At 58.4% G+C, this 56,911-nt stretch carries 50 protein-coding genes and 4 tRNA genes (2 of these 54 only partly in view); 30 read left to right on the top strand and 24 right to left on the bottom strand.

Annotation, left to right across the window (positions count from 1 at the left end; all coding sequences use genetic code 11):
* Positions 1-152, top strand: the end of a protein-coding gene (locus ACUTSW_RS12460; protein ID WP_445584554.1) for a ChaN family lipoprotein. It extends 688 nt beyond the left edge of the window; only the last 152 of its 840 coding nucleotides appear in the window; the start codon falls outside the window, past its left edge; its stop codon occupies positions 150-152.
* 27 nt (positions 153-179) lie between these two features.
* Here the strand turns inward: ACUTSW_RS12460 and ACUTSW_RS12465 are convergent, their stop codons facing one another.
* The 3 genes from ACUTSW_RS12465 to amiA form a co-directional block, all read right to left on the bottom strand.
* On the bottom strand, positions 180-635 hold the full coding sequence (locus ACUTSW_RS12465; RefSeq protein WP_445584555.1) for a YaiI/YqxD family protein: 456 nt from the start codon (positions 633-635) through the stop codon (positions 180-182).
* Positions 635-1,555 carry an oxygen-dependent coproporphyrinogen oxidase gene (hemF, locus tag ACUTSW_RS12470; RefSeq protein ID WP_062868199.1) on the bottom strand — a complete coding sequence of 307 codons (921 nt, stop codon included), beginning with the start codon at positions 1,553-1,555 and terminating at the stop codon, positions 635-637. Before hemF ends, ACUTSW_RS12465 begins: the two co-directional genes overlap by 1 nt.
* A gap of 62 nt (positions 1,556-1,617) precedes the next feature.
* Positions 1,618-2,505 (bottom strand): N-acetylmuramoyl-L-alanine amidase AmiA, encoded by an 888-nt coding sequence (gene amiA, locus ACUTSW_RS12475; protein WP_445584556.1) that lies wholly within the window; start codon positions 2,503-2,505, stop codon positions 1,618-1,620.
* Between the two features lie 205 nt (positions 2,506-2,710).
* Here amiA and ACUTSW_RS12480 point away from each other — a divergent pair, with 205 nt between their 5' ends.
* Positions 2,711-3,136, top strand: coding sequence for a GNAT family acetyltransferase (locus tag ACUTSW_RS12480; RefSeq protein WP_445584557.1), 426 nt, complete (start codon positions 2,711-2,713; stop codon positions 3,134-3,136).
* A 40-nt stretch (positions 3,137-3,176) separates the two neighbouring features.
* Here the strand turns inward: ACUTSW_RS12480 and ACUTSW_RS12485 are convergent, their stop codons facing one another.
* Positions 3,177-3,569 (bottom strand): YgiW/YdeI family stress tolerance OB fold protein, encoded by a 393-nt coding sequence (locus ACUTSW_RS12485; RefSeq protein WP_004947721.1) that lies wholly within the window; start codon positions 3,567-3,569, stop codon positions 3,177-3,179.
* Positions 3,570-3,740: 171 nt separating this feature from the next.
* Here ACUTSW_RS12485 and ACUTSW_RS12490 point away from each other — a divergent pair, with 171 nt between their 5' ends.
* From ACUTSW_RS12490 to cysM, 8 genes are all read left to right on the top strand, one after another.
* A complete protein-coding gene (locus ACUTSW_RS12490) occupies positions 3,741-4,205 on the top strand; it encodes a DUF2919 domain-containing protein (protein ID WP_445584558.1) in 465 nt (154 codons plus the stop codon).
* 130 nt (positions 4,206-4,335) lie between these two features.
* Positions 4,336-4,920 carry an RpoE-regulated lipoprotein gene (locus ACUTSW_RS12495; protein ID WP_445584559.1) on the top strand — a complete coding sequence of 195 codons (585 nt, stop codon included), beginning with the start codon at positions 4,336-4,338 and terminating at the stop codon, positions 4,918-4,920.
* 202 nt (positions 4,921-5,122) lie between these two features.
* Positions 5,123-6,022, top strand: a complete 900-nt coding sequence (locus ACUTSW_RS12500) for a Dyp-type peroxidase (protein ID WP_004947716.1) — start codon at positions 5,123-5,125, stop codon at positions 6,020-6,022.
* 204 nt (positions 6,023-6,226) lie between these two features.
* The gene (locus ACUTSW_RS12505) at positions 6,227-7,249 is read left to right on the top strand and encodes a sulfate ABC transporter substrate-binding protein (RefSeq protein ID WP_062868196.1); all 1,023 of its coding nucleotides are present in this window, start codon (positions 6,227-6,229) and stop codon (positions 7,247-7,249) included.
* Positions 7,249-8,082, top strand: a complete 834-nt coding sequence (cysT, locus tag ACUTSW_RS12510; protein WP_004947708.1) for a sulfate/thiosulfate ABC transporter permease CysT — start codon at positions 7,249-7,251, stop codon at positions 8,080-8,082. The genes ACUTSW_RS12505 and cysT overlap by 1 nt, the downstream gene beginning before the upstream one ends.
* A complete protein-coding gene (gene cysW / locus ACUTSW_RS12515) occupies positions 8,082-8,957 on the top strand; it encodes a sulfate/thiosulfate ABC transporter permease CysW (protein ID WP_004947706.1) in 876 nt (291 codons plus the stop codon). The genes cysT and cysW overlap by 1 nt, the downstream gene beginning before the upstream one ends.
* On the top strand, positions 8,947-10,035 hold the full coding sequence (gene cysA, locus ACUTSW_RS12520) for a sulfate/thiosulfate ABC transporter ATP-binding protein CysA (RefSeq protein WP_006327088.1): 1,089 nt from the start codon (positions 8,947-8,949) through the stop codon (positions 10,033-10,035). Before cysW ends, cysA begins: the two co-directional genes overlap by 11 nt.
* 233 nt (positions 10,036-10,268) lie before the next feature.
* Positions 10,269-11,150, top strand: coding sequence for a cysteine synthase CysM (gene cysM / locus ACUTSW_RS12525; RefSeq protein ID WP_004947698.1), 882 nt, complete (start codon positions 10,269-10,271; stop codon positions 11,148-11,150).
* A gap of 3 nt (positions 11,151-11,153) precedes the next feature.
* On the opposite strand, the gene ACUTSW_RS12530 is transcribed toward cysM, so the two are convergent.
* Entirely contained in the window at positions 11,154-13,103 is a 1,950-nt protein-coding gene (locus tag ACUTSW_RS12530; RefSeq protein ID WP_445584560.1) for a MacB family efflux pump subunit, read from the bottom strand.
* A 3-nt stretch (positions 13,104-13,106) separates the two neighbouring features.
* Complete coding sequence (locus ACUTSW_RS12535; RefSeq protein ID WP_434461017.1) at positions 13,107-14,303, bottom strand: efflux RND transporter periplasmic adaptor subunit; 1,197 nt, start codon at positions 14,301-14,303, stop codon at positions 13,107-13,109.
* Positions 14,304-14,478: 175 nt separating this feature from the next.
* Between ACUTSW_RS12535 and ACUTSW_RS12540 the strand changes: the two genes are divergently transcribed.
* Positions 14,479-15,159: a response regulator transcription factor gene (locus tag ACUTSW_RS12540; protein ID WP_004947692.1), complete on the top strand. Its 681-nt coding sequence runs from the start codon at positions 14,479-14,481 to the stop codon at positions 15,157-15,159.
* A 5-nt stretch (positions 15,160-15,164) separates the two neighbouring features.
* A complete protein-coding gene (locus ACUTSW_RS12545) occupies positions 15,165-16,481 on the top strand; it encodes an ATP-binding protein (RefSeq protein WP_445584561.1) in 1,317 nt (438 codons plus the stop codon).
* Positions 16,482-16,664: 183 nt separating this feature from the next.
* Here ACUTSW_RS12545 and crr read toward each other — a convergent pair whose 3' ends face one another.
* The 5 genes from crr to cysZ form a co-directional block, all read right to left on the bottom strand.
* The gene (gene crr, locus ACUTSW_RS12550; RefSeq protein WP_004947686.1) at positions 16,665-17,174 is read right to left on the bottom strand and encodes a PTS glucose transporter subunit IIA; all 510 of its coding nucleotides are present in this window, start codon (positions 17,172-17,174) and stop codon (positions 16,665-16,667) included.
* A 49-nt stretch (positions 17,175-17,223) separates the two neighbouring features.
* Positions 17,224-18,951, bottom strand: a complete 1,728-nt coding sequence (gene ptsI, locus ACUTSW_RS12555) for a phosphoenolpyruvate-protein phosphotransferase PtsI (protein ID WP_004947683.1) — start codon at positions 18,949-18,951, stop codon at positions 17,224-17,226.
* Positions 18,952-18,997: 46 nt separating this feature from the next.
* Positions 18,998-19,255 carry a phosphocarrier protein Hpr gene (ptsH, locus tag ACUTSW_RS12560; protein ID WP_004947679.1) on the bottom strand — a complete coding sequence of 86 codons (258 nt, stop codon included), beginning with the start codon at positions 19,253-19,255 and terminating at the stop codon, positions 18,998-19,000.
* A gap of 397 nt (positions 19,256-19,652) precedes the next feature.
* Positions 19,653-20,621, bottom strand: a complete 969-nt coding sequence (gene cysK, locus ACUTSW_RS12565) for a cysteine synthase A (protein WP_004947678.1) — start codon at positions 20,619-20,621, stop codon at positions 19,653-19,655.
* A 183-nt stretch (positions 20,622-20,804) separates the two neighbouring features.
* Positions 20,805-21,566: a sulfate transporter CysZ gene (gene cysZ, locus ACUTSW_RS12570; RefSeq protein ID WP_063201435.1), complete on the bottom strand. Its 762-nt coding sequence runs from the start codon at positions 21,564-21,566 to the stop codon at positions 20,805-20,807.
* Between the two features lie 221 nt (positions 21,567-21,787).
* On the opposite strand from cysZ, the gene zipA reads away from it, so the two are divergent.
* The 3 genes from zipA (at position 21,788) to ACUTSW_RS12585 (ending at position 25,098) form a co-directional block, all read left to right on the top strand.
* Entirely contained in the window at positions 21,788-22,783 is a 996-nt protein-coding gene (gene zipA / locus ACUTSW_RS12575) for a cell division protein ZipA (protein ID WP_445584562.1), read from the top strand.
* A 78-nt stretch (positions 22,784-22,861) separates the two neighbouring features.
* Positions 22,862-24,883 carry an NAD-dependent DNA ligase LigA gene (gene ligA, locus ACUTSW_RS12580; protein WP_445584563.1) on the top strand — a complete coding sequence of 674 codons (2,022 nt, stop codon included), beginning with the start codon at positions 22,862-22,864 and terminating at the stop codon, positions 24,881-24,883.
* A complete protein-coding gene (locus tag ACUTSW_RS12585) occupies positions 24,883-25,098 on the top strand; it encodes a DUF3820 family protein (protein WP_004947672.1) in 216 nt (71 codons plus the stop codon). The genes ligA and ACUTSW_RS12585 overlap by 1 nt, the downstream gene beginning before the upstream one ends.
* Before the next feature lie 29 nt (positions 25,099-25,127).
* Here the strand turns inward: ACUTSW_RS12585 and ACUTSW_RS12590 are convergent, their stop codons facing one another.
* The gene (locus ACUTSW_RS12590) at positions 25,128-26,120 is read right to left on the bottom strand and encodes a bile acid:sodium symporter family protein (RefSeq protein ID WP_445584564.1); all 993 of its coding nucleotides are present in this window, start codon (positions 26,118-26,120) and stop codon (positions 25,128-25,130) included.
* A gap of 94 nt (positions 26,121-26,214) precedes the next feature.
* Between ACUTSW_RS12590 and ACUTSW_RS12595 the strand changes: the two genes are divergently transcribed.
* The gene (locus ACUTSW_RS12595; protein ID WP_445584565.1) at positions 26,215-27,135 is read left to right on the top strand and encodes a LysR family transcriptional regulator; all 921 of its coding nucleotides are present in this window, start codon (positions 26,215-26,217) and stop codon (positions 27,133-27,135) included.
* Position 27,136: 1 nt separating this feature from the next.
* On the opposite strand, the gene ACUTSW_RS12600 is transcribed toward ACUTSW_RS12595, so the two are convergent.
* Both ACUTSW_RS12600 and ACUTSW_RS12605 read right to left on the bottom strand, forming a co-directional pair.
* A complete protein-coding gene (locus ACUTSW_RS12600; RefSeq protein ID WP_445584566.1) occupies positions 27,137-27,613 on the bottom strand; it encodes a FlxA-like family protein in 477 nt (158 codons plus the stop codon).
* Positions 27,614-27,672: 59 nt separating this feature from the next.
* Entirely contained in the window at positions 27,673-28,221 is a 549-nt protein-coding gene (locus ACUTSW_RS12605; protein WP_445584567.1) for a nucleotidyltransferase family protein, read from the bottom strand.
* Positions 28,222-28,435: 214 nt separating this feature from the next.
* Here ACUTSW_RS12605 and ACUTSW_RS12610 point away from each other — a divergent pair, with 214 nt between their 5' ends.
* On the top strand, positions 28,436-29,818 hold the full coding sequence (locus tag ACUTSW_RS12610; RefSeq protein WP_004947658.1) for an ethanolamine ammonia-lyase subunit EutB: 1,383 nt from the start codon (positions 28,436-28,438) through the stop codon (positions 29,816-29,818).
* Complete coding sequence (gene eutC / locus ACUTSW_RS12615) at positions 29,818-30,609, top strand: ethanolamine ammonia-lyase subunit EutC (protein WP_004947655.1); 792 nt, start codon at positions 29,818-29,820, stop codon at positions 30,607-30,609. The genes ACUTSW_RS12610 and eutC overlap by 1 nt, the downstream gene beginning before the upstream one ends.
* On the opposite strand, the gene ACUTSW_RS12620 is transcribed toward eutC, so the two are convergent.
* Positions 30,588-31,547 (bottom strand): LysR family transcriptional regulator, encoded by a 960-nt coding sequence (locus ACUTSW_RS12620; RefSeq protein ID WP_434461006.1) that lies wholly within the window; start codon positions 31,545-31,547, stop codon positions 30,588-30,590. The two genes, eutC and ACUTSW_RS12620, sit on opposite strands and share 22 nt — an antisense overlap.
* 524 nt (positions 31,548-32,071) lie before the next feature.
* Between ACUTSW_RS12620 and budA the strand changes: the two genes are divergently transcribed.
* The 3 genes from budA to ACUTSW_RS12635 all read left to right on the top strand — a co-directional run bounded on the left by budA (position 32,072) and on the right by ACUTSW_RS12635 (position 36,355).
* On the top strand, positions 32,072-32,851 hold the full coding sequence (gene budA, locus ACUTSW_RS12625; RefSeq protein ID WP_004947651.1) for an acetolactate decarboxylase: 780 nt from the start codon (positions 32,072-32,074) through the stop codon (positions 32,849-32,851).
* Between the two features lie 41 nt (positions 32,852-32,892).
* A complete protein-coding gene (alsS, locus tag ACUTSW_RS12630) occupies positions 32,893-34,578 on the top strand; it encodes an acetolactate synthase AlsS (RefSeq protein WP_166728597.1) in 1,686 nt (561 codons plus the stop codon).
* A 181-nt stretch (positions 34,579-34,759) separates the two neighbouring features.
* Positions 34,760-36,355: an ABC transporter substrate-binding protein gene (locus ACUTSW_RS12635; protein ID WP_445584568.1), complete on the top strand. Its 1,596-nt coding sequence runs from the start codon at positions 34,760-34,762 to the stop codon at positions 36,353-36,355.
* A gap of 45 nt (positions 36,356-36,400) precedes the next feature.
* Here ACUTSW_RS12635 and ACUTSW_RS12640 read toward each other — a convergent pair whose 3' ends face one another.
* Complete coding sequence (locus tag ACUTSW_RS12640; RefSeq protein WP_445584569.1) at positions 36,401-38,680, bottom strand: TonB-dependent siderophore receptor; 2,280 nt, start codon at positions 38,678-38,680, stop codon at positions 36,401-36,403.
* 308 nt (positions 38,681-38,988) lie between these two features.
* Between ACUTSW_RS12640 and fes the strand changes: the two genes are divergently transcribed.
* Genes fes through ACUTSW_RS12655 form a run of 3 tightly spaced genes read left to right on the top strand, consistent with a single transcriptional unit; the run spans position 38,989 to position 44,520 of the window.
* A complete protein-coding gene (fes, locus tag ACUTSW_RS12645; protein WP_445584570.1) occupies positions 38,989-40,362 on the top strand; it encodes an enterochelin esterase in 1,374 nt (457 codons plus the stop codon).
* Positions 40,337-40,543: an MbtH family protein gene (locus ACUTSW_RS12650; protein WP_445584571.1), complete on the top strand. Its 207-nt coding sequence runs from the start codon at positions 40,337-40,339 to the stop codon at positions 40,541-40,543. Before fes ends, ACUTSW_RS12650 begins: the two co-directional genes overlap by 26 nt.
* A 32-nt stretch (positions 40,544-40,575) precedes the next feature.
* Positions 40,576-44,520, top strand: a complete 3,945-nt coding sequence (locus tag ACUTSW_RS12655; protein WP_445584572.1) for an enterobactin synthase subunit F — start codon at positions 40,576-40,578, stop codon at positions 44,518-44,520.
* 95 nt (positions 44,521-44,615) lie between these two features.
* Here the strand turns inward: ACUTSW_RS12655 and ACUTSW_RS12660 are convergent, their stop codons facing one another.
* From ACUTSW_RS12660 to fepD, 3 genes are read right to left on the bottom strand one after another with little or no spacing between them, the layout of a single operon-like run.
* Complete coding sequence (locus tag ACUTSW_RS12660) at positions 44,616-45,416, bottom strand: ATP-binding cassette domain-containing protein (RefSeq protein WP_062868176.1); 801 nt, start codon at positions 45,414-45,416, stop codon at positions 44,616-44,618.
* A complete protein-coding gene (gene fepG, locus ACUTSW_RS12665) occupies positions 45,413-46,438 on the bottom strand; it encodes an iron-enterobactin ABC transporter permease (RefSeq protein ID WP_445584573.1) in 1,026 nt (341 codons plus the stop codon). The genes ACUTSW_RS12660 and fepG overlap by 4 nt, the downstream gene beginning before the upstream one ends.
* Complete coding sequence (gene fepD / locus ACUTSW_RS12670) at positions 46,438-47,511, bottom strand: Fe(3+)-siderophore ABC transporter permease (protein ID WP_445584574.1); 1,074 nt, start codon at positions 47,509-47,511, stop codon at positions 46,438-46,440. The genes fepG and fepD overlap by 1 nt, the downstream gene beginning before the upstream one ends.
* Before the next feature lie 260 nt (positions 47,512-47,771).
* Between fepD and entS the strand changes: the two genes are divergently transcribed.
* Positions 47,772-49,040, top strand: a complete 1,269-nt coding sequence (entS, locus tag ACUTSW_RS12675) for an enterobactin transporter EntS (RefSeq protein ID WP_004947625.1) — start codon at positions 47,772-47,774, stop codon at positions 49,038-49,040.
* Here the strand turns inward: entS and fepB are convergent.
* Positions 49,027-49,986 (bottom strand): Fe2+-enterobactin ABC transporter substrate-binding protein, encoded by a 960-nt coding sequence (gene fepB, locus ACUTSW_RS12680; protein ID WP_006327042.1) that lies wholly within the window; start codon positions 49,984-49,986, stop codon positions 49,027-49,029. The genes entS and fepB overlap by 14 nt on opposite strands.
* A gap of 199 nt (positions 49,987-50,185) precedes the next feature.
* Between fepB and ACUTSW_RS12685 the strand changes: the two genes are divergently transcribed.
* The 4 genes from ACUTSW_RS12685 to dhbA are packed head-to-tail and all read left to right on the top strand — an operon-like array spanning position 50,186 to position 54,641.
* Positions 50,186-51,391, top strand: coding sequence for an isochorismate synthase (locus ACUTSW_RS12685; RefSeq protein WP_445584575.1), 1,206 nt, complete (start codon positions 50,186-50,188; stop codon positions 51,389-51,391).
* A gap of 8 nt (positions 51,392-51,399) precedes the next feature.
* Positions 51,400-53,025 (top strand): (2,3-dihydroxybenzoyl)adenylate synthase, encoded by a 1,626-nt coding sequence (locus ACUTSW_RS12690; RefSeq protein WP_445584576.1) that lies wholly within the window; start codon positions 51,400-51,402, stop codon positions 53,023-53,025.
* Positions 53,026-53,028: 3 nt separating this feature from the next.
* Positions 53,029-53,883 carry an isochorismatase family protein gene (locus tag ACUTSW_RS12695; RefSeq protein WP_006327037.1) on the top strand — a complete coding sequence of 285 codons (855 nt, stop codon included), beginning with the start codon at positions 53,029-53,031 and terminating at the stop codon, positions 53,881-53,883.
* Positions 53,883-54,641 (top strand): 2,3-dihydro-2,3-dihydroxybenzoate dehydrogenase, encoded by a 759-nt coding sequence (dhbA, locus tag ACUTSW_RS12700; RefSeq protein WP_445584577.1) that lies wholly within the window; start codon positions 53,883-53,885, stop codon positions 54,639-54,641. The genes ACUTSW_RS12695 and dhbA overlap by 1 nt, the downstream gene beginning before the upstream one ends.
* Before the next feature lie 475 nt (positions 54,642-55,116).
* Here dhbA and ACUTSW_RS12705 read toward each other — a convergent pair.
* The 4 genes from ACUTSW_RS12705 to ACUTSW_RS12720 all read right to left on the bottom strand — a co-directional run bounded on the left by ACUTSW_RS12705 (position 55,117) and on the right by ACUTSW_RS12720 (position 55,506).
* A tRNA-Lys gene (locus ACUTSW_RS12705) sits at positions 55,117-55,192 on the bottom strand.
* Positions 55,193-55,199: 7 nt separating this feature from the next.
* A tRNA-Val gene (locus ACUTSW_RS12710) sits at positions 55,200-55,275 on the bottom strand.
* 39 nt (positions 55,276-55,314) lie between these two features.
* Positions 55,315-55,390: transfer RNA gene (locus ACUTSW_RS12715), tRNA-Val, on the bottom strand.
* Between the two features lie 40 nt (positions 55,391-55,430).
* Positions 55,431-55,506, bottom strand: a tRNA-Val gene (locus ACUTSW_RS12720).
* Positions 55,507-55,798: 292 nt separating this feature from the next.
* Between ACUTSW_RS12720 and gltX the strand changes: the two genes are divergently transcribed.
* Positions 55,799-56,911 carry the 5' portion of a glutamate--tRNA ligase gene (gene gltX / locus ACUTSW_RS12725; RefSeq protein WP_063201373.1) on the top strand. The gene runs 297 nt beyond the window's last position, so only the first 1,113 of its 1,410 coding nucleotides appear in the window; its start codon is at positions 55,799-55,801; its stop codon lies off the right edge, out of view.

Raw genomic sequence — 56,911 nt, forward strand, 5'->3', positions numbered from 1 at the left:
GTTATCACGCCTCAAAATGGGTGGGCGTACCGCTGCATGTGCAGGATCTGCAACCGGGCGCGCAGCCGACGGTGTTGATGCTGGCGGAGCAGGGTGCGCAGGTTGAGGGCCAGATGGCGGATTACCTGTGGGTCACGCCGCCGGTAAAATGACGGCGCCGCCAGCGGAAAGCGGCGCTGTTACTGCGCCCGTTTCGCCTGCTGCAGCCACTTGTCCAACTCGTTGGCGAACTGCTGGCGGTCGCGCTGGTTCAGGGTATTCGGGCCGCCGGTCTGGATCCCGCTGGAGCGCAGGGTATCCATAAAATCGCGCATGTTCAGGCGTTCGCGAATGGTGTCCGGCGTGTAGCGTTCGCCGCGCGGGTTGAGGGCCACTGCGCCTTTTTCTATCACTTCAGCCGCCAGCGGAATATCGGCGGTGATCACCAGATCGCCTTTTTCGCAGCGGCGGACGATTTCGTTATCCGCCACGTCAAAACCGGCCGCCACCTGCAGAGTATGGATGTGTTTTGACGGCGGCGTTCTCAGCGGTTGGTTGGCCACCAGCGTCACCGACATGGTGGTGCGCTCGGCGGCGCGGAACAGCACTTCTTTGATCACGTTCGGACAGGCGTCCGCATCGACCCAAATCTGCATTACTCAGGCTCCTTCAGCCAGTCGCGCACCGGCAGGAAATCACGGTACAACGCCGCCTCCGGGCTGCCCTCTGCCGGTTGATAGTTGTATTCCCAGCGCACCAGCGGCGGCATAGACATCAGAATGGATTCGGTGCGGCCACCGGTTTGCAGGCCGAACAGCGTGCCCCGATCCCACACCAGGTTGAATTCGACATAGCGGCCGCGGCGATAGAGCTGGAACTGGCGTTCGTTGTCGCCCCAGCTCAACGCTTTGCGTTTTTCCACGATCGGCAGGTAGGCATCGAGGAAACCTTCGCCCACCGCGCGGGTGAAAGCGAAGCTGCTGTCAAAGCCCGGCGTGTTGAGATCGTCAAAGAACAGGCCGCCGATGCCGCGCGCCTCGTTGCGGTGCTTGATAAAGAAGTAGTCGTCGCACCACTTTTTGTATTTGGGGTAGACCTCGTCACCGAAGGGCGCACACAGCCGCTCGGCGGTGCGGTGCCAGTGAACGGCGTCTTCTTCGAAACCGTAAAACGGCGTCAGATCAAAGCCGCCGCCAAACCACCATACAGGTTCTTCGCCCGGTTTTTCCGCAATGAAAAAACGCACGTTGGCGTGGCTGGTGGGGATATAAGGGCTGTGCGGGTGGATCACCAGCGACACGCCCATCGCCTGGAAGCTGCGGCCGGCCAGCTCGGGGCGGTGTGCGGTCGCGGAAGCGGGCAGGGTGGCGCCGGAGACGTGCGAGAAGTTTACCCCCGCCTGTTCAAACACCGAACCCTGGGTCAATACGCGGCTGCGGCCACCGCCACCTTCTTCGCGCGTCCAGCGATCCTCGTTGAAAACGGCGCCGCCGTCGGCCTGGGCCAGTTGCGCGCAGATACTGTCCTGCAGCGACAGCAGGAAAGATTTTACTTCTGCGATGGTCGGTAAGCTCATACGGATAATTTACGCGTCTGACGAAACAAGGCGCAAAGTATACCCGTATTCGCTGCCGCTTATCAGCCGGTTTTTCGTTGGTGCGCGTCGTAGTAGCTGAAGAAACTGATCACGCCGTCGGCGATGGCGCGAGCGATTTTCTCGCGAAACGCGGTGGTGCCGAGCAGGCGTTCTTCCTCCGGGTTGGTGATGAATGAGGTTTCTACCAGCACCGAAGGAATGGATGGGGATTTGAGCACCGCAAACGCCGCCTGCTCGGTGCTGTCGCTGTGCAGGTGATGCACCGGGCGGATCTGGCCAAGCACGTGGCGGCCGAGCGTCAGGCTGTTGTTGATGGTATCGGTTTGCACCAGATCGAACAGCACCTGTTGCAGATAGTTATCCTGATTTTTATATTTGCCGCCGGCTACGTCATCGGCGGCGTTCTCGCGGTTGGAGAGATAACGTGCCATGGCGCTGCTGGCGCCGCGGTTGGACAGGGCGAAGACCGAGGCGCCCGAGGCGTCGGGGCTGGTAAAACCGTCGGCGTGAATCGAAATAAACAGGTCGGCCTGATGCTGGTGGGCAATTTCAACCCGCTGGAACAGCGGGATAAACTCGTCTTCTTCCCGCGTCAACCGGGCTTCGACGTGATCGTGCTCATGCAGTATGCGGCGTACGTGGTTGGCGATCTCCAGCACCACATGTTTCTCTTGCGAACCTTCGCTGCCGACCGCGCCGGAATCGATGCCGCCATGGCCGGGATCGATCATCACCAGCCGTTTGCTGCCGGTCGGTTTCGCTGCCGGTTTGGCGCGTTGATTGCGCAGCATGCCGCCGGACTCCGCTTTGGCAGGTTGGCTTTTGCAGCCGAGCAGCGCCAGCGCCAGGCCGGAGAGCAGTAACTGACGTCGTGTGCGGGAGGCGGAGAGCGGTTTAAAATTGAGGAATTGTTTAACCTGTTTTTTCATAACGCGACGCTCCATCGATAAATTCTATTTTGTGACGTTATATCGTATTGATAATCATTAATCGAACGGTTAACTATGTCCATTTATTACGCCAGTTACCGCAGTTTTCTGCCTGTTTGGCGTGGGAAATCGCAGTTTGATATTGCTTAAGTGAATAATCCCGCGATAATCAGATAAACACCTTAATTAACAGCGGCGAACATCGATGGAAATTCGCGTATTTCGACAAGACGACTTTGAAGAAGTCATTACCCTGTGGGAGCGCTGCGATTTGCTGCGGCCGTGGAACGATCCCGAGATGGATATTGAGCGCAAACTGAATCACGATCCGGACCTGTTTCTGGTGGCGGAAGTGGGCGGCGAAGTGGTCGGTTCGGTGATGGGGGGCTACGATGGCCACCGTGGTTCGGCGTATTACCTGGGCGTGCACCCGGATTATCGTGGGCGCGGCATCGCCAATGCGTTGATTAGCCGTCTGGAGAAAAAGTTGGTCGCGCGCGGTTGCCCGAAGATCCAACTGATGGTGCGCGAAGACAACGATACGGTGATCGAGATGTACGAAAAACTCGGCTACGAGATCCAGAGCATCACCAACCTGGGCAAGCGGCTGATCGAAGACCAGGAATATTGAGTCAATAAGGCGGTGAACCTTCACCGCCCGTTGCTGAGCGTTATGGCAGCTTTTTGATGTTTTTCACATCGACTTCCACGCTGCTCCAGTCTTTATCCACTTTCCCTTCCAACTGCACTTTATCTTTCGGGGTAATGGTCTGGCCGTTCCAGCGTTTTTTGTCGATCTCCACCGTCAGGGTGCCGCTGGCGTCGCGGAAGGTATAGGTATCGTCGCCGACGCGCTGCTCGATGTTGCCTTGCAGCATTACCCAGGTGTCGTCGCTCATCGATTTCACCTTATCCACCGTAGTCAGTGCGGCGCTGGGGCCGGAGAAGCCGCCCTGCGGAGCGGTTTGCGTCTGCGGAGCGGAAGGGTCAAGGAACCCGCCTTGTTGTGCCAAAACCGGTGCGCTGCACAAGGCAATCAAAGCGGCCAGGGTATATTTTTTCATTTGAAGCTTCCTTATCTCAATCGAGAATCAAAGCCCTGCCAATCAGGACTGCTGGGGTGATGAGGTAAGTAAAACATAAAGATCTTAAGAGCTTCTTAAGCGGGCGGATTGAAAACAATCATTACGGCTCCCATTTGAAGAAGTAATGATAAAACAGGCAAGGAACCGACGTTGAAGCCACACCCACACCGATTTTCCCCCGACGATTACGATCATCACGGCGTGCTGCGTCTGCCGTTGTGGTTTTGGGGCGTACTGGTTTTGCAGGCCCGCACCTGGCTCCTGTTTGTGATGGCCGGCGTTTCGCAGCAACAGGGGGAAGGGCTGCTGCAACTGTTTTACCCGGATACCCAAAGATTCTGGTACGGCATCCTGCTGGGGTTGCCGGCCGCACTGGCATTTTTGATTGCCCCGCGCAGGCATCTGTGGCCAAGGTTGTGGCGAGCCTGGCGTTGGGTGCTCGGCGCCTCGGTGCTGACGGCGCTGGGGGGCTCCCTGTTCAGCCTGTGGCAGCAGGACAGCAATCTGCCGGCGCTGGATAGCGTTTTGGCATTGCTCGATGCTTTGGCACTGGCCTATCTGCTGTTGAACGCGCGGCTGAAGGCCTGTTTCACTGCACAGGAAGAGCTCGCTTAAATGCCGAACGCTGCGGCACTTTTCTCATTTTCCGCACTCCAATCTCGCAACCCATGGCGTCGCGAAGGCAGTTGTGAGAGGCTGGCACGCGGCCTGACTGAGCCATGCCTTTGATGTTAAGGAGCTATAAATGAATATTCGCCCACTGCTGTTAGGGCTACCGCTGTTACTGACCGGCTGTTCGACGATGTCCAACTTCTCCTGGTCGAGCCTGTCGCCGTTTAACTGGTTCGGCAGCAGCCTTGAGGTCAGCGCCAAGGGCGTTGGCGATCTCAACGCCGGCACCCCGATGTCGGAAAGCGCGATCAACGACGGGCTGAAGGGCGATTATCGGCTGCGCGGCGGCATGGCCACCGACAAGGGCCAGATCGTTTCTTACTACCAGGCAATGGACGGCAATGACGTGAAGCTGGTGATCACCGGCGAGCCCAAGGGCAACGTACAGCGTGTGGCCGTGATGGACAGCAAAGTGGCCACCGAGTGGGGCAATAAGCTCGGCACGCCGTTCAGCGACATGTACGGCAAGGCGTTTGGCGCTTGCAAACCGGCCGACGGTGACGACGCGGGCAAGGTGGAGTGCGTGGCGGAGCAGAGCAAGTACGTCACCTACATCTTCAGCGGCAAATGGGCCGGCCCGCAGGACATCATCCCGCCGGACGACACGCTGAAAAGCTGGACGGTCAGCAAGATCATCTGGCACGCCAAACCGCAGTAAGCCTGGCACAGTGTTCGGGGCGAATATATTCGCTCCGACCCTCACCGGGCGCAGCCGGCAACGCCGCAGCTTGAAAAGCGACGAGTAACCTTATTTTCTTTGCGTTCCGTTAAGGCAATCTTGCACGCATGCGTTATTATATCGCGCATTTGTAACAGGAAACCCAAGCCTGTTACCCGATTGCGATACTGAGGATAACGACATGACACAGGTTCAGAGCGGCATTTTGCTGGAGCACTGCCGTTTCGCCATTTTTATGGAAGCTACCGTACAGGGCGAATTCGCTGATTTGCGTCAGGGCTGCAAGCAGTTTTGCCAGCGGCTTATTGAGTTGCAGCAGCAGTTCCCGGATGCGCATTTGGGGGCGGTCATCGCCTTTGGCTACGACGTTTGGCACGATCTGTCCAGCGGCCAGGGGGCAAAAGAGCTGAAGCCGTTTACTCCACTGGGCAAAGGGCTGGCGCCGGCCACCCAGCGCGATTTGTTGATCCATATCCAATCCCTGCGTCATGACGTTAACTTCTCGCTGGCGCAGGCGGCGCTGGCGGCGTTCGGCAACGCCATCAAGATTGAAGAGGAAACCCACGGCTTCCGTTGGGTGGAAGAGCGCGATCTGAGCGGCTTTATCGACGGTACCGAAAACCCGCAGGGCGACCAACGCCCGGAAGTGGCGGTGATTGCCGAAGGCGAAGAAGACGCGGGCGGCAGCTACGTGCTGGTGCAGCGTTACGAACACAATCTGCGTCAGTGGCAGCGCTTCACCACCGAGCAGCAAGAACAGATTATTGGCCGCACCAAGCACGACAGCGAAGAGCTACCGTCGGATCAGCGGCCAGAGACGTCGCACGTCAGCCGGGTTGATCTGAAAGAAGACGGCAAAGGCCTGAAAATTCTGCGCCAAAGCCTGCCTTACGGCACCGCCAGCGGCAAGCATGGGCTCTATTTTATCGCCTACTGCGCGCGTCTGCATAATATCGAAAAACAGCTGCTGAGCATGTTTGGCGATCTGGACGGCAAACGTGACGCGATGCTGCGTTTTAGCCGTGCGGTGACCGGCAGTTATTACTTTGCCCCTTCGTTGACGCGCCTGTTGTCACTTTGATGCCCTCATCGGGGTCGGCCATGTCGGCCCCGGTACGCTTTTCCCGCCCCAGCGAAACCGCTCCGCTCCTGCCTTATAGCGTTTGATGCTTGAAAATCACTAAACGGTATATAAAAGCGTTACAGCTCCGCGCCTAGTTATAAATACACTGGTCATCAATAAGGCGAAAGCCTGAAAGATTGACTCAGTGAGCTAAGGTGCAGAATGAAACAAATCCGGGTTAAAAATATCGTGCTGAAAGGATGGTTGGCAGCGGCTCTGTTAGCCAGCGGCACCGTCTCGGCAACTGAATTGCTGAACAGCTCTTATGACGTTTCCCGTGAATTGTTTTCCGCACTGAATCCTGGCTTTGAACAGCAGTGGAACCAGCAGCATCCGGGCGACAAGCTGACCATCAAGCAGTCCCACGCCGGTTCTTCCAAGCAGGCGCTGGCTATCCTGCAAGGGTTACGCGCCGACGTGGTGACTTACAACCAGGTGACCGACGTGCAAATCCTGCATGAACGCGGCCAACTGATCCCGGCCGACTGGCAGGCCCGTTTACCGAACAACAGCTCACCGTTCTATTCCACCATGGCTTTCCTGGTGCGCAAGGACAACCCGAAAGGTATCCACAGCTGGAACGATCTGGTCCGTGACGACGTGAAGCTGGTGTTCCCGAACCCGAAAACCTCCGGCAATGGCCGTTACACCTATTTGGCCGCCTGGGGCGCCGCCAGCCAGGCCGACGGCAACGATCAGGCCAAAACCCGCGCCTTCATGACCCGTTTCCTGAAAAACGTGCTGGTGTTTGACACCGGCGGTCGCGGCGCGACCACCTCCTTTGTGGAACGTGGCCTGGGCGACGTGCTGATCAGCTTTGAGTCGGAAGTTAACAACATCCGCAAGCAGTACGGGGAAGACAAATACCAGGTCATAGTACCGCCGGTCGATATTCTGGCGGAGTTCCCGGTGGCCTGGGTGGACAAAAACGTGGAAAAGAACGGCACCGAACAGGCAGCCAAAGACTACCTCAATTATCTCTACAGCCCGGCGGCCCAACAGGTGATCACCAGCTTCTACTATCGCGTTTACGACAAAAAGGCGATGGAAGCGGCGAAGGGCCAGTTCCCGGACACCAAGTTGTTCCGGGTGGAAGATCAGTTTGGCGGCTGGCCGCAGGTGATGAAAACGCATTTCTCCACCGGCGGCGAGTTGGATCAACTGTTAGCGGCAGGGCATAAGTAATGTTGTCGTTGTCCAGTAAACGGGTTTTGCCCGGATTCGGCCTCAGTCTGGGGAGCAGCCTGTTTTACACCTGCCTGGTTTTGTTGCTGCCGCTCAGCGCGCTGGTCATGCAATTGGCGCAGATGAGCCTGGCGCAATACTGGGAAGTGATTTCCAATCCGCAGGTGGTGGCGGCCTATAAGGTGACGCTGCTGTCGGCGGGCGTCGCCAGCCTGTTTAACGCGGTGTTCGGCATGCTGATGGCCTGGATCCTGACCCGCTACCGTTTTCCCGGCCGTACGCTGTTGGATGGCCTGATCGATCTGCCGTTCGCGCTGCCGACGGCGGTGGCCGGCCTGACGCTGGCGGGGCTGTTCTCCACCACCGGTTGGTATGGCCAATGGCTGGCGCATTTCGACATCAAGGTGACTTTCACCTGGCTTGGGATCGCGGTGGCGATGGCGTTTACCAGCCTGCCGTTCGTGGTGCGCACCGTTCAACCGGTGCTGGAAGAGCTAGGGCCGGAATATGAAGAAGCGGCCGAAACCCTGGGCGCAACCCGCTGGCAGAGTTTCCGCCGCGTGGTGATCCCTGAGCTTGCGCCGGCGCTGCTGGCCGGCACGGCGATTTCCTTTACCCGTAGCCTGGGTGAGTTTGGCGCGGTGATCTTTATCGCCGGCAATATCGCCTGGAAGACCGAAGTGACGTCGCTGATGATCTTTGTGCGTTTGCAGGAGTTCGACTATCCGGCGGCCAGCGCGATTGCTTCGGTGATCCTGGCGGCGTCGCTGCTGTTGCTGTTTAGCATTAACGTTCTGCAGAGCCGCTTCGGCCGACGCATCGGGGGGCACTGATGGCTGATATCTCTGAGTTCAATGGCGTCGAACGCCCGCGCGTCAACTGGGGAAAATGGACGCTGATCGGCATCGGCGTGCTGTTCTCGGTGCTGCTGCTGGTGGTGCCGATAATGTCGATTTTCGCCGAGGCCTTTTCCAAAGGCGTTGGCGCGATGTGGAGTAACCTGGTCGATCGCGACATGCTGCACGCCATCTGGCTGACGGTGTTGATCGCGTTGATCACCGTGCCGTTCAACCTGATTTTCGGCACGCTGCTGGCGTGGCTGGTGACGCGTTTCACCTTCCCGGGCCGCCAGTTGCTGCTGACCTTGGTCGACATTCCGTTCGCAGTTTCACCGGTGGTGGCGGGGCTGATTTATCTGCTGTTTTACGGCAGCAATGGCCTGTTGGGCGGTTGGCTGGATGCACACAATATCCAGGTGATGTTCTCCTGGCCGGGCATGGTGCTGGTGACCATTTTCGTGACCTGTCCGTTCGTGGTGCGCGAACTGGTGCCGATGATGCTCAGCCAGGGCAGCCAGGAAGACGAGGCCGCCATTTTGCTGGGTGCATCCGGCTGGCAGATGTTCCGCCGCGTTACCTTGCCTAACATCCGTTGGGCGCTGTTGTACGGCGTGGTGCTGACCAACGCGCGCGCCATCGGCGAGTTCGGTGCGGTGTCTGTGGTGTCCGGTTCTATTCGCGGCGAAACCTTCAGCCTGCCGCTGCAGGTGGAGTTGCTGCAACAGGATTACAACACCGTCGGCGCCTTTACCGCCGCCGGGCTGTTGACCCTGATGGCGATCATTACCCTATTTTTGAAGAGTGGCCTGCAATGGCGTCTGGAACGCCAAAATGCGCGCCTCGAGCGGGAGGAAAATCATGAGCATTGAGATTAGCGGTATCAACAAATTTTTCGGTCGTACCAAGGTATTGAACGATATCTCGCTCGATATTTCCTCCGGTGAGATGGTGGCGCTGCTGGGGCCTTCCGGCTCCGGGAAAACCACGCTGCTGCGCATTATCGCCGGGTTGGAAAGCCAAAGCGGCGGCAAGCTGGGCTTCCACGGCACCGACGTCAGCCATGTGCATGCACGCGATCGCCGCGTGGGCTTCGTGTTCCAGCATTACGCGCTGTTCCGCCATATGACGGTGTTCGACAATATCGCTTTTGGTCTGAGCGTGTTGCCGCGCCGTGAGCGCCCGAACGCTGCGGCGATTAAACAAAAAGTGACCCAATTGCTGGAAATGGTGCAGCTTGGTCATTTGGCCAACCGTTACCCGTCGCAGCTTTCCGGCGGCCAGAAGCAGCGTGTGGCGTTGGCGCGTGCGCTGGCGGTAGAGCCGCAAATTCTGCTGCTGGACGAACCCTTCGGCGCGCTGGACGCGCAGGTGCGCAAAGAACTGCGCCGCTGGCTGCGTCAGTTGCACGAAGAGCTGAAATTCACCAGCGTGTTCGTGACCCACGATCAGGAAGAGGCGATGGAAGTGGCCGATCGCATCGTGGTGATGAGCCAGGGCAATATTGAACAGGTTGGTTCACCGAATGAAATCATGCGTGAACCGGCCAGCCGTTTCGTGCTGGAGTTTATGGGCGAAGTGAACCGCCTGAGTGGCGAAATCCGCGGTTCGCAGCTGTTTGTCGGCGCGCACCAGTGGCCGCTGTCGTTCCAGCCGATGCATCAGGGCAGTGTCGATCTGTTCCTGCGGCCGTGGGAAATGGAAGTGGGAACCGAGAGCAGCGAGCGCTGCCCGTTGCCGGTACAGGTGCTGGAAGCCAGCCCGCGCGGCCACTTCTGGCAGTTGACCGTACAGCCGATCGGCTGGCATCAGGAGCCGATCAGCGTGGTGCTGCCAGAGGGCAACCAACCCCCGGTGCGCGGCGGCCGTTACTATGTTGGCAGCCTGAATGCACGTCTGTACGCCGGCGATCAACTGCTACAACCTGTTGCGTTAGCCAAAAGCGCCTGATAGTTTTTAGCGGCCAATATTATTTTAAAGGCAACCCCAGGGTTGCCTGAGGTTGATGACAAAGTTGTTTTTGAGTCCGAGATACCCGGGCCTAGCGCACCGAGGGGCACTCCGGCGGCAAGCCGCTACGACCCCTTCGGCACGCTCTCCCTAATAATCGGCTTTGTCAGCAGTCTGAGGCAACCCCAGGGTTGCCTTTTTACATTCCGCACTCCAACAGACAGGCAAAGATCGTGACAACGCTCGAACAATGCATCGGCAATACCCCGCTGGTAAAAGTACAACGTCTGGCCGCAGGACTGGGCAGCGAGGTCTGGCTCAAACTGGAAGGCAACAACCCGGCGGGTTCGGTAAAGGATCGCGCCGCGCTGGCGATGATCCAACAGGCGGAACTGCGCGGCGAAATACAACCCGGCGACAAGCTGATCGAAGCCACCAGCGGCAACACCGGCATTGCGCTGGCCATGATCGCGGCGCTGAAAGGCTATTCCCTTAAGCTGCTGATGCCGGAAAACATGAGCCAGGAACGCCAGGCGGCGATGCGTGCCTATGGTGCAGAGCTGATTCTGGTCAGCCGTGAACTGGGGATGGAAGGCGCGCGCGATCTGGCGCTGGAAATGCAGCGTGAAGGACAGGGCAAAGTACTGGATCAATTCAATAATCTGGATAACCCTTACGCCCACTTCACCACCACCGGCCCGGAAATCTGGCAACAGACCCAGCAGCGCATTACGCACTTCGTCTCCAGCATGGGCACCACCGGCACCATTACCGGCGTAGGCGGTTACCTCAAGAGCCAAAACCCGCAGGTGCAAATCATTGGCCTGCAGCCGGCGGAGGGCAGCAGCATCCCCGGCATCCGCCGTTGGTCACCGGCCTATCTGCCGGGCATATTCCGCCCGGAGCTGGTGGATCAGGTTCTGGATATCCAGCAAACCGATGCCGAGCAGACCATGCGCCAGCTGGCTCAGCGCGAAGGCATTTTCTGCGGCGTCAGTTCCGGCGGCGCGGTGGCCGGCGCATTACGCATTGCTGCGGCGAACCCAGGCAGCGTGATTGTGGCGATTATCTGCGATCGCGGCGATCGTTATCTCTCCACCGGCGTTTTTGACTGAAGGTTATTCCCTTTCCAACGCATGTATCGGATCCATCCCGGCGGCGCGTTTCGCCGGGAAAAAGCCGAAAATCACTCCGATCAGCGTCGAACAGACAAATGCGGCGACGATCGAGGCTCCGGAATAGATCATGGTGAAGTTACTGCTGAATTGGCTGAACAGCACGCCGATCCCCAGCGACAGCAGCACCCCCAATGCGCCGCCCAGCAGGCACACCAGCACCGCCTCGATTAAAAACTGTTGCATGATATCCCCGGCGCGAGCGCCTACCGCCATGCGCACGCCGATTTCGCGCGTGCGCTCGGTGACCGACACCAGCATGATATTCATCACCCCAATGCCGCCCACCACCAGCGAGATCAGCGCGATCATCGACACCAACAGCGTCAGGGTAGCCGTGGTTTTCTCAATGGTTTGACGGATGCTGTCGGTGTTCATGACGAAGAAATCCTTGGTGCCGTGGCGTTGGCTCAGCAAACGGGTGACGCCGTCTTCGGCGCTGCCGAGATCGACATCGTCGTTGACCCGCACGGTGACGCTCTTCAGGTAACTTTGGCCCAGCATGCGTTTCATGACGGTGGTGTAGGGGATCCAGACGTTCAGGTTTTCATCGCTGCCGAAGCCGCTCTGCTTTTTGGCGGCCACGCCGATAATCCGGCACGGCAGCGAACCGAGCAGGATCACTTCGCCGATCGGGTTGGCCCCGTTGGGGAACAGCTTATTGCGGGTATTCTCGTCGATCACCGCTTCCTGCATCAGGTTGTCGACGCTGTGACGGTTAAACGCCATGCCGCTGTCGATGCTGTAGCCGCGCACCAGAAAATATTGCTCGCCTACGCCATTGACCGTACCGCTGACCGACTGATTGCCATAGCGAAAAGTGGTGCTGCTGGACAGCGTCGGCGTCACGCTGTGGACGTATCCCTGCTGTGCCAGCGCGTCGGCGTCGGTGGCGCGCAGCGTCTGGATCGCCGCAGAGCGCATATCGCCGAAATCCTTGCCCGGGTAGATTTCCAGCGTGCTGGTGCCCATGGCATTGATGTTCGCCAGCACCTGTTGTTGCGAACCTTTCCCCAGCGCCACCACCGACACCACCGAAGCGATGCCGATGATAATGCCGAGCATGGTCAGCAGAGTACGCAGGCGTTGTGACGCCATCGCCAACACCGCCATTTTGAAGGCTTCGTAAAAGCGGTCGCGCTGCGATTGCCAGCGGCTTCCGGCACTTTCCGGTACCTTCGGCAGCAGCGCGTTGGTCTGGGCGGTTTTTTGCCGATCGGCGACAATTTCACCGTCGCGCAGCTCAATAATGCGTTGAGCATGTTCGGCGATCTGCATGTCATGGGTGACGATCACCACTGTATGACCGCGTGCATGCAGGTCTTTCAGAATGCTCAGCACTTCTTGTCCGCTGTGGCTGTCCAGCGCACCGGTCGGTTCGTCCGCCAGGATCACTTCCCCGCCGTTCATCAACGCCCGGGCGATACTGACGCGTTGCTGCTGGCCGCCGGAGAGCTGGCTGGGCCGGTAGTTCAGACGGTCCGCCAGCCCGAGCCGCTGCAACAGATCGGCGGCACGTTGGCGGCGTGCGGCGCGCTGACGCCCGGCGTAGACTGCCGGCACCTCGACGTTGTCTTGCGCGGTGAGTTCCGCCAGCAGGTGATAGCGCTGGAAGATAAAACCGAAATGCTCGCGGCGCAGTTCGGCCAGGCTGTCGCGATCCAACCGCCCGGTGCTGCGTCCGGCAACCTGGTAATCCCCCTCGCTGGGGCGATCCAGGCAGCCAAGAAGGTTCATCAGCGTCGATTTACCGGAGCCTGAAGCGCCGACGATCGCCACCATTTCGCCCTGGCCGATGGTGAGATTGATATTGTTCAGCACCGTCACGCGTTGTTCGCCGGCCTGAAAATGGCGGCTGATGCCGCGCAGTTGCAGCAGAGGTGTTGGGTTCATCAATCACATCCCCATCGGCGGCGGGCCCATGCGCCGCGTGCTGCTTTGCGTCGCTGCACTGACCTGGCTGACAATCACTTTTTCGCCGGCCAGCACACCGCTGATGATCTGCGCGTCGACGTTGTTATTGATGCCGACCTTCACCGGGCGGCGGGCGATATTGCCCTGTTCGTCCACCACCTGTACCCAGTCGCCCTGTAACGCGGTGGCGGGGATCACGACTGCGCCTTTCGCCTTGTCCAGCACGATATACACCTGCGCGGTCATGGAAATGCGCAGCGCGCCGTCGGGGTTCGCCACGTCGAACAGGCCGTTATAGTAAATCGCGGTGCTGGAGGTGGAAGAACTGCTGGAACTGCTGCTGGAGCTCGACGTGGTGGTCTCATCATTGATCGAGTCGGGGGCGGGCTCTATCGCCCGCAGCGTGGCGCGGTAGTGTTTGCCCGGTTCGCCGAGAATGGTGAAATAGACCGGCATGCCGGTTTTCACCTTCACCACGTCGGCCTCGGAAATCTGCGCTTCGATGGTCATGGTGTCCAGCCGGGCGACTTTGACGAGGGTCGGGGCGCTTTGCACCGCATTCACCGTCTGGCCTTCTTCAACCGGCAGCGCGACGATGGTGCCGTCGATCGGGGAGGTGATTTTGGTATAGCCGAGGTTGACCTGCGCAGTATTCACCGCGATCTGCGCCTGCACGATCTGCGCGTCCAGTGCGTTGATGTCGGCGCGGGTGGCATCCAGCGTGGCTCTGGCGCTGTCAAAATCCGCCTGCACGCCGACGCCGCGCGCCACCAGGGTCTGTTGGCGCTGATAGGCGAGCTGATTGTTGCGCAGCGCCGCCAGTTTTGAGGCGCGTTGCGCCTGTACGTTCTTCAATGCCGCTTCTGCGTCCCTCAGCGAGTTCTGCTGGGTTAAATCGTCGATCTCGGCCACCAGTTGCCCTTTATGCACCTTATCGCCCAGCGCCACGCGCAGGGCCTTTATCTGGCCGGAGACCTGCGCGCCGACGCTGACCTGTTTTTGCGCTTCAATGGTGCCATCGGCCAGCACGGTTTGTTCCAGATCGCGCGTTTGCGCTACCGCAGTGATATAACGGGGCGTTTCGGCGGTGCCTTGCGCTCTGAAGTAGAGAAATAAGGCGATAGCAGCCACAATGACAGTGGGCAACAGATAGCGTTTTGAGCGTTGAAACGATGGCATGACGAAGAGGTTCCCTGGCATAAAAGCGCGGCAAAAATCTATTTGCACTAATTTAGCGCGCCCTCAGCCAGGCTGCGGTTAAGTGGCGTTCAGGAATGTGTAAGGATTGAGTAAAACCGGCTGCGAAGCAGGCAAATAGGCGTAAAAATGACGAAAATCCGCGAAGGAGCAAGGCATGAAAATTTTATTGGTCGATGACGACCTGGAGCTCGGCACCATGCTGAGCGAATACCTGACCGGCGAAGGGTTTAACGCCACGCTGGTGCTGACCGGTAAGGCCGGAGTGGAAGGCGCGCTATCGGGCGAGTATACCGCGATGATCCTCGACATCATGCTGCCGGACATGAGCGGTATTGATGTGCTGCGCGACGTGCGTAAAAAAAGCCGTATGCCGATCATCATGCTGACGGCCAAAGGCGACAATATCGATCGGGTCATCGGCCTGGAAATGGGCGCCGACGACTACATGCCCAAGCCGTGCTATCCGCGTGAACTGGTGGCGCGCTTGCGCGCAGTGTTGCGTCGTTTCGACGAACGCCCGGAAGAGGTGGATGACGAGATTGCCATCAGCTTCGGTGAATTGACGCTTAACCCCTCTACCCGCAGCAGCGAATGGCGCGGCAAGGCGTTTGATCTGACCGCTTCGGAGTTCAACCTGCTGGAACTGTTGTTGCGCGCGCCGGAGCGCGTGGTGTCCAAGGACGAGCTGTCGGAAAAAGGATTGGGGCGCCCGCGTGAAGCCTATGACCGCAGCGTTGACGTACATATCAGCAACATCCGCCAGAAGCTGGGCGCGCTGACGGACAACATGCTCAGCATTGAAACGGTGCGCAGCATCGGCTACCGCATCAGGTAATGCCCATGCGCGGAAGACTATTCTGGAAAATTCTGCTGGGTTTCTGGCTCACGTTTATCATCATGACCCAGGCGCTGTGGGTCGCTTTTTCCCTGTACGGCGATCGCTATGAGCCACCGGAAAATGCCGTGGCCCGGCGGCTTATCAATTTGCAGTTGGCAACGGCCGGCACTTTGCTGCGCAGCGGCGGCGAGCCCGCCCTGGAAGCCATGATGCAGGACTGGTCGGACGATGACCGGCGCTTTTTGTCGGTAACCCCGATGGCGCATCCGCCTGCGACGGTGGAGGGGGCTTTCGAGGTTCGTCGCATGCCGGCAAATATCACGGCATGGGTGCAAACGGGGGAGAACAGCGGCTACCTGTTGAATTATGACGTGCGCACTCTGCGCGAACAATACCGCCCCAACAAGCGTTCGCATTTCTTCAATATTCCGGCGCCGATGCTGTGGGTGGGCGGACTGGGTGGGCTGTTGTTCAGCGCCGTGCTGGCCTGGAACCTGACCCGGCCGATGCGCAAATTGAGCGCAGGTTTTGATCGCGTGGCGCAGGGGGATTTGTCTGTGCGTCTGTTCCCGGCGATGCGCCGGCGGCACGATGAAATTTCTGAAGTGGCACGCGATTTCGACACCATGGCCGAAAGGCTGGAACTGCTGGTCAGCGCTCGCGAGCAGTTACTGCACGATGTCTCGCACGAACTGCGCTCACCGCTTGCCCGACTGCAGTTGGCCATCGGGTTGGCGCGGCAGAATGACGGCAACGTAGAGAACTCGTTGCAGCGTATAGAGCACGAAGCGGGGCGGTTGGACAAGATGATTGGCGAGTTGCTTGCGCTGTCGCGCGCCGAGAGCAACAACCTGCCGGACGAGGAGTATTTCGATCTTTACGGGCTGGTGGATGCGGTGGTCAACGACGCACGCTACGAAGCGCAGATCCCCGGAGTCGAGATCGTGTTGCAGGCCAGTTCGGACGTGGAGTACACCGTCAAAGGCAATGCCGAGTTGATGCGGCGCGCGGTGGACAACATTGTGCGTAATGCATTGCGTTTCTCCAGCCACGGGCAGCGGGTCACAGTGGTGCTGACGCGTATCGACCAACTGTTTCAGATCGAGGTCAGCGATCAGGGGCCTGGGGTGGAAGAGGCAAAGCTTTCCAGTATTTTTGATCCGTTCGTTCGGGTGAAATCGGCGATGTCGGGCAAGGGGTATGGGCTGGGGCTTGCGATCACCCGCAAGGTGGTGCTGGCGCACGGCGGCCAGGTTGATGCGCGCAACGGCGAGCAAGAGGGGTTAATCATTACCCTCCGGATCCCGCGCTGGGGATAATAGACTATCTTACTTGCCATTTTGAACTTGCGTGTACGCTCCGAGGGCTGTGCGCTGTCCATGTTCAAACTGCCTGCGCCGATAACGTCTATTACCAGCGGTATACCCAAAGGATTTCGAATTGCCGCCTGGTGCCATAAAAAAAACGGCGCACTGGGCGCCGTTTATCTTTCACATTCGCAATTACTTCTTGATGCGGATGATCGGGGTTTCACCAACGATTACGGTACCGGACAGTTTGATCAGCTCTTTGATCTCGTCCATGTTGGAGATAACAACCGGCGTCAGGATAGACTTGGCTTTCTCTTCCAGCAGTGCCAGGTTGAACTCGATAACCACGTCGCCTTTCTTGACGCGCTGGCCTTCTTCAGCGATGCGTTTGAAGCCTTCGCCTTTCAGTTCAACGGTGTCGATACCGAAGTGGACAAACAGCTCGATGCCGCTGTCGGATTCGATAGAGAAAGCATGGTTGGTTTCGAAAATTTTACCGATAGTGCCGTCAACCGGGGCAACCATTTTGTTGCCTGTCGGTTTGATGGCAATACCGTCGCCAACGATTTTTTCAGCGAAAACTACGTCAGGTACATCTTCGATGTTAACGATTTCGCCAGAAAGTGGAGCTACGATCTCGATAGTGCCCGTGTCTTTCTTGTCATCAGAAACCAGAGATTTCAGTTTATCGAACAAACCCATGATCTTCTCCTAAGCATTAAATTGGGCGGCGTTCCAGTGTCGTGGAAGTTTAGCAGAGCGTTTTTTCTTCGATGAATTTATTCACGCAATTCATCAGGTCTTGCGCCGTTGGCTGTGCCAAGGCTTGCGCTGCCAACGCCTTCACATCTTCGAAATTCGTATTACGAATAATTTTCTTGATGCGCGGGATTGAAATCGCACTCATGCTGAACTCATCCAGCCCCATGCCCAATAACAACAGTGTAGCACGCTCATCGCCAGCCAGTTCACCGCACATGCCGGTCCACTTGCCTTCTGCGTGAGATGCATCAATGACCTGTTTGATCAGGCCAAGCACTGATGGGGACATCGGGTTATAGAGATGAGAAATCAGCTCGTTGCCGCGATCTACCGCCAGAGTATACTGGGTTAGATCGTTTGTCCCAATACTAAAGAAGTCGACTTCTTTCGCCAGATGGTGGGCAATCACCGCCGCAGCTGGTGTTTCCACCATTACGCCCACTTCAATTGTTTCGTCGAACGCCTTGCCTTCTTCACGCAACTGCGCTTTCAGCGTCTCGAGTTCGCCTTTCAGATCGCGTACTTCTTCGACGGAAATGATCATCGGGAACATGATGCGCAGCTTGCCGAACGCGGAGGCGCGCAAAATGGCGCGCAACTGGGCGTGCAGGATTTCTCTGCGGTCCATGGCGATACGGATGGCGCGCCAGCCGAGGAACGGGTTCTCTTCTTTCGGCAGGTTCATGTACGGCAGGTCTTTGTCGCCGCCGATGTCCATGGTGCGGACGATCACGGCTTGTGCGCCCACGGCTTCCGCAACGGCTTTATAGGCCTGGAACTGCTCGTCTTCGGTTGGCAGCGAGTCGCGGTCCATGAACAGGAATTCGGTACGATACAGGCCGACACCTTCAGCGCCATTGCGCTCTGCACCCGCGACGTCGCGCACGGTGCCGATGTTGGCGCAGACTTCAACCTGATGGCCGTCCAGCGTAATCGCCGGCAGATCTTTCAGCTTGGCCAGATCGTTTTTCTCGGTAACGTACTGGGTCTGTGCGGCTTTCAGCTGATCGATAACGTCAGCGGTTGGGTTAACGTAAATTTTATTGTTAACCGCGTCCAGAATCAGGTAATCGTCGTTCTTCACCTGCTTGGTTACGTCGCTGGTGCCTACGATTGCCGGCAGTTCCAGGGAGCGCGCCATGATAGAGGTGTGCGAAGTACGGCCGCCGAGATCGGTGATGAAGCCCAACACTTTGTCCAGGTTCAACTGCGCGGTCTCAGACGGGGTCAGATCGGTTGCAACCAGGATCACTTCGTCCTGGATGGAGCTCAAATCGACGATAGCCAGGCCCAGAATGTTCTGCAGCAGGCGTTTACCGATGTCGCGTACGTCAGCCGCACGTTCTTTCAGGTATTCATCGTCCAGCTCTTCCAGCGCTTTCGCCTGGCCTTCAATGATGGTGTAGGCTGCCGCATCGGCAGAAGCCAGATCGTCTTTGATAAGGGCTATGATTTCCTGCTCAAGCTCTTCGTCTTCCAGCAGCATGATGTGGCCTTCGAAGATGGCTTCTTTTTCTTCGCCGAAGGTTTCGCCAGCTTTGGTCTTGATCGCTTCCAGCTGTTCGGACGCTTTGGCGCGGCCAGCCAGAAAACGCGAGACTTCCTGCTCTACATGGTCTGCAGAGATTTTCTTCCGGTTGATGACAATTTCATCTTCTTTCAGTAGGAGAGCCTTACCAAAAGCGATACCCGGTGATACTAAAATGCCTGAAATCATAACCCTACCTTACTCTTGACTGGTTTTAACTAAAAAGACGGGCCGATTACTCAAGCTCTGCCATCAGTTTTACCAAGTGCTCAACGGCTTTCTGGTCGTCTTCACCTTCAGCAGAGATGGTCACTACGGTCCCTTGGGTCAGCCCCAGAGTTTGCAGTTTGAACAGGCTCTTGGCGCTGGCGCTTTTACCGTTGGAAGTCACGGTGATGTCAGATGTGAAGCCTTTGGCTTCTTTAACGAACTGAGCGGCAGGGCGAGTGTGCAGACCATTCGGAGCGGTAATAGTAACTTCTTGCTGGAACATTGATGTTTCCCCAACTTATTGGTGTGTTGTGGAGCTAAAGTTTAGCCCAAGGGTATTACTTTAGCTTGTCTGGTTAGCGCCTGACTATGGTACAGGGGCGAGTATTGATGCAACAGAAAACGACGAATTTGGCCCTTCAGATCAAAAAAAATTGGCTTCTGCCGTCGTTTCAATCAGCTCTCCATTATGCCGTGTTTAACGCAGCTGCGACAAACGAGTAAATCGATTCAGCTTAAAACATGGGGCGGAGGGTGATTAATTTTGTGCATCGAAATAATGCACCGTTAAATACTAAAGCTGGCGGGTAAAATCAATCTTCAACTGCTATAAACTTTGATCCAGTCCACAAAAAAGCACCCCGGAAGGTGCTTTTTTAGCTATTTGTGCACAGCTGGCACTACTGTTGCAATTCTTGCTCGGTGAACAAATCGGCAAACAGCGCAGTGCTCAGGTAGCGTTCGCCGGAGGACGGCAGAATCACAACGATGGTTTTGTCGGCGAAGTCGGCTTCTTCAGCGATTTTCACCGCTGCCGCCACGGCCGCCCCGGAGGAAATGCCCGCCAGAATGCCTTCTTCGTCCATCAGACGGCGCGCCATGCTGATGGCTTCGTCGTTGGTGATTTGTTCTACGCGGTCAACCAGATCGAGATCCAGGTTACCGGGGATAAAGCCGGCGCCGATGCCTTGAATCTTGTGCGGGCCCGGTTTGATTTCTTCACCGGCCAACGCCTGCGTGATCACCGGAGAATCAGTAGGCTCTACCGCCACGGTGGTGATCGCTTTGCCTTTGGTGTTTTTGATGTAGCGGCTGACGCCGGTCAGCGTACCGCCGGTGCCGACGCCTGAGATGAAAACGTCGACCTCGCCATCGGTGTCTTCCCAGATTTCCGGGCCGGTGGTTTTCTCATGAATGGCGGGGTTAGCCGGGTTGCTGAACTGCTGCAAAATGAGGTAACGCTCCGGATCGGTAGCGACAATTTCTTCCGCCTTGGCGATGGCGCCTTTCATGCCTTTTGCGCCTTCGGTCAGCACCAGGTTGGCCCCCAGCGCTTTAAGCAGCTTGCGACGCTCGATGCTCATGGTTTCCGGCATGGTCAGCGTCAGTTTGTAGCCGCGTGCGGCGGCGACGAAGGCCAGAGCGATGCCGGTGTTACCGCTGGTCGGTTCTACCAGTTCTTTGCCGGCGACCAGGATGCCGCGTTTTTCTGCGTCCCAAATCATATTGGCACCGATGCGGCATTTAACGCTGAAGCTTGGGTTGCGTGATTCAACCTTGGCCAGAATGCGTCCGTTGCCGATACGGTTCAGACGAACCAGCGGCGTATGGCCGATCGTTAATGAGTTGTCTTCGTATATCTTGCTCATAGCCCGTCCTTTAACTCTATGAAAATGTGGGGAACATCGAAAGCATACGCTAACAGTACCGGCAGGGAAGTAAAGAATTGGTATATCGATATGTTATTAGGAAATAAGTTTTAAGCACAACGATAAGGGCGCAAATTGCGCGCCCTGTCGAAGAATTAATCGTAATGCGGGGAATGAAACGGCTCAGGAACGAACGAATTGTGTACGGTAACGGTCGACCCACATGGCGGTGGCGCCGCAAACCGCGACCGGCAGGATCACCAGATTAAGGATGGGGATCATGGTGAACAGGCTGACCATCGCGCCAAACTGCAGGTTGTCGGTTTTATGCTGACGCAGCGCACGACGCATATCGGCAAAGCTCACCTTATGGTTATCGAACGGGTAGTCGCAATATTGGATCGCCAGCATCCAGGCGCTGAACAAAAACCACAGCACCGGCGCCACCGTTTGGCCGATCCCCGGAATGAAATAGAGTATCAGCAACAGCAGAGCACGCGGCAGGTAGTACGCCAGTTTGCGCCATTCACGCGCCATGATGCGCGGCAGGTCCTTCACAATGCCGAAGATGCCGGTGTCCGGCAGCGGCTTGCCGGTCAGGCTGCCCTCCAGATGTTCGGCCAGCAGGCCGCAGAAGGGTGCGGCAATCAGGTTGGTGAGGGTACTGAACAAATAGCTGAATACCAGCAGGACGGAAATGACCGCCAGCGGCCACAGCAGATAGCTCAGCCACTGCAGCCAGTTGGGCACGTGGCTCATCATGCTGGGGATCCAATCGCCCAGTTGGCTGAACAGCCACCAGAAAGCGGAGCCCATCAGCAGCACGTTGACCAGCAACGGCAGGACGACATAGCGTTTAATCCCCGGGCGCGAAATCAGGCGCCAACCTTCGGCAAAATAATGAAAGCCGCTGGTGGAGTGAGAAGGTGACTGCGTATAGGACATATCTTAAGTTATCTCGTTGTCTGAACAGGCATCGCTATCATATCGGGATGATTTTCTACTGGCTAGGGTGTCATTGGCTGAAAAAACAGCAAAAAAAGGCAGTATAATCATCTTTATTGGCATAAAGTTCAGCACGGACTTGCACTTGTGTGCTCGGGCAAATAGAGTTAAAGAGTGAATGTTTGCCGCGGTGGCAATGTATTGGAACAACAGAGATAGCAATGATGCAGGATTTGCGTCTGATATTAATCGTTGTTGGCGCGATCGCCATAATAGCGTTGTTATTGCACGGTCTGTGGACCAGTCGCAAAGAACGCTCGTCGCTTTTCCGCGATCGCCCAGCCAAGCGTTCTAAAAAAGAACGTGAACAATCCCCGATCGACGATCTCGATGAAGGCGTGGGAGAGGTGCGTGTACGCGCCGTCAACCCGCACGATGAGCCGTCGTTTGGTCATTTTGATGCCGCACGCGAAGAACCCGTGGTTGCGCCGAAGCCTGCTCCGGCGGCCGAGCCTACGCCACGTGCCGTTCAACCGGCTGCTCATCAGTCTCCGCCACCGCTGTCTCAGCGGCCGGATTATGATGACATCCTGCTGGACAACTACGCGCAGGACGCAGACGACGAGCCGCAGCAGCCTGCGCCGCGTCGTGAACCGCGCGTTGACGATCTGCCGCCTGTGGCGACTGCAGCAGAGCCGGCGTTCCGCGCCGAACCTGCGCATCAGCCGCAGCTGGAAGTGAAACCAGCGGCGGTGGAACCTCAGCCTGCTCCGGCAGCCATTAAACCGGCAAAACTGAAAGAAACCGTACTGGTGCTGCACGTTACCGCACATCAGGGTGGCGTGATCGGCGGCGAAGTTCTGCTGCAGAGCGTGCTGCAAGCGGGCTTCCAGTTTGGCGCAATGGGGATTTTCCATCGCCATATCAGCCCGGCAGGCAGCGGCCCTGTGCTGTTCAGCCTGGCGAATATGGTCAAGCCGGGATCTTTTGATCCCGACATGATGTCCGATTTCTCCACGCCGGGCGTGTCGATGTTCATGATGGTGCCGTCTTATGGCGACGCTAATCAGAACTTCAAGCTGATGCTGCAGTCGGCACAGCGAATCGCCGACGACGTGGGCGGTGTGGTGCTGGACGATGAGCGCCGTATGATGACCCCGCAGAAGCTGGAAACCTACAAAGCGCGCATCCGCGAAGTGTTGGAAAGCAACGCCTGACCGGTAGCGACGCGCACTGAATATCCGTAACAACAAAGCCCCCGCTTGCCGGGGGTTTTTTATCTTTGATGGTGAGCCATGGAATCGATAATCCAACAAATCAATCAACTACGAACCTCACTGCGCCATCACGAATACCAATATCATGTGCTTGATGCGCCGGAAGTGCCGGATGCGGAATACGATCGTCTGATGAATGAGCTGCGTGAGTTGGAAAACGCGCACCCGGAGCTGATCACCGCCGATTCGCCGACCCAGCGCGTGGGTGCCGCTCCGCTGGCGGCGTTCGACCAGGTGCGGCATGAAGTGCCGATGCTGTCGCTGGATAACGTATTCGACGAAGAAAGTTTTCTGGCGTTCTACAAACGCGTGCAGGATCGCCTGAAGAGCAACGATCCGCTCACTTTCTGTTGCGAGCTGAAACTGGACGGTCTGGCGGTCAGCCTGCTGTACGAAGACGGCGAACTGGTGCGTGCGGCCACGCGCGGCGACGGCACCACCGGTGAGAACATTACCTCCAATGTGCGTACCATCCGCGCCATCCCGCTGCGTCTGAGCGGCGACAATATCCCGCGTCGGCTGGAAGTGCGCGGCGAAGTGTTTATGCCGCAGGCCGGCTTCGAGCAGATGAACGAAGAGGCGCGTCGCAAGGACGGCAAGATATTTGCCAACCCGCGCAACGCCGCCGCCGGTTCTATCCGCCAGCTCGATCCGCGCATTACCGCCAAACGCCCACTGACCTTTTTCTGCTATGGCGTTGGTCTGCTGGAAGGCGGCGAGCTGCCGCGCAGTCACTGGCAGCGCCTGATGCAGTTTAAAAACTGGGGCTTACCGGTCAGCGATCGCGTCAAATGCTGCACCGGCAGCGACGAAGTATTGGCTTTCTACCGCCAGGTAGAACAGGACCGCGCGCAGCTCGGATTCGATATCGACGGCGTGGTGGTCAAAATTGATGATATCGATCTGCAGGAAACGCTTGGCTTTGTGGCGCGAGCGCCACGTTGGGCGACGGCATTCAAGTTCCCGGCGCAGGAACAAATTACCGTGGTGCGCGAAGTGGAATTCCAGGTTGGGCGTACCGGGGCGATAACGCCGGTGGCGCGACTGGAACCGGTGCAGGTTGCCGGCGTGATCGTCAGCAACGCCACGCTGCACAACGCCGACGAGATCGAACGTTTGGGCCTGCGCATCGGCGATACGGTGATCGTGCGCCGTGCCGGTGACGTGATCCCGAAGGTGGTCGGGGTGATTGAGGATCGCCGTCCGCAGGACGCGCGTGAAATAGTGTTCCCACTGCATTGCCCGGTCTGTGGTTCCGATGTGGAGCGGGTTGAAGGCGAGGCGGTAACGCGTTGCACCGGTGGGCTGATCTGCGCCGCGCAGCGTAAAGAAGCGCTGAAGCACTTCGTTTCCCGGCGCGCGATGGACGTCGACGGCATGGGCGACAAGATCATCGAGCAACTGGTAGAAAAAGAATATGTGAAGAATCCGGCCGATTTATTCCGCCTGTCCGCAGGTATTCTGACCGGGTTGGATCGCATGGGGCCGAAGTCGGCGCAGAACCTGGTCAACGCGCTGGAGAAATCCAAGCGGACCACCTTTGCCCGTTTCCTGTATGCGCTCGGCATCCGCGAAGTGGGCGAGGCCACGGCGGCCAACCTGGCGGCGCACTTCGGTGAGCTTCCAAAGCTGTACGCCGCCGATATCGACGCGCTGAAACAAGTTCCGGACGTCGGCGAGGTGGTGGCGAAGCATGTGCGTCATTTCCTCGACGAAGAGCTTAACCAGAAGGTGATCGACGAACTGATTGGCGCCGAGATTGGCATCAACTGGCCGGAAGTGGTGGTGGTAGCGGCGGAAGAGATCGACAGCCCGTTTGCCGGTAAAACCGTGGTGTTGACCGGTTCGTTGAGCCAACTTTCACGCGATGAGGCTAAAGATCGTCTGACGGCGCTGGGCGCCAAGGTCAGCGGCAGCGTCTCGAAAAAGACCGATCTGGTGATTGCCGGCGAAGCGGCCGGCTCCAAGTTGGTGAAGGCGCAGGAATTGGGCATTGCAGTGATCGATGAAGCGGAAATGATCCGCCTGCTGGGTGTCTGATGGAAAAAGAGAATCTGATCGAGATCGCCAATACCTTGATGCCGTTTGGCAAGTACCAAGGGCGGGCGCTGATTGACCTGCCTGAAGAGTATCTGCTGTGGTTCGCCCGCAAAGGCGAGTTCCCCAACGGCAAACTCGGCATGCTGATGGAAATGACGCTGGCGATTAAAATCGAAGGGCTTGACCACCTGGTCAAGCCGTTAAAAAAGAGTTGAACAGACAGACGGGCGAAAGCCCGTTTCGTTTATCCGCGCGACGCTTCTGCGTTAAGCGCCCCCTGTTTTTCCTGCTGTTTCTTCTGATAACGTCTCGCCAACACTGCGCAAGTCATTAATTGCACCTGATGGAACACCATCAGTGGCAAAACCATAATCCCCACGGTTGAAGCCGGGAACAGGATATTGGCCATCGGGATACCGTTCGCCAGGCTTTTCTTCGAGCCGCAGAACACTATGGTGATTTCGTCGGCTTTACTAAAGCCCATCCAGCGCGCCATGTAAGTGTTCACCACCAGCACGATCGTCAGCAGGACGATGCTGCCCGCTACGATAAACACCAGCGAACCCATGCCCACCTGATGCCAGATACCGTGCGTGACCGCCTCGCTGAAGGCGGCATAGACCACCAGCAGAATCGAGGTCTGGTCGGTTTTACCGATAAGCTTGCGGTTGCGTTCGATCCACTTGCCGATCAGCGGCCGTGACAAATGGCCGGCGACGAAGGGCACCAACAGTTGCAGCACAATCGAGCCGACCTGTTGCAGGCTGCCGGTTTCACCGTGGACGTTCATGAGCAGCCCGACCAACAGCGGTGAGACGAAGATCCCCAGCAGGCTGGAGGCCGACGCGCTGCACACTGCGGCGGCGACGTTGCCCCCCGCCAGCGAGGTAAAGGCGATGGCCGATTGCACGGTGGCGGGCAGAATGCACAGGTAGATAAAGCCGGAATACAGCTCTGGGCTGACGTCGATCGGCGACCACCATTTAAACAGCACGCCGAGCGCCGGAAAAATGATAAAGGTGCTGAACATCACCCACAGATGCAGCCGCCAGTTGTTGCTGCCGGCCAGAATGGCTTCGCGAGACAGCTTGGCGCCGTGCATAAAAAACAGCAAGGCGATGGCGGCGATGGTCAGCACGTTTAGCCAGCCGACAAATTCGCCCCGCGCAGGCAGGAACGACGCCAGCAATACGGTGGCGAGCAGCGTCAGGGTAAAGCGGTCGGGCAGGAATCTCATGGTGGCGTACTCGAATAAAAATGATGCGCTTATTGTGGCGTTGCGGGATATAATAATTAAATTGATTTATTTAATTTATTTATGAAAAAAATACATGAATTATTCCATCAAGCAGCTCAGAGTTTTTGTCGCCATTGCCCGGCATCGCAGCTTCAGCCGGGCCGGTGAGGCTATTGGCCTGACCCAGTCGGCGGTCAGCCACAGCGTGAAAGAACTGGAAGCGGAGATCGGTGTGCGCCTGCTGGACCGTACCACGCGCGAAGTGGTGCTGACCGACGCCGGGCAGCGGCTGGCTAACCGCGTGGAACGGCTGCTGGATGAATTGCAGACCTCGTTGCTGGATGCACGCAGCTTTGGCGTGCAGCGCAGCGGCACGGTGCGCGTGGCGTCGAGCCAGACTATCTCCGCCCACCTGATGCCGCAATGCATCGCCGCCGGGGAGCAGCAGTATCCGGATATTCGCATCATGCTGCGTGACCAGGCGCAACAGCAGGTGCTGCACAGCATCCGTAACGCCGAGGTGGATTTTGGCATAGTGGTGGATCCGGTCCAGGCGGTGGATCTGGACTGCGAGCCGATTCTACATGAACCCTTCCTGCTGCTGTGCCGCTGCGATCACCCGTTCGCCGCATTGCCCGAGGTGCACTGGTCGGCACTGAACGGCAGCCGTTTGGTATTGCAGGATTATGCTTCGGGCAGTCGGCCATTGATTGACAGCGCTTTGCGTCAGCAGGGAGTGGAAGCGCCGGTGGTGCAGGAAATCGGTCACCCGGCGACGCTGTTTCCCATGGTGGCGGCGGGTATCGGCATCAGCATTTTCCCGGCGCTGGCGTTACCGCTACCGGAAGGCGGGCAATTGAAAGTGTGTCGGCTGGTGCCGGAAATTAATCGTGCGCTGATGCTGGTGCGGCGTAAAAACCGCTCGTTGACGCCGGCTGCGGAGGTGATTTGGCAGGTAGTGGGGCAGCAGGCGGCGTTGTTGCAACAGCAACGCCGCCAACAGGTGGATTATTGAATCAGATATACACATCCACGGCATTCAGCGCGGTGGGGCGATTGACGCCATCGCCTTTGACCGGGGCGCTGCCGGAGGCGGCTTTCGCCATCTGTTCCTGCTGCTGCTTTTCCATTTCTTCTTTCTGAATACGTTCGATTTCGGCCTGCAGCATTTTGATCTGCGCCTGGATCAGCTGTTTCTGTTTTTCGATCTCTTTGGCATCGCCGCCCGAGTCTTTGAGAGCCACCAGTTTTTGTTGCAGATCCTGGATCTGTTTATTCAGCGCCTTGATGCGTGCCGAAGCGCTGCTGTCCGAGATATTGACCTGTTCATCGCTGCCGGCGCCTTCGGTTTCTTTGGGTTTACCGCCTTCGGGCTGCTGATTGACAGGCTTGGCCATCAGCACCTGGCCCTGTTTGCCGGGGGCGCTGAAGACGTTGCTGACGCCGGGTACGGTGTTTTTTACCGGCACGATCATGGTAATGCTGGTGGACATGATGCTCTCCCTGAGTCTTGATGTTTCTGCTCAAGGTATCGGCAGCGGCGGGTAAAACTTTACCCGCGAACTTGCCGTAGCCGCGGCCAGCGCTGCAGCCAGCCTTTGTCGGCCACTCTTTGCTCGAAGGTGTGGATATCGCCGTTTTTGGCATTGAAGGTAATGGTGTCGTCGAACAGTCGCTCAAGGCCGAAAGGCGCTACCAGTTGGATGCCGTCATCGGCGTTCAGACGCGCGCCAACCGCCGTTTCAAGTTCGGTCCAAAAGCTGATGGCATCCTCGCTGTTGAGGTAGGGCGCCCGCCCGCTGCGCAGGTGCATGCGAGCCTGATTTTTCACCGACCACGGCTGCGGCAACCACTGTTGCAGGCGCGCCTCCAGCATCCTATCGCGCTCCGCTTCCGACCGTTGCGGATCAAAATGAATCACGTCGATGTCGTTGAGCGGTGTCGGGGAGGCATAACCGTGGAGCCGGTCCCACACCAGATTGCGTACAAATCCGGCGCCCAGACACCAGTCGTTCAGGCCGAGCCGCCGTACGGTGCGCAACAGGGTCATTCTTTCGTTATCTTGCTGTAACCACTGGATAATTTGCTGATGCCGGTTCATTGCCTCTCCTTTGTTGCGGCTACTGTAACCCGAAGCGCTCGCCGGCGGAATGCAATGCATGATTTTAGTGCAGGCTCAGGCTGCCCGGAGCCTGGCGGTAAACGGCATTAACTGAATGATTTCCTGTAAAAAATAAATTCATCTGTCGGCTGACTACACTTGGTACAGGGTTTGCAACTTCCGGTGATCATTCCGGGCAGAACAGGGGAGCGCTATGTATCAGGCAACGCTTAGCCGGCGCAGCTACCGTTTCAATGATTTACGCCAACTGATGGCAAAGGCGTCACCGGCCCGTTCCGGCGACTATCTGGCGGAGGTGGCGGCGGAGAGCGCGGAGGAACGCATGGCGGCGCGCCTTGCGCTGGCGGAGGTACCGCTGAAAACGTTTTTGCAGCAGGTGCTGGTGCCTTACGAAGAAGATGAGGTCACGCGGCTGATTATCGACAGCCATGATGCCGTGGCCTTTGCGCCGATCTCCCACCTGACGGTGGGGGATTTCCGCGACTGGTTACTGAGCGAGCAGGCGGACAGCGCAATGCTGGCGCAGGTCGCCGCCGGAATTACGCCTGAAATGGCGGCGGCGGTGAGCAAACTTATGCGCAATCAGGATCTGATCCTGGTGGCGAAGAAGTGCCGGGTGGTGACGCGATTTCGCAATACTCTCGGCCTGCCAGGCCGCATCAGCGTGCGCTTGCAGCCCAATCATCCGACCGACAGCCTGCAGGGCATCGCCGCCAGCATGCTCGATGGCCTGTTGTACGGCAGCGGCGACGCGGTGGTCGGCATCAACCCGGCCAGCGACAGCCTGCCGCTGCTGGAAAAGCTCAATTACATGCTGGATGACGTGATCCAGCGTTTCGCCATTCCCACACAGTCCTGCGTGCTGACGCACGTCACCAACACGCTGCGGCTGATGGAACGCGGTGCGCCGGTGGATCTGGTGTTCCAGTCGATCGCCGGCACAGAAGCCGCCAACACCGGCTTCGGCATTAATCTGGCGCTGCTGGCGGAGGCGCAGCAGGCGGCGTTGAGCCTCAATCGCGGCACGCTGGGCAATAACGTGATGTATTTCGAAACCGGGCAGGGCAGTTGCCTGTCGGCCAATGCGCATCACGGCGTCGATCAGCAAACCTGCGAGGCGCGCGCCTATGCGGTAGCGCGCCATTTCTCTCCGTTGTTGATCAATACCGTGGTCGGATTTATCGGCCCGGAATATCTGTATGACGGTAAACAGATTATTCGTGCCGGGTTGGAGGATCACTTCTGCGGCAAGCTGCTCGGCCTGCCGCTGGGGTGCGACGTGTGCTACACCAATCATGCGGAGGCGGATCAGGATGACATGGACACGTTGCTGACACTGTTGGCCACCGCCGGATTAACCTTTTTGATCGGCGTGCCGGGAGCGGACGACATCATGCTCAATTATCAGAGCACCTCCTTCCACGACGCGTTGTATATCCGCGAACTGCTGGGGCTCAAACACGCACCGGAGTTTGCCGACTGGTTGGTGAAAATGCATATCACCGACGAACTGGGGCGGCTGCGCGATACGGCCTCCAACCATCCGTTGTTGCTGGCGTTGCAGGGAGAGAGTTGATGAATAAACCGGTTCACGTCAACAGCTGGGATGCGCTGCGCGCCTTTACCGATGCGCGTATCGCGTTGGGGCGCACCGGCGCCAGCCTGCCCACCGGGGAACTGCTTAAATTCGGTCTGGCGCATGCGCAGGCGCGCGATGCGGTACACCAACCGTTCGACAGCGATACGCTGGGCGGGGCGTTGCAGGAGAGTGGCTGGCAGACGCTGACGGTGCACAGTCAGGCCGCTGATCGCACCGCCTACCTGAGCCGGCCGGATCTGGGGCGGCGGTTGGCGGCGGACAGCCGCAGTCTGCTGCTGGGCCTGCCGGACAAGGCGGCCGATTTGCTGCTGGTGGTGGCGGACGGCCTGTCTTCCAAGGCGGTGCACCGTCAGGCGTTACCCTTGTTGCAGGCGCTGCGGCCTTATCTCGATCTGTTAGGGCTATCCGTAGCGCCCGTGGTGCTGGCGCATCAGTCGCGGGTGGCGCTGGGGGATGATATCGGCGAGTGTCTGCGGGCAAAAGCGGTAGCGATATTGATTGGCGAGAGGCCGGGCCTGTCCTCGCCGGACAGCCTGGGAATTTACCTCACCTGGGGGCCGAACACCCGGCGGCGCGAGTCGGAGCGTAACTGTATCTCCAACGTTCGACCTGAAGGGCTGGATTACCCGCAGGCAGCGTTCAAGCTGGCGTGGCTGCTGGAACAGGCGTTCCAGCGGGGTCTGACCGGGATTGAACTGAAAGACGAAAGCGATAACCCTGCGTTGTATGGCCGGGTATCGCCGCTTCATTCCCAACTGGGGGGCTGACCGATACTTTGCTGCAGCAGGGTGGTGAATGCGTTTAACCGGGCGGAGATCTTGGCCACCGGTCGCAGCAGGTAGATACCCTGTTGTTCCTGGCGCGGATCCTCCAGCACGGGTTGCAAGCGGCCGGCCTGGATATCCGGGCCAACCACCCAGTTGGGTAAAAAGGTGATCCCCAATCCAAGCAGCGCCGCCTGGCGCTGGGCGGTAAAGTCGTTGCAGCGCAGTACCATACTGCAACGGTTCAGTAGCTGACCGCTGAGGATTTGCGTCCAGCAGGCCGGTTGCTGTTTATTATAACGGGCAATCAGCCGATGTTCCGGTAGCGCGTTCAGGTCCTCTGGGCAGCCATAGCGGGCGATATAGTCGGGGCTGGCACACATGACCCAGCGCTGAGTGGCTATTCGGCTGGCGTACAGCCCGCTGTCTTTCTGTTCGCCGATGCGGATGGCGGCGTCCAGCAATTCCTGCGTCGGATCGGTCTGGCGTTCGGTCAGATCCAGGTCAACAAACAGCTGCGGGTAGCGTTCAGCCAGCGTCGGCAACAGCGGCAGGATGTAGGTCTTGCCAAAGGTCGGCAGGCAACTGATGCGCAACGTTCCCTGCGGCACATCACTCAGCGAGGCCAGCTCTGCGCGGATGTCGGTGATGTCCGACAGCAGCGCCGCCGCCCGCGCCTTCAGCATTTCCCCGGCATCCGTCAGCATCAGGCCGCGTGTCGAGCGGATAAACAGCGTAGCGTCAAGAGCGCTTTCCAGCGCGTCGATGTGGCGAACCAGCGAAGAGGGCACCATACCCAGTTTGCGGGCGGCAGCGGAGAAGCTGCCCAGCAGGGCCACTTCGAGAAATATCGGCAGATGTTCAACATAGCGGGCGTCATTCATCTTTGCATTATATGCAAAAGCGTTTCTTATGAATACCGTGTTCTCTGCCCACCGCATTGCGGTTACTCTTTTTCTGGGGCTTACGGACGGTAAGAGCGAACCGGAATCCCGCCGCAAAGAGAAAAATAGATAAACGAGTTTGATGACAACGGTGTTTTTACGACCGAGATACCCGGGCCTGGCGCACCGAGGGGCGCTCCGACGGCCAAGGCCGTTACGACCCCTTCGGCACGCTCTCCCTAATAACGGGCTTTGCCAGCAGACTGAATGTATAAATCAAGCGGATTTTAGACCTTAAAACAACCCCATTCTCCCAGGCACCGCCATGCGCCTGCGACAGTGATTGCTGCTTCAATACCAGAGTAAACGTTCAATTTGACGCTGTGCCCGCCAACAATGATTAGTGAATCTAAACCGTTGTTGAGGTTGAGCGTCGCCGGCCTGCCGTGCCGGTTTTTTTGTCGCCGTTGGCTGAATCGTTCCACCTGAACGCGTCGTCGGTGACATCTTTGCTTACCTTTCAGGTGGGCATTTTTGAACGCGCGGGGGCATTTCGCACCGTGCTGGTGGAGGAGTACGTAATGAACGAAAAGCAGGGTTGTTCCTGTGCGCACCATTTGGTGCAGGGTTTCGCCAGGCAGTCAGTGATTGCCGGGGAGGGTGAAATCTATCAAATCTCGCTGATGAGCGCGTTAATCAGCGGCGTCTACGAAGGGGAAGTGACCATTGCCGAATTGCTTCGGCACGGCAACTTTGGCCTGGGCACCTTCAACCACCTCGATGGCGAATTGATCGCCTTTGATGATGAAATTCATCAACTGCGCGCCGACGGCAGCGCGCGACCGGCCAGGCATGATCAGAAAACCCCTTTTGCCGTTGTCACCTTTTTCCAACCCAGTGTTACCCAAAGCTTCGATCGCCCTATCACCAAAGCGCAACTGCACCAGTGCATTGATGAGCAGGTGGCTTCGCCGAACCTGTTCTGCGCGGTGCGCGTCGACGGTGAATTCAGCCACGTGGAAACCCGCACCGTGCCGCGTCAGGAGCGGCCCTATCGCCCGATGCTGGAGGCAATCGAGGAGCAACCGACCTTTGCCTTTCTCAAGCGGCAGGGAACCCTGGTTGGCTTCCGTTCGCCGGACTATATGCAGGGGGTCGGCGTAGCCGGTTATCACGAGCACTTTGTTACCGACGATCGCAGCGGCGGCGGCCACGTGCTGGATTATCAGCTCGACCACGGTCGCCTGCAATTTGGGGTGATCACCCGTCTCAATCTTCAATTGCCGCATGATGCGGATTTTCTGCGCGCCGACCTCTGTCCGGAGGATTTGGACCGCGCGATTCGTTCTGCCGAGGGTTAATTCCGCGACAGCCGTTGGTGTATTTTCAGGAGGTGTGTTCCATGAACAAGGCAAAAACAGACAATAACTGGGCGTGTGGCGCAGATTTGGTGGTGAAAAATCTGGAAGCGCAGGGCGTCAAATACGTGTTCGGTATTCCGGGGGCGAAAATCGACCGGGTATTCGATTCGCTGGAGGACGCGCCGTCGATAGAAACGGTGGTGGTTCGGCACGAGGCCAATGCGGCGTTTATGGCGGCGGCGGTCGGGCGGTTGACCGGTAAGGCCGGTGTGGCGCTGGTGACCTCCGGGCCTGGCAGTTCCAACCTGATCACCGGGCTGGCGACCGCCACTTCGGAAGGGGATGCGGTGGTGGCGATCGGCGGTGCGGTGAAGCGCGCCGATAACCTCAAACAGACCCACCAGAGCATGGATACCGTCAGCATGTTCCGGCCGGTGACCAAATATTGCGCCGAAGTTCATGCCGGCGTGGCGATTTCCGAAGTGATCGCCAATGCTTTCCGTCATGCTGAGTTTGGCCGGCCTGGGGCATCGTTCATCAGCTTGCCGATGGACATCGTGAATGAACCTGTCAGTGCGCCGGTGCTGGCGGGGTGCCGCCTGCCACGCATGGGGGCCGCCGCCGCCGATGACATTCGCACGGCGGTAAAATTGATCCAGCAGGCGAAGTGTCCGGTGATGCTGTTGGGTCTGCAGGCCAGCCGCCCGGAAAACAGCGAGGCGGTGCGTCATCTGCTGCACCGCACCCATATGCCGGTGGTGGGCACCTATCAGGCGGCGGGGGTGATCGACGTCAATCATTTCGCCAGGTTTGCCGGCCGCGTCGGGTTGTTCAACAACCAGCCGGCCGATCAACTGTTGCAGAAAGCCGATCTGGTGGTCAGCGTCGGCTACGGCCCGATCGAATACGATCCCTGCATGTGGAACAGCCAGGGCAAACTGAAGCTGGTGCATATCGACGTGTTGCCGGCGGATATCGATACCTGTTACCGCCCGGACGTGGAGCTGGTGGGGAATATCAGCGCGACCCTGGATATGATGACCGAAGCCTTCAGCGCCGTGGTGAGCGTGCCGGCAGAGGTTGAACTGATCCTCAGCGATCTGGGGCGGCAGCGTACCGAACTGGCGGAACGCGCCGCACGCCGTGGCGGCATGCCGATCCATCCGCTGCGTATCGTGAAAGAGCTGCAGGATATTGTCAGCGACGACGTGACGCTGTGCGTGGATATGGGCAGTTTTCACATCTGGATCGCGCGCTATCTCTATAGCTTCCGCGCAAGACAACTGCTGATCTCCAACGGCCAGCAGACCATGGGGGTGGCGTTGCCGTGGGCGATTGGCGCAGCGCTGGTGCGCCCGGGGGACAAAGTGGTGTCTATCTCCGGCGACGGCGGTTTTATGCAGTCGAGCATGGAGCTGGAAACCGCGGTGCGGCTGAAAAATAACATCGTGCATGTGATTTGGGTGGATAACGCCTACAACATGGTGGAAATGCAGGAAGTGAACAAGTACCAACGCAAATCCGGCGTGGAATTTGGCCCGATCGATTTTAAAGCCTATGCGGAATCCTGCGGCGCGGTGGGGTTTGCCGTGCAGTCGGTAGAAGACCTGAGGCCGATGCTGCGTAAAGCGATGGAAATTGAGGGACCGGTGGTGGTGGCGATCCCGGTCGACTATGCCGACAACTACAAACTGATGGCGCAGATGAACTTCAGCCAGATGATTTAATTTCATTATGTCGGTTAACCACGGGGAGCGGCCTTTGCGGCGCACCCCGTTTTTTATGCTCGAAATTTGTGCTTTACAACCCTAACTGCATGATTTATTGGTATCCGTCGGGTCCGTTTTCTATACCCTATGAATGTCGAGTTACGGCCAGGCGACGGGTATAACCACTGGGGATGGCAGGATGAAAAATAAAGCACTCACGATGACGCTGGGATTGTTGGCTCTGGCGATGATGGGCGGTGCGCACGCCCGCACGCTGGTTTATTGTTCCGAAAGCTCGCCTGAAGGGTTCAACCCGCAGCTGTTCACCTCGGGCCCCACCGTAGACGCCAGTTCTGCGACAATCTACAACCGGCTGGTGGATTTCAAAACCGGCACCGTCGAGCTGCAACCCAGCCTGGCGGAAAGTTGGGAAGTGAGCGAGGACGGCAAGCAGTACACTTTCCATCTGCGCAAGGGCGTGAAATTCCAGAGTAACAAGTTCTTTACCCCAACCCGCGACTTCAACGCCGACGACGTGATCTTCTCCTTCATGCGGCAAAAAGACGCCAATAATCCGTATCACAAGGTCTCCAACGGCGCTTACACCAACTTCGAATCCATGGAGTTCGGCACGCTGATCGACAAGATTGTCAAAGTGGACGACAGCACAGTGCGCTTTGAGCTTTCGCGCGCCGAAGCGCCGTTCGTGGCCGATCTCGGCATGTATTTCGCCACCATTTTATCGGCGGAATATGCCGATGCGATGCTGAAGGCCGGCACGCCGCAGCGGGTCGATAACGACCCGATCGGCACCGGGCCGTTCCAACTGGTGCAGTATCAGAAAGACGCGAAGATCCTCTATAAAGCGTTCGACCACTATTGGGAGGGCAAACCGAAGATTGACCGTCTGGTGTTCTCGATAACCCCGGATGCCGCGGTGCGTTATGCCAAACTGCAAAAAAATGAATGCCAGGTGATGCCATTCCCCAACCCGGCGGATTTAGCGCGGATGCGGCAGGACCCAAACATTCAGGTGATGGAGAAATCCGGCTTGAATATCGGCTTCCTGGCGTTTAATACCCAGAAGAAACCGCTGGATAATGTCAAAGTGCGCCAGGCACTGGCGATGGCGGTGAATAAACCGGCGATTATCGAAGCGGTGTTTCACGGTGCGGGCCAGCAGGCGAAGAACCTGCTGCCGCCGACCCAGTGGGGTAGCAACGACAAGATTGAGGATTACCCGTATGCGCCGGAGAAAGCCAGGCAACTGCTGCAGGAAGCCGGTTTGGGCCAGGGTTTTGCGATTGACCTGTGGGCGATGCCGGTGCAGCGGCCTTACAACCCTAACGCCAAACGCATGGCGGAGATGATCCAGTCCGATTGGGCGAAGATTGGCGTGAAGGCTAAAATTGTCACTTTCGAGTGGGGCGAGTACTTGCAGCGGCTCAAAAATGGCGAACACCAGACCGCGTTGGTGGGGTGGACTACCGCCAACGGCGATCCGGATAACTTCTTCGGCCCGTTGTTTACCTGTGTTTCGGCCAACGGCGGTTCAAACTCGGCCAAATGGTGCTACCCGCCGTTTGATAAGCTGATCCTGCAGGCGCGTGAAGAGAACGATCATACCAAGCGGGTGGCGCTGTATGAGCAGGCGCAGGTAATGATGCATGAGCAGATGCCGGCGTTGATGATTGCCCACTCGACCATTTTTGAGCCGGTGCGCAAAGAAGTGAAAGGCTACGAGATCGACCCGTTCGGCAAGCACATCTTCAAACAGGTATCGCTGGAGAAATAATAAAAAGGGGGCTGCATGGCAGCCCCCGGTGTTTCTCAACAGGCATCAGAAATGCGTGTTGATGCTCATATAATAAGTGCGGCCCGGTTCGTTGTAGGTTGCAGCGCCTGCTCCGGCGATGTTGATGGCGCCGGTGTTGGGATCGCCAACGTTTTGCGCGTTGCCGGCGCGGAACTGGCGTTTGTCGAACAGGTTGTCGATGCCGGCGGTGACGCTGACGTTTTTGGTGACGTCATAGGTGGCGCTGGCGCCGACGATGGCGTAAGGGCTGACCTCGCGGGTTTCGCTGCCGGTCGCCGGTTTACCCTGATAGTTGTACTTCTTCGGCTTCTGACGGCCGTACCAGGTCAGGGTCGATTGCATTGACAGTTCCTGGGTCGCCTGCCAGCTCAGCGTCGAGTTGATCGTGAATTTAGGGATCACCGACAGATAATCGCCGGTGCTCTTGTTCTTGTTCTCGATCATGTAGGTGGCGTTGTTGCTCCAGGAAAGGGTCTCGTTGATCGGTACGTTCAGTGTACCTTCCAGGCCCTGTACGACCGCTTTCGGCACGTTTTCCCACTGATAAACTGCCGTACCCGTGCTGCTGGTGGCGATTTTGCTGTTGCCCGCCTCGATCTTGTTGCGGTAATCGTTGCGGAAATAAGTCACCCCGGCCAGCCAGCCTTCATGATGGAACTCCAGCCCGATCTCTTTGTTGACGCTGGTTTCCGCCTTCAGATCGTCGTTGCCGAGCAGATAGCAGCCATTTTTGGTATCGCTGGCCGCACAACCTTGCCCCTTGCTGTACAGCAAATAGTTTTGGTTGGTCTGGAACAGCGTCGGCGCTTTGTAGGCGCGGGCGATGCCCATTTTCAGCGTGAAGTTGTCGCCCAACTCTTGCGACAGGTTTAGCGCCGGGCTCCAGTTATTACCGGCCTCGGAATGGTGATCGTAACGCAGGCCGGGCGTCAGCATGGTGCTGTCGGTCAGCTCGATATTGTCCTCGGCGAACAGCGAGAAGATATTCGCCGAAGCGTAAGGGCTACGGGTGCCGGTCTCTGTGCCAGGAATAGTGCCGCCCATCAGCGTTTGGCTGGTTGACGTGCCATCCTTCATGCGCTGCTGGTTCCACTCGGTGCCCAGCGTGGCGGTTTGCGTGACGCCCAATTCAAACGGCACGCTGACTTCGCTGTGCGCCAGAAAATCGTCCAGCTTGGTGGTGCCGAAGCCTTCATTTTTGGTGTCGAAAATACCCTCGGTACCGCCGGCCAAACCTTCGTTCAGACGCGTATTACGCGTGCGCTCGAACCGAACGTAATTGTTGGTGCTGACTCCGTTGTCCCAGGCGCCGCGATGGTTGAGGCCGAAGGTTTCGCGGTAGATGCGGTTGGTCTCTTTGCCGTAGTTGCTTTGCACCAGCGCGTTGGTGTTGGTGTTTTGCGTATCGCCTGCGTACAGGTTGCCCTGGCGGCCATAGGAATATTCAAACTCCAGCGACTGCAAGCGGGCGAAGTCCCAGTGCAGCAGGGCGTCGATGTTTTTGTCGACCACCCCTTCACGCCCGGAGGGAATGCTGCTGGCATAAGCGCCTGCGCGTTCGGATTTGTGCGATTCGTTAATATCCCAGGCGTCGGCCTGCGTTTTGCTGTAGCCGCCGAACAGGCGGAAGCTCAACTGGTCGCTCAGCGGGCCGGACAGGCTGAAGTCGGTGCGCTTGGTAGATCCTTCCTGCTTATGCTGCGGCACGTTGAAATAAGTGTTCAGCGAGCCGTGCAGATCTTTGGTGCTCTTTTTTGTGATGATATTGACTACGCCGCCGGCGGCGCCGTTGCCATAGCGTGCAGCGGCCGGGCCGCGCAGCACTTCGATGCGTTCGATCATCTCCGGTGGCACCCAGGCGGTATCGCCGCGGCTGTCACGTTCGCCGCGCCACCCCTGGCGCACCGAGTTGCGGCTGCTGGCCGGAATACCGTCGATCAGAATCAGGGTGTTTTCCGGGCCCATGCCGCGAATATCGAGCTGGCGGTTGTTGCCGCGCTGGCCGCTGGTGGAGTTGCCGGTCAGGTTAACGCCGGGCATGGTACGGATCAGTTCGCTGATATCGCGCGCCGGAGGGCGTTTTTTGATTTCGTCGGCGGTGATGGTGGATACCCCCGGAGCCTGCAGGTTCTGTCGGGCAGCGGTGACGACAATGGTGTCCTCGGCGGCGGCTTTTTTGCTTTTGGCGGCGGTATCGGTTTCTGCGGTGGTATCAGTTTGCTGTGCGGCGTGCGCAAAGGCGGACGCGCCTAACCCTAACCCGATGAGTGTGGCTAAAGAATAACGTGAAAGTTTGCGGTTCATTTGAATGTTCCTACCTTGCTGCCTTTCCCGGGGCCGAAGACAGGCCTCCGGCAGAGAGAAGGGCGGTTGTAGTTTTTGTGATCGCGGAAATAAAAATCCAACAGACCGAGACGCAACGGCATTGGATTCGGCGCTAAAAAGCGATATCCGTCCCTGTTGAAGAATACCTGCTCTGTTTACGAGCCTTAACACACTATTGCAAACGCAAATAATTATCAATAGTATTCGGTTTACCGTTTTTAGGCAGCGCCTCGCGCCGCGAATGTGCCGGCGTTCTTGAAGCTGCCAGCTAAAAGTGAATAGGCGTTTTGAAAACAAAATCCGAGTCAGAAAGCAGCAGATTATTATCGAGCAAGCACGCCGGGCGTCATGGATGGTGGCTGAATATCGCCAAACGCGGTACGCCGCTGGTGGAGCTGCAAGGAGATGGGCGAGGGAAGGTCACATTTTTATGGCGTGATCCTCAGGGATGTGAGCTCACTTCAGCCTATCAACGCGTCTGGATCCACATCAACTGCCTCACCGACCATCATCAGCCCTCGCCACCGCAGAGCTTGCAACGGCTGGAAGGGACCGACGTCTGGTATTGGCAAACCGAGCTGAACGCCGACTGGCGTGGCAGTTACTGCTTTATGCCCTGCATGGACGATCGGCCGCTGACGCTCAGCGATAACGATGCGCACGCCAATATGCATTCGGTCCGTCACTGGTGGCATCAGGTGTTTGCCAGCGCCACCCACGATCTGCTTAATCCTCACCGCTCCTGGTTCGGCGCCAACGGCAACGTCCTGTCCGGCCTGCATATGCCGGCGGCGCTGCCGCAACCGGCCTGGCAGGATTTCGATCGTTATGCGTCGGCCTGCGGGCGTTGTACCCCGGCTCCGCCCGCCAGGCTGCAACGCCACAGCTGGCACAGCGCGCGGTTGGGCAATACCCGTAACGTTTGGGTTTACACCACCGGTGACAGCAACCCGGCGCAGCGGCCGCTGGCCCTGCTGCTGGACGGCCAGTTCTGGTCGAACAATATGCCGGTCTGGGATCCGCTGATGCAACTGACTCGTGAGGGCAAACTGCCGGAGGCGGTGTATCTGTTGATTGACGCCGTCGATCAAAAGCAGCGTGCGCATGAGTTAGCCTGCAATGAGGATTTTTGGTTGGCGGTGCAGGAAGAACTGCTGCCGCAATTGGCTGAATGGGCACCCTACAGCGGCAACCCTGCAAGCACGCTGGTGTGTGGCCAGAGCTTCGGCGGCCTGTCTTCGCTGTATGCCGGTCTCCACTGGCCGCAGCGTTTTGGCGGCGTGATTGCTCAGTCCGGCTCTTTCTGGTGGCCGCGTCGCGACATGTACCAGCAACCTGCCGTGCCGGCCGATGCCGGTTGGCTGCTGCGCCAGGCCGAACGAAGCGTTGGCCGCAAGGGTGGATTGAAGGTGTTCATGGAGGCCGGCACCCACGAACAGGTGGCGCGCAGGGTGAATGATCGGATGGCGGATGTGCTGCGTGATGCCGGCCATCAGGTGCAATACCGGGTGGTGGAAGGCGGGCACGACTCTCTGTGCTGGCGCGGCGGGTTGATCGACGGGCTGCAGGCGTTGTGGGCGGATCAGCCTGCCGCGCCATTCGCCAGGCTAACTTTCAAAGTCCAAGGAGTCCGTGATGGAAACTCTGAACCCGTTCGATGATGAACACCAAATCTGCCTGATTCTGCAAAACGATGAGCGGCAATACAGTCTATGGCCTGATTTCAGCGCAGTACCGGCGGGGTGGACGCCGGTTTTCGGCCCGGCGGTACGCTCGCTGTGCGTGAGCTGGCTGGAACAGCATTGGCAGGATATGCGGCCCGCATCGCTGTGTAAGGCGTGATGACGCCATTACCGTTAACAGGAGTCACTCCCTTGTCAGACCCTATTTTATTACCGACCGAAGCGCGGCCTGCCACTGAATTGCCGCTGGTCGCCGCGCAACCTGGCATCTGGGTGGCCGATCAAATATCGCCGTACGCCAATGCCTATGCGGTTTCCCACTATATCGAACTCAGCGGCCCACTGAACGAAGAGCGGCTATTGCAGGCGATTGCGCAGGGGTTGTCCGAAGTCGATACTCTTCAGCTCCGCTTTGAAGAGCGGGACGGGGTGCCGGTACAGTGGCATGACGCCGACCTGGCGATCCTGCCGACGGAATATCTCGATCTGCGCGGCTCTCCCGATGCCCTGGCGGCGGCGCAGGCGGTGATGCAGTTGGATATGTCCGGTGATTTGCGCATCGGCAGCGGCAAGGCGCTGTACCGCCATATGTTGATCCGCCTGTCGGACCGGCGTTGGTTCTGGTATCAGCGCTACCACCATATTCTGGTCGATGGCTTCAGTTTTACCGCCATTGCCCGCAGAATCGCCCATATTTACAGCCGTATACTGAACGATGAACAGCCCGATCCGACGCCGTTTACCTCCTTCAGCGAGGTGGTGGCGGAATATCAGCGCTACCAGCAGTCGGCAACCTGCCAGCGCGATGCTGCTTTTTGGCTGAACAAGGCGCAGCAGTTGCCTGCGCCGGCCACGCTTTGCCCGCAGCCGCTGGCCGGGCAGACGCCAACCACCCGCATCCACCGGTTATCGCAGCTGTGCGATCGTCAAGATTTTACCCAACTGGTGAACGCCAGCCCGCAGCAGTTCAGCGTGGCGGATATGGCGTTGGCGCTGGTGGCGTTGTGGGTGTCTCGCCTGAGCGGCCACGGCAGCTTCAGCGCCGGTTTCATCTTTATGCGCCGCACCGGTTCTGCTGCGCTGTGCGCCAACGGCCCGGTGATCAACGTATTGCCGATCGAAATGCACCTCGATCCCCAGGCCACGCTGTGCGAGATCGCCGGTGGCATCGGCCGTGAGTTGAAAACCGTCCGTCGTCATCAGCGTTACGAGGCGGAACAAATCCAGCGTGATTTGGGACGGATTGGCGATGCCCAGCCGCTGTACGGCACCGTTTTCAACTTTAAAATGTTCGATTTCCAGCTGGATTTCGGCGGTATCGAAGGCATTACTCACGAGTTGGCCTCGGGGCCGGTACGGGATCTGGAGATCGCGCTGTATCTCGACGAGGCCGGCACGCTGAAGGTGGATCTGCTGGCCAATGCCGAACGTTATCAGCGCGATGAGCTGGCGGCGCATTTACAGCGCCTGCCGCTGTTGCTGCGTCAGTTTGCCGCCCGGCCGCAGATGCCGATTGGCGAAGCCGATTTGCTGACCGAACAGGACCGCCAACTGCTGGCCAGGGTTAACGACACCGCTCATCCGGTGGCGGCGCAAACCCTCAGCGGCCTGCTGGCCGAACAGGCGCAGAAAACCCCGGATGCTCCGGCGCTGAGAGACGCGCAATACCGGTTCAGTTATCGCGAAACCCGTGAACAGGTCACCGCGCTGGCGCGCCAACTGACGGCACAGGGTGTACAGCCCGGCGATATCGTTGCCGTTGCGCTGCCGCGCTCGGTGTTCCTGTCGCTGGCGCTGATGGCGATTGTCGAAGCGGGGGCCGCCTACTTGCCGCTGGACACCGGCTACCCTGACGAACGCCTTGGCATGATGCTGGAAGATGCCGCACCGCGACTGATCATCACCGAACCTACGCAGCAGGCGCGTTTTGCCGGCAAGGGAGAAATCCTGCTGTTTGATGCGCCTCTGGCCGTCGACTGCGCGGCTGAGGCGATACTCAGCGGGCCAACGCCGCATCACCCGGCTTACATCATCTTTACTTCCGGTTCTACCGGGCGGCCGAAAGGCGTGCTGGTGGGGCACCAGGCGATCGTCAACCGTTTGCTGTGGATGCAGCATCAGTATCCACTGGCGGCGAACGATGTGGTGCTGCAGAAAACGCCATGCAGCTTTGACGTCTCGGTGTGGGAGTTTTTCTGGCCGTTGATGGTGGGGGCCCAGTTGGTGATGGCGCCGCCGGAAGCGCACCGCGACCCGCAACAGCTGTTGGCGTTGATTGACCGGCATCGGGTTACCACGCTGCATTTCGTGCCTTCGATGCTGGCGGCCTTTGTCGGCGCGCTGGACAACCCGCCGGCGGTGGCCTGCTGTGCGCCGTTGCGGCAGGTCTTTTGCAGCGGCGAAGCGCTGCCGGCTGAGCTGTGTCGCCTGTGGCAAAGCCGCACTGGCGTGCCCTTGCATAATCTGTATGGCCCGACCGAAGCGGCGGTGGATGTCAGTTGGCATCCGGCCTGGGGCGAGTCGCTGGCGGCAATCACGGGCGCCAATGTGCCGATCGGCCTGCCGGTGTGGAATACCGGGCTGCGCATCCTGGATGCGCGTCTGCGGCCGGTGCCGCCGGGTGTGGCCGGCGATTTGTATCTTACCGGCGTGCAGCTGGCGCAGGGCTATCTTGGCCGCCCGGAACTGACCGCCAGCCGCTTTGTGGCCGATCCCGAAGGCAACGGCGGACGGATGTATCGTACCGGCGACGTTGCGCGCTGGCTGCCGGGTGGCGAAGTGGAATACCTCGGCCGCAGCGACGATCAGCTAAAAATTCGTGGTCAGCGCATTGAGCTGAGCGAAATCGACCATGCATTGCTGTCGCTGCCTGGCATTAAGCAGGCGGTGACCCATGCGCTGGTACTGGGCAATACGCCGGCAGACACCGGCGGTGGGGATGCCCGCCAACTGGTGGGTTACCTGGTGGCCCAGCCTGGCGTGCGCCTGGATCTCGACGGCCTGCGTGGCGCCTTGGCCGATCGCCTGCCGCCACACATGGTGCCGGTGGCGTTGGTTGAGATGGACTCTTTACCGCTAAGCGCTAACGGCAAGCTGGATCGCAAAGCGCTGCCGCAGCCGCAAAACGGCGTCAGGGCTGCGGGTCGTGAACCTGAACCCGGGCTGGAGACGGCGATCGCTGCGGTATTTGCGCGCTTGCTGCAACGTGAAACCGTATTTGCCGACGATGATTTCTTTGCCCTCGGCGGCCACTCGCTGCTGGCCATGCGGCTGGCGGCGGAGCTGCGGCGCGAGTTGGGCAAGGCGGTTTCGGTAGGGCAGGTGATGGTCGCTTCCCGGGTGGAACAGCTGGCGCAACTGCTAACGCAAGAACGCACCCAGGAAGAAGCCGACCAAACCGGTTTCGACAGCGTATTGCCGCTGCGTACCACCGATGGCCCGACGCTGTTCTGCCTGCATCCGGCTTCCGGATTCTCCTGGCAGTTCAGCGTACTGCCGCGCTATATCGATCAACATTGGTCACTGGTGGGCATTCAGTCGCCACGTCCGGATGGCCCGCTGGCGCTCAGCGAAAATATGGATCAGGTTTGCGAGGCGCATCTGGCGACGGTATTGCAGGTTCAGCCACAGGGGCCTTACCACTTTATCGGTTATTCGCTGGGTGGCACCTTGGCGCAGGGGATCGCCGCCAGGTTGCAGGCGCGAGGCGAAGAAGTGGCCTTCCTCGGCCTGCTGGATACCTATCCGCCGGAAACGCAAAACTGGGACGTGATGCTGGATGACAACGTGTTGAAAGAAGTGCAGCGCGAACGCCAGCAGTTCCTGGCGGTATCGGAAGATACGCTGGATCCGGCACTGGGCGAAACCCGGGTGGCGATGTTCGATAATATCGAAGCCAACTATGCCGATTCGGTGCGTCTGCTTTCCGCGACCCATACGGCGAATTTCAGCGGGCAGGCGACGCTGTTTGTCGCGCGTCAGACGTTGCAGGAAGGGATGGACGTGCAGCAAACCTGGGCGGAATATGTGGATGCCTTGCAGGTTCATGAACTGGATTGCGCGCACGTAGATATCGTCTCACCGGCGTCGTTTAAGGTGCTGGGGCCCTTGCTGAATCGCATTCTAAGAGCGCTGTAATACCCGTCGTCTTTCAAGCCGCCTGTACGACAAGGCCCATTCGTGGGCCTTGTCCTTTTAGGAGCGCTGCGAACCGCGTTCAAATCTGCGGGAAATCATTTCCCCAGCGGCACCACCAGTGGCGTGTGCGAGACAGGATCGTCAATGATCATGCAGCGCAGGCCGTACACTTCTTCGATCAACTCCGGCGTCACGATATCCTTAGGTGCACCTTCGGCCACGACTTTGCCGCCGCGCATAGCGATCAGATGGGTGGCGTAACGGCAGGCGTGGTTGAGATCGTGCAGCACTACCACCAGCGTGTGGCCGTTTTCACGGTTTAATTGACGCATCAATTCCAGCAGGTCGATCTGATGGCTAATGTCCAGCCAGGTGGTCGGTTCATCCAGCAACAGCAGCGGCGTTTGCTGCGCCAGCACCATCGCAATCCAGACCCGCTGACGCTGCCCGCCGGAAAGCGTATCCACCGGCTGTTCGGCCAGTTCAAACACGCCGGTGGAACGCATTGCCTGCTCCACCGCTTGCTGGTCTTCTTCGCGCCAACGGCTGAACAGACGCTGATGCGGGTAGCGGCCACGGGCCACCAGATCAAACACGGTGATGTCGCCGGGAGCGGTCGAACTTTGCGGCAGCAGGCCTAACTGGCGCGCCACCTCTTTGGTGGCGTATTCGCTGATGTGCTTGCCGTTCAGCCAGACCGTTCCGGCTTGCGGTTGCATCAGGCGGCTGAGGGTGCGCAGCAGGGTAGATTTACCGCAGGCGTTCGGCCCGATAATCACCGTCAGTTCGCCCTGGGGGATAGAGACGCAAAGATCGCTCGCTACGATTTTCTTGTCATAGCTTAGCGTCAGGTGTTCAGCGCGCAGCGGCGCGGGCAGCAGGGGTTCAGCATTCATTTTTTTCGTGACTCACGGATTAACAGCCAAATCAGATAAATGCCGCCGAGGCTGACGGTCAGCACGCCTACCGGCAATTGATAAGGCATAAACAGGCGCTGGGCGGCGACATCGGCGATCAGCAGCAACAGCGCGCCGGTCAGGGCGGTCAGCAACAGGACGCTGCGGTTGGCGCACAGGCGGCGGGCAATCTGCGGCGCCACCAGTGCAATAAAGGAGATCGGCCCGGCCACGGCGGTGGCGGCAGCGGTCAGCGTTACGCCGATCAGCAGCAGCAGCACGCGCGAACGTTCCACCGGCACGCCGAGGGCGCAGGCGGTGTCGTCACCCATTTCCATCAGCCGCATGCGGCGTGACAGCGTCAGCAACAGCAGGCAGCACAGCGTGATCACCGCCAGCACCGGCAGGCTTTTCGCCCAGCTTATGCCGTTAAGTGACCCTGCGCTCCACAGCCCGGCGGTCATGGCGGATTCCAGCGAGGCGCTGATGATAAGCCAGGTATTGCCGGCCACCAGCAGGGCGCGCACGGCGATGCCGACGATAATCAAACGGAAAGCCTCGACACCGTTGCGCCATGCCAGCAGATAAACCAGCGCGGCGGTCAGCAGGCCACCGGCCAGCGCCCCGGAGGTGATGCCGATAACGCCGCCGTTAAACAGCACTATGGCTACCAATACGCCGCTGTAGGCGCCGGTATTGAAGCCAATCACGTCCGGGCTGCCGAGCGGGTTGCGCAGCAGAGACTGGAAAATAGCGCCGCTGATCCCGAGTGCGGCGCCCAACAGCAACGCCATAGTGACGCGTGGCAGACGCCACTGGGTGACTATCACCGTCAGGTTTGCCGGGCCTTTGCCGAGGAGAGCGTCGATCACCTGCGTGGCGTTAAGCGAAAGGGAACCGGAACCTAGGGCGTAAATCGCCAGTACCCCGCAGGCAAGCGCCAGTATCGACGCGGTCAGCGTCGGCCGCGACAGGGCACGCAATTTTGGGTCGGTCATCAGACGGGCAGCCAGCATCGACATTAGCGTTGCCTCCTGAACATATGGCGTTGGCGCACCAGCATGATCAGCAGCGGTGCGCCAATCAGGGCGGTCACGATGGAAACGCGCAGTTCGCCGGCCACCAGGAAGCGGCCAATCAGATCGGCGCTCAGCAACAGGATGGGGGTCAGGACCAGCGTCCACGGCAGCATCCAGTGCAGCTCGGAGCCGGCCAGCCGCCGGGCAATGTGCGGCATCATCAGGCCGACGAAGGCAATCGGGCCGACGGCGGCGGTGGCGCCGCCGCACAGCAGGGTGATCGCCAGCAGGCCCAGCAATTGGGTGCGGACGATGCCGGTGCCCAGCGCAGTGGCCAATTCGTTGCCCATACTCAGGCTGTTAAGCGATTTGCTCATCCACAGCGTGATTAGCGTGCCCAGCAGGATCGGCAGGGTGACGGTGCGCACCACCTGCATATTTTGAATATCCAGCGAACCGGCCTGCCAAAACCGCAGTTGATCGAACACCAGCGGATTGAGCAGAGAAATCCCTGAGGTCATTCCCTCCAGCACCGCCGCCATCGCGACCCCGGCCAGCGTCAGGCGGACCGGGTTCAGGCTGCTGCCGCCCAGCGCGCCGATCAACGCGACCAGCAGCGCAGCGAACATCGCACCGGCAAAGGCGAACCACAGGTATTGGCTAACCTCGGCGGCACCAAAGAAGGTGATGCCCAGTACCACGGCAAATCCCGCCCCGGCGTTCACGCCGAGAATGCCCGGATCGGCCAGTGGGTTGCGGGTGAGGGTTTGCATCAATACGCCGGACAGGCCCAGCGCAATGCCGGTCAATACGCCCACCAGCGTGCGCGGCAACCTGGCTTCGGTAATGATGGTGCAGTCCGCTCCACGGCATTGACCGTTCAGCGCCTGGATAACCGTATCAAAAGGGATGGATTTAGCGCCGAGCGACAGGCTGAGCAGCATAACGGCCAACAGCGCGCAAACGGCAAGCAGCAAACCAAACAGTTTGCGATGAAATGAGTGGGGAGTGCCGCTAATAAGACGATCCCTGGGGGCCGGAATGGACGGCGCGCCATTGCGTGTAATCCGTAACATAACAATCCGTTATTTAATTGAATATAAATGATATTTATTATCATTATTGATTGCTTTCATCTATGTTACCATGACTCCCTTCGCTATTGCAGCACATACCCTTCATTCTTGAAGCTGTCTCTGCGTTGGCTGCCTGCACTTACCCCAATCACGTACTTCCTGTACGTTCATGGGGATGCGCTTGGTTGCCGCCTTGATTCAACTCCAATTATTTTGGCTATAGACGCTGTCCCTTTTCCTACGTTGTGGTGAGAAAGCTGATGAGTAAGCCCTCTATTTTGCTGGATTTTGGCCTGCTTAAGACCAATGGCGCGTTCCGTGCCGTATTTTGCGCACGTTTTATTTCCATTCTGGCGCTGGGATTGATGGCCATTGCGATCCCGGTTCAGATCCAGGCGTTGACCGGTTCGACCCTGTTGGTCGGGCTGTCCGTGACGCTGGCGGGCAGCGGTATGTTTGCCGGTTTGCTGATGGGGGGCGTATTGGCCGATCGCTACGAGCGCCGCCGTTTGATTCTGTTTGCTCGCTCCACCTGCGGCATTGGCTTTATCGGGCTGTGCCTGAACGCTGCCTTGCCGGCCCCTTCGTTAACGGCGATTTATTTGCTGGCCGTGTGGGACGGTTTCTTCGGCGCGGTCGGGGTGACGGCGCTGCTGGCCGCCACGCCAGCGTTGGTGGGGCGTGAAAACATCGTTCAGGCCGGTGCCATCAGTATGCTGACGGTGCGTTTTGGCTCGATCCTGTCGCCGGCGATCGGGGGCCTGGTGATCGCTCACTCCGGCGTGATGTGGAACTACGGCCTGGCGGCGTTGGGCACTTTGCTGACGTTGATCCCCTTGCTGCGTCTGCCGCAGCTGGCACCGCCACCACAACCGCGCGAACACCCGCTGCGCGCATTGGCCGGTGGTTTCGGCTTCCTGTTCCGCAACCGGGTAATCGGTATGGTGGCGTTGATCGGCGCGCTGCTGACCATGGCCAGTGCGGTGCGGGTGCTATATCCGGCGATGTCCGGCATGTGGCACGTCAGCGCAGCGCAATTGGGCTTTATGTATTCCGCAGTCCCGCTCGGCGCGGCGATTGGCGCGTTCACCAGCGGCCGGGTCGCTCACGTAGCGCGGCCGGGCTGGATGATGTTGACGACGGCGATAGGTGCGTTCGTCGCCATAGGTCTGTTCGGTCTGATGCCGTGGTACGGTTTGGCGCTGTTTTTCCTGGTGATTTTTGGTTACCTGAGCGCGGTGAACTCGTTGCTGCAATACGGGCTGATTCAGAACCTGACGCCGGACGCCTTCCTGGGGCGCATCAATGGTCTGTGGACGGCGCAAAACGTCGTGGGCGATGCGCTGGGGGCGTTACTGCTGGGGGCAATGGGGGCGTTTATGCTGCCGGCGATGACGTCGACCAGTTTTGGTTTTGGGGTGGCGGTGCTGGGTGTGGTACTGGCTTTCGCCATGCGCGGTTTGCGCCAGGTGGGCAGCGGCGGGCAGGAAGAAAGGCTCCAGCCCGCCAGCGAGACTACCGAGAAATAAACTGTTTTTCCAACAGCGTCAGCAAGTTGCCGGCGCTGTAATAATCCAGCCGGAAGGTATCGTTGCCCAGCGCGTAAACCCGTTTGTGCTGCACAGCCGGCAGGTGAGCGAGTAAAGGATTGGCCAGCAGGCGTTGCGCGTCGGCGTCTCCGTTGGCGAACAGCATCAGCGTCTGGCCGTTCAGGCCTTCCGCCAGGTTCTCGCCGCTCAACTGAATAATGTCCTTGCGCACGCCCATGCTGCGGCTGTTGTTCAATTTGGCGGGCGGTACCGCCAGAGTGAAGCCGAGCTGTTTAAGCATCTGCCCCTGAGAGGAGTCGGCGGTCCACAGATTGGCGGTTTTGCCGTCCGAACCAAACACCAGCGCGGAGACCGGCTGTTCAGGCAGCGTCATGCGCTGTTTCAGCGCTTTTTCACGCGCATCGAAATCGCCAATGACCTTATGCGCCTGGGCTTCATGCCCGGTGGCCTGGCCCAGTTCTGCGGCCAGTTCTTGCCAGCTTTTGTCGTCGTAATTGACCACCAGCACCGGGGCGATGGCAGAGAGCTGATCGTACAGGCGCAGGGCGGAATCGGCGCCGGTGGCCGAGATGATGATCAGATCGGGCGCAACACCGGCGATGGCTTCCGCATTGGGTTCGCCGATGTACAGGCGTTTGACGCCGCGCTGCGCGGCGATGTCACTCCATTGACGGAAGAATCCCTGTTTGTCCGCCAGACGGCTGCCGGGCGTGGTTGCCCCACTGGCGACGACCGGTGCGTCGATGGCCAGCAGGGTGCCGGTGACGGTAACGCTGGTAGAAACGATACGGGCAGGGGGCTGATTGAGGGTGATCACGCCGCGTGAGGTTTCAATGTTACGCGGCCAGCCGGCATCGGCGGCGTGCGCGGCGCTGATTGCCGCTAGCCCGAACAGCGCCAGGCCGAAGATCAGGTTCTTCTTCATAAAGAAAGTCCTTAGGTTTTAAATAGTAATACTTATCATTTATATAATTTATGCTGCTGATTTTCTACCACGATGAAGAGGAGAAGAGCTGTTTACAATTATTGACATGGCAAATTTCCAAGGGTACTTTAACGCGGTCAAACATAAATGATAATCATTATTATGTTTGTTATCATTCACGAAGAGAAATGGAGTACCGATGAGCGTGACTGTAAAGGGTGCCGGCCAGAAACCGCAAAGCAAGGAGAGCGAACTGAATACTGCAGGCGTTTCGCCCACCGCGGGCTTCTTCTTTACCTCTCCTTTCCGTAGCCTGAGTACGCAAGGCTGCTTCGCCAAAATCACGTTGCCCGCCGCGGGCGGGGACCAGGTGAATGGGGAGTTCCAGCGAGAGGTACGGCACGCTTTCGCCGAAGCGAAACTGGCCGGCGTGAAGAACCCGGTACTCTGTGGCGCCATTCCTTTTGATACTCATCAACCTTCCGCGTTGTTTATTCCCCAGCAAACTCAGTGGTTTGAACGCGATGCCTTTTTGGCCGGCGCAACGCCGCCGCAGGACAGCTTGCCGGAAATTACCCGGCAAACCGAAGTGCCTGCTCAGCAGCCATTCATGCAGATGGTTGCCGATGCGGTGCAGGCTACCCGTGGCGACCGGTTGGATAAAGTGGTGCTGTCGCGCCTGCTGGAGATTGAAACTCGCGAGCCTGTCGATCGCCAGGCGCTGATGGCGCGCATCATCGCCCAGAACCCTAACGGTTTCCACTTCCACGTGCCGCTGGAGCAGGGGGCGCTGGTGGGCGCCAGCCCGGAATTGCTGTTGCGCAAATTCGGCGCGCAGTTCCATTCCAATCCGCTGGCCGGCTCTGCCCGCCGCGATGCCGATCCGCAGCGGGACCGCGAAATCAGCCAACAGCTATTGGTGTCGGACAAAGACCTTTATGAGCACAAGTTCGTCACCGAAGGCATGCGCCAGGTATTGGCCGACCGCTGCCGCCACTTGAACATTCCGTCATCCCCTGAATTATTGAGCACCACCACGCTGTGGCATCTGTCTACGCCTATCGATGGCGAAGCCGCCAGCCGGGCGGAAAATGCGCTTTCGCTGGCCTGCCTGTTGCACCCGACTCCGGCTTTGTGCGGCACGCCAACCCAGCTTGCGCATCAGGTGATCAAACAGCTTGAACCCTTTGATCGCGGCCTGTTCGGCGGCATTGTCGGCTGGTGCGATGCCGAAGGCAACGGCGAGTGGGTCGTGACCATTCGTTGCGGCACCGTGCAGGGCAATCAGGTGCGGTTGTTTGCCGGTGCAGGCATCGTGCAAGACTCTTCGCCGGAATCCGAATGGCGTGAAACCGGTACCAAACTCAGTACCATTTCGCGGGCGTTTGGCCTGAACCAAGGATAGGCATACCCATGAGCATTGATTTTACTCCCTGGCCTGAGGCGTTGGCCCGTCGTTATCGTGAACGCGGTTATTGGACCGACCGGCCATTGACCGACATTATTGCCCGCCAGGCCAAAAATGACGCCGTGGCGCTGATCGACCCGCAACGCAGCCTGAGCTATCGCCGGCTCAATCAACTTTCTGACCGGCTGGCCGCCGCGCTGCAACGTCGGGGCTTGCACAGTGGCGATACCGCTCTGGTGCAGTTGGGCAACGTGGTCGAGTTCTATGTGGCCTTCTTTGCGCTGCTGAAAATTGGTGTGGTGCCGGTGAACGCGCTGTTCAGCCATCAACGTAACGAACTCAAGGCTTATGCCGCACAAATCAAACCTGCGCTGCTGATTGCCGATCGCCAGCATGGCCTGTTCGGCAACGACGAATTCCTCACGGCGTTTCGCGCCGAAAATCCTTCATTGCGCATAGTGGGGCTGCGCAGCCAGGCGGAAGGCGAGCAGTCGCTGGCCGCCTGGCTTGAAGAGGATGCCGAAGATTTTATCGCGACACCGACCCCGGCTGACCAAGTGGCGTTCTTCCAGCTTTCCGGTGGCAGCACCGGCACGCCAAAGCTGATCCCGCGCACCCACAATGATTACTACTACAGCATCCGTCGCAGCGTGGAAATTTGCCATTTCGATGCGCATACCCGCTACCTGTGCGCGCTGCCGGTGGCGCATAACTACCCGATGAGTTCTCCGGGCGTACTCGGCGTGTTTTATGGCGCCGGTCTGGTGGTGTTCGCCAGCGATCCGGATGCCGGGCAATGCTTCCGTTTGATCGAGCAGCACCAGATTAACGTGACGGCGCTGGTGCCGCCGGCGGTGACGCTGTGGCTACTGGCGATTGAAGAGTGGGGCGGTCAACCCTTGGCCAGCCTTAAGCTGTTGCAGGTGGGGGGCGCCAAGCTGAGTGAAACCCTGGCCGCGCGTATTCCGGCGGAAATCGGCTGCCAGTTGCAGCAGGTCTTTGGCATGGCGGAAGGTCTGGTGAATTACACCCGGTTGGACGATGACGACCGGCATATTCTCACCACTCAGGGCTGCCCGATGTCGCCGGACGACGAACTGTGGGTGGCCGATGATGAGGGTAACCCGCTGCCGGTGGGGCAAACCGGGCGCCTGATGACCCGGGGCCCTTACACCTTCCGCGGTTATTACCAAAGCCCCGAACATAACGCCGCCGCCTTTGATAAAGACGGTTTTTACTGTTCTGGGGATCTGATTAGCCTGACTGAAGACGGCTATGTGAAGGTGGAAGGGCGTCAAAAAGATCAGATCAACCGCGGTGGGGAGAAGATCGCCGCCGAGGAGATCGAAAACCTGCTGTTGCGCCACCCGGAGGTGATCAATGCGGCGCTGGTTTCCATGCCGGATGAGCTGATGGGCGAGAAGAGCTGCGCCTTTATTATCGCCGCCAGCGCGTTGAAGCCGGTGGCGCTGCGCCGCCATTTGCGTGCAGAGGGCGTGGCCGAATTTAAATTACCTGATCGCTTTATACAGGTCGATACGCTGCCGCTCACCCCGGTAGGAAAAGTGGATAAAAAACGGTTGCGTCAACGCCTGGAGACGCAATCACTGACTCAGGCCCAGGGAGAATAAGTCATGGCCATACCTAAACTTAACGATTACGCGCTGCCGACGCAGGCTGAACTGCCGACCAACAAAGTGAGCTGGACGGTAGAACCGCAGCGGGCTGCGTTACTGATCCACGATATGCAGCAGTATTTCCTGAATTTCTGGGGTGAAGACAGCCCGCTGATTAAACAGGTGGTAGAGAACATTGCCAATCTGCGCCGCTACTGCAAATCACAGGGTATTCCGGTGTTTTACACCGCGCAGCCCAATCAGCAAAGCGACGAAGACCGCGCGTTGCTGAACGATATGTGGGGGCCAGGGCTGAATAAACACCCGGAGCAGCAGGCGGTGGTTCAGGCTCTGGCACCGGAAGATGACGATACGGTTCTGGTGAAGTGGCGTTACAGCGCCTTCCACCGTTCGCCGCTGCAGGAAATCCTGCAGGAGTCGGGGCGCGATCAGCTGATCATTTGCGGCGTGTATGCTCATATCGGCTGCATGACTACCGCCATCGATGCCTTTATGCGCAATATCCAGCCGTTTATGGTGGCTGATGGTCTGGCGGATTTCTCCCGCGACGAACACTTGATGGCGCTGCGTTACACCGCAGGCCGCTGTGGCCGTGTGGTGACTACCGCCGAGCTGCTGCCGGGCATCGCCAGCAAAGCTGCGTTGCGCCTGCAAATTATGCCGTTCCTCGATGAAGACAGCGAAGACATGGGCGACGATGAGAACCTGATCGACTACGGTCTGGACTCGGTGCGTATCATGGAGTTGGCCGCGCGCTGGCGTAAAATCCGCAGCGATATTGATTTTATCGCGTTGGCCAAAAACCCGACCATTGACAGCTGGTGGGCTATGTTGTCGCAGGAGAAGTCTTGATGGGCAAAGAGGGCGATTTTGCCGGTAAGCGGGTTTGGGTTACCGGCGCGGGGGCCGGTATTGGCCTGGAGACGGCGTTGGCGTTTGTTAGGGCCGGTGCCGAGGTAATTGGCTTCGACCTGCGTTTTGACGAACCGGAATACCCGTTCCGCACAGAAGTGCTGGATGTAGCCGATAGCGATGCGGTAGACAGCTTGTGTGGGCGTTTGCTGGCAGCACAGCCAGCGCTGGACGTGCTGGTGAACGGTGCGGGCATTTTGCGGATGGGGTTGGCAGATGAGACCAGCACCGCAGACTGGCTGGCCTGTATGGCGGTCAATGCCGGCGGGGCGTTCAATATGTTCCGCCATGCCTTGCCGGTGTTCCGTCGCCAGCGGCGCGGTGCGATTGTCAGCGTAGCCTCTAACGCGGCGCATGTGCCGCGCGTCGGCATGGCGGCCTATTGCGCTTCCAAGGCGGCGTTGCGCAGCCTGTGCCAAACCGTAGGGTTGGAAATGGCGCCTTATGGCGTGCGTTGCAATCTGGTTTCGCCCGGTTCGACCAACACGCCGATGCAGCGCGGCATGTGGCAGGACGAAAGCGGTGAACAGAACACCATTAACGGCTTCCCGGAGCAGTTCAAGCTGGGTATTCCGCTGGGCAAGATCGCCCAACCGCAGGAAATTGCCGATGCCATTTTGTTCCTGGCTTCCGATCGCGCCAGCCATATCACTATGCAGGATATCGTGATTGACGGCGGAGCGACGCTGGCGGCCTGATATACCCGTCATACTTCAAGTTGCGTGTGTGTTGACGGCAACTTGAATTATTTAGGGTATATGACTGCTGATTATTATGGCCACAGGGCGCTGCTTGCAGCGCCTTTTTTATGGGCGCTAAAAGGGGGGCAGGTAATAGAGGTTGTGGTGATTTCCGGGCTACAGATGCGAAAAAAGCGCCAAAAGGCGCTTTTTTCTGTATTGGTGGGTCGTGCGGGATTAACTCGGCCTTTGGCCTCGCCCTGCGGGCCAACGCAAGCGTTGTTCAAAATTGTCAGGGCCAATTTTGTCGAACCTGCACAGGTTACTCGCTTCTTTCAGAAGCTCACCCTTCGGGCCAACGCAAGCGTTGTTCAAAAGCGTAAACGCTTTTGTCTCATCCGGCACGACGCGGTGCGTTATGTGGCAGAGTTGTTTGGGATAATTACTGTGGCGCAGATGCGAAAAAAGCGCCAAAAGGCGCTTTTTTCTGTATTGGTGGGTCGTGCGGGATTCGAACCTGCGACCAATTGATTAAAAGTCAACTGCTCTACCAACTGAGCTAACGACCCGCAGAAGTGGTGGGTGATGACGGGCTCGAACCGCCGACCCCCTCCGTGTAAAGGAGATGCTCTACCAACTGAGCTAATCACCCACTTCAGAACTTCCGGGTACTGCCAAACAAGAGAATGAGTGGTGGGTGATGACGGGCTCGAACCGCCGACCCCCTCCGTGTAAAGGAGATGCTCTACCAACTGAGCTAATCACCCTCATTCTTCTCATTTCTTACTGCTTTACTGCTCAACAAGATGGTGGGCGATGACGGGCTCGAACCGCCGACCCCCTCCGTGTAAAGGAGATGCTCTACCAACTGAGCTAATCGCCCCGTCTTGTTGGAGTCGCATTATAGGGATAGTTGAAAGTGAGTCAACGGTTTTTAAAATGATTTCAATCGTTCGCCGCAAATTTAAACAGGATGCGATATTTATCACCACCAATGATGATTCTTTGCACATTGTTATGCGAAATGCGCCGCAGCGATAACGAAAACCGGTGCGGCAATCTCGTGTCGGCGTTGAGGAATTAGCGGGGGGTGGTACAATGTTGCCCACTTTTTTCAATTCCGAGCAATCGTCGGCAACCGCCGACCCGCGTTGCGTAATAAGGCAGTGAAACCAATGAAAATCAAAACCCGTTTTGCACCGAGCCCAACCGGCTATCTTCACGTCGGTGGTGCCCGTACTGCGCTTTACTCCTGGTTGTTCAGCCGCCATTCGGGCGGTGAGTTCGTTCTGCGTATCGAAGATACCGATCTGGAACGTTCCTCGCAGGACGCTATCGACGCAATTATGGATGGCATGAACTGGTTAAACCTGGATTGGAACGAAGGTCCGTATTTCCAGACCAAGCGTTTTGACCGTTATAACGCGGTGATTGACGACATGCTGGTGCAGGATACCGCCTATAAATGCTACTGCTCGAAGGAACGTCTGGAAGCGCTGCGTGAAACGCAGATGGAAAACGGTGAAAAACCGCGTTACGACGGCCACTGCCGTGACAGCCAGGACAGCCACACCGATGACGAGCCGTGCGTGGTGCGTTTCCGTAACCCGCAGGAAGGTTCGGTTATCTTCGATGACAAGATCCGCGGCCCAATCGAATTCAGCAACCAAGAGCTGGACGATCTGATCATTCGCCGTACCGACGGTTCGCCAACCTACAACTTCTGCGTCGTGGTGGACGACTGGGATATGGAAATCAGCCACGTGATCCGCGGCGAAGACCACATCAACAACACCCCTCGCCAGATCAACATTCTGAAAGCGCTGGGTGCGCCGGTACCGGAATATGCGCACGTTTCCATGATCCTGGGCGACGACGGCAAAAAACTGTCAAAACGCCATGGCGCAGTGGGCGTGATGCAGTACCGCGATGACGGTTACCTGCCGCAGGCGTTGCTGAACTATTTGGTGCGCCTGGGTTGGTCCCACGGCGACCAGGAAATCTTCTCTATTGATGAGATGAAAGAGTTCTTCACCCTGGAAGCGATCAACAAATCCGCCAGCGCTTTCAATACCGAGAAGTTGCAGTGGCTGAATCACCATTACATTAACCATATGCCGGCGGAAGAAGTTGCGGTGTATCTGGCGTGGCATGTTGAGCAGCTTGGCATTGAGACTCGCAACGGCCCTGAGCTGAAAGATATCGTCAAACTGCTGGGCGAGCGCTGCAAGACGCTGAAGGAAATGGCCGAGTCCTGCCGTTACTTCTATGAAGACTTCAGCGAATTC

This window comes from Serratia sp. TSA_198.1 (genome assembly GCF_052686505.1).

Coding starts and splice junctions, on each gene's coding strand:
- ACUTSW_RS12465 (WP_445584555.1), bottom strand. CDS start 635: ATGCAGATTTGGGTCGATGCGGACGCCTGTCCGAACGTGATCAAAGAA.
- hemF (WP_062868199.1), bottom strand. CDS start 1,555: ATGAGCTTACCGACCATCGCAGAAGTAAAATCTTTCCTGCTGTCGCTG.
- amiA (WP_445584556.1), bottom strand. CDS start 2,505: ATGAAAAAACAGGTTAAACAATTCCTCAATTTTAAACCGCTCTCCGCC.
- ACUTSW_RS12480 (WP_445584557.1), top strand. CDS start 2,711: ATGGAAATTCGCGTATTTCGACAAGACGACTTTGAAGAAGTCATTACC.
- ACUTSW_RS12485 (WP_004947721.1), bottom strand. CDS start 3,569: ATGAAAAAATATACCCTGGCCGCTTTGATTGCCTTGTGCAGCGCACCG.
- ACUTSW_RS12495 (WP_445584559.1), top strand. CDS start 4,336: ATGAATATTCGCCCACTGCTGTTAGGGCTACCGCTGTTACTGACCGGC.
- ACUTSW_RS12500 (WP_004947716.1), top strand. CDS start 5,123: ATGACACAGGTTCAGAGCGGCATTTTGCTGGAGCACTGCCGTTTCGCC.
- ACUTSW_RS12505 (WP_062868196.1), top strand. CDS start 6,227: ATGAAACAAATCCGGGTTAAAAATATCGTGCTGAAAGGATGGTTGGCA.
- cysT (WP_004947708.1), top strand. CDS start 7,249: ATGTTGTCGTTGTCCAGTAAACGGGTTTTGCCCGGATTCGGCCTCAGT.
- cysW (WP_004947706.1), top strand. CDS start 8,082: ATGGCTGATATCTCTGAGTTCAATGGCGTCGAACGCCCGCGCGTCAAC.
- cysA (WP_006327088.1), top strand. CDS start 8,947: ATGAGCATTGAGATTAGCGGTATCAACAAATTTTTCGGTCGTACCAAG.
- ACUTSW_RS12530 (WP_445584560.1), bottom strand. CDS start 13,103: ATGAACCCAACACCTCTGCTGCAACTGCGCGGCATCAGCCGCCATTTT.
- ACUTSW_RS12535 (WP_434461017.1), bottom strand. CDS start 14,303: ATGCCATCGTTTCAACGCTCAAAACGCTATCTGTTGCCCACTGTCATT.
- ACUTSW_RS12540 (WP_004947692.1), top strand. CDS start 14,479: ATGAAAATTTTATTGGTCGATGACGACCTGGAGCTCGGCACCATGCTG.
- ACUTSW_RS12545 (WP_445584561.1), top strand. CDS start 15,165: ATGCGCGGAAGACTATTCTGGAAAATTCTGCTGGGTTTCTGGCTCACG.
- crr (WP_004947686.1), bottom strand. CDS start 17,174: ATGGGTTTGTTCGATAAACTGAAATCTCTGGTTTCTGATGACAAGAAA.
- ptsI (WP_004947683.1), bottom strand. CDS start 18,951: ATGATTTCAGGCATTTTAGTATCACCGGGTATCGCTTTTGGTAAGGCT.
- ptsH (WP_004947679.1), bottom strand. CDS start 19,255: ATGTTCCAGCAAGAAGTTACTATTACCGCTCCGAATGGTCTGCACACT.
- cysK (WP_004947678.1), bottom strand. CDS start 20,621: ATGAGCAAGATATACGAAGACAACTCATTAACGATCGGCCATACGCCG.
- cysZ (WP_063201435.1), bottom strand. CDS start 21,566: ATGTCCTATACGCAGTCACCTTCTCACTCCACCAGCGGCTTTCATTAT.
- zipA (WP_445584562.1), top strand. CDS start 21,788: ATGATGCAGGATTTGCGTCTGATATTAATCGTTGTTGGCGCGATCGCC.
- ligA (WP_445584563.1), top strand. CDS start 22,862: ATGGAATCGATAATCCAACAAATCAATCAACTACGAACCTCACTGCGC.
- ACUTSW_RS12585 (WP_004947672.1), top strand. CDS start 24,883: ATGGAAAAAGAGAATCTGATCGAGATCGCCAATACCTTGATGCCGTTT.
- ACUTSW_RS12590 (WP_445584564.1), bottom strand. CDS start 26,120: ATGAGATTCCTGCCCGACCGCTTTACCCTGACGCTGCTCGCCACCGTA.
- ACUTSW_RS12595 (WP_445584565.1), top strand. CDS start 26,215: ATGAATTATTCCATCAAGCAGCTCAGAGTTTTTGTCGCCATTGCCCGG.
- ACUTSW_RS12600 (WP_445584566.1), bottom strand. CDS start 27,613: ATGTCCACCAGCATTACCATGATCGTGCCGGTAAAAAACACCGTACCC.
- ACUTSW_RS12605 (WP_445584567.1), bottom strand. CDS start 28,221: ATGAACCGGCATCAGCAAATTATCCAGTGGTTACAGCAAGATAACGAA.
- ACUTSW_RS12610 (WP_004947658.1), top strand. CDS start 28,436: ATGTATCAGGCAACGCTTAGCCGGCGCAGCTACCGTTTCAATGATTTA.
- eutC (WP_004947655.1), top strand. CDS start 29,818: ATGAATAAACCGGTTCACGTCAACAGCTGGGATGCGCTGCGCGCCTTT.
- ACUTSW_RS12620 (WP_434461006.1), bottom strand. CDS start 31,547: ATGCGGTGGGCAGAGAACACGGTATTCATAAGAAACGCTTTTGCATAT.
- budA (WP_004947651.1), top strand. CDS start 32,072: ATGAACGAAAAGCAGGGTTGTTCCTGTGCGCACCATTTGGTGCAGGGT.
- alsS (WP_166728597.1), top strand. CDS start 32,893: ATGAACAAGGCAAAAACAGACAATAACTGGGCGTGTGGCGCAGATTTG.
- ACUTSW_RS12635 (WP_445584568.1), top strand. CDS start 34,760: ATGAAAAATAAAGCACTCACGATGACGCTGGGATTGTTGGCTCTGGCG.
- ACUTSW_RS12640 (WP_445584569.1), bottom strand. CDS start 38,680: ATGAACCGCAAACTTTCACGTTATTCTTTAGCCACACTCATCGGGTTA.
- ACUTSW_RS12650 (WP_445584571.1), top strand. CDS start 40,337: ATGGAAACTCTGAACCCGTTCGATGATGAACACCAAATCTGCCTGATT.
- ACUTSW_RS12660 (WP_062868176.1), bottom strand. CDS start 45,416: ATGAATGCTGAACCCCTGCTGCCCGCGCCGCTGCGCGCTGAACACCTG.
- fepG (WP_445584573.1), bottom strand. CDS start 46,438: ATGTCGATGCTGGCTGCCCGTCTGATGACCGACCCAAAATTGCGTGCC.
- fepD (WP_445584574.1), bottom strand. CDS start 47,511: ATGTTACGGATTACACGCAATGGCGCGCCGTCCATTCCGGCCCCCAGG.
- entS (WP_004947625.1), top strand. CDS start 47,772: ATGAGTAAGCCCTCTATTTTGCTGGATTTTGGCCTGCTTAAGACCAAT.
- fepB (WP_006327042.1), bottom strand. CDS start 49,986: ATGAAGAAGAACCTGATCTTCGGCCTGGCGCTGTTCGGGCTAGCGGCA.
- ACUTSW_RS12685 (WP_445584575.1), top strand. CDS start 50,186: ATGAGCGTGACTGTAAAGGGTGCCGGCCAGAAACCGCAAAGCAAGGAG.
- ACUTSW_RS12690 (WP_445584576.1), top strand. CDS start 51,400: ATGAGCATTGATTTTACTCCCTGGCCTGAGGCGTTGGCCCGTCGTTAT.
- ACUTSW_RS12695 (WP_006327037.1), top strand. CDS start 53,029: ATGGCCATACCTAAACTTAACGATTACGCGCTGCCGACGCAGGCTGAA.
- dhbA (WP_445584577.1), top strand. CDS start 53,883: ATGGGCAAAGAGGGCGATTTTGCCGGTAAGCGGGTTTGGGTTACCGGC.